The sequence below is a fragment of the Mesorhizobium sp. M0184 genome, assembly GCF_040322215.1.
GTDB lineage: Bacteria > Pseudomonadota > Alphaproteobacteria > Rhizobiales > Rhizobiaceae > Mesorhizobium.
The window spans coordinates 1-48,635 of record NZ_JAMYSZ010000038.1 but is presented as its reverse complement, the minus strand read 5'-3'; the positions used below and the strand labels follow the sequence as shown (position 1 = coordinate 48,635).

The 48,635-nt window shown below is 62.7% G+C and carries 56 protein-coding genes and 1 pseudogene; 29 read left to right on the top strand and 28 right to left on the bottom strand.

Going from position 1 to position 48,635, the window contains the following annotated elements; all coding sequences use genetic code 11:
• Window positions 1–247: 247 nt before the first annotated feature.
• The gene (locus NKJ23_RS30020) at window positions 248–1,267 is read right to left on the bottom strand and encodes a GH25 family lysozyme (RefSeq protein ID WP_352684240.1); all 1,020 of its coding nucleotides are present in this window, start codon (window positions 1,265–1,267) and stop codon (window positions 248–250) included.
• A gap of 251 nt (window positions 1,268–1,518) precedes the next feature.
• Between NKJ23_RS30020 and NKJ23_RS30015 the strand changes: the two genes are divergently transcribed.
• Window positions 1,519–2,433: a hypothetical protein gene (locus NKJ23_RS30015; protein WP_352684238.1), complete on the top strand. Its 915-nt coding sequence runs from the start codon at window positions 1,519–1,521 to the stop codon at window positions 2,431–2,433.
• 13 nt (window positions 2,434–2,446) lie between these two features.
• Here NKJ23_RS30015 and NKJ23_RS30010 read toward each other — a convergent pair whose 3' ends face one another.
• From NKJ23_RS30010 to NKJ23_RS29990, 5 genes and pseudogenes are all read right to left on the bottom strand, one after another.
• A complete protein-coding gene (locus NKJ23_RS30010) occupies window positions 2,447–2,659 on the bottom strand; it encodes a hypothetical protein (RefSeq protein WP_023674755.1) in 213 nt (70 codons plus the stop codon).
• A gap of 119 nt (window positions 2,660–2,778) precedes the next feature.
• Entirely contained in the window at window positions 2,779–3,177 is a 399-nt protein-coding gene (locus tag NKJ23_RS30005; RefSeq protein ID WP_352457758.1) for a GFA family protein, read from the bottom strand.
• Window positions 3,178–3,373: 196 nt separating this feature from the next.
• On the bottom strand, window positions 3,374–4,330 hold the full coding sequence (locus NKJ23_RS30000; protein ID WP_352684236.1) for an alpha/beta fold hydrolase: 957 nt from the start codon (window positions 4,328–4,330) through the stop codon (window positions 3,374–3,376).
• Window positions 4,331–4,354: 24 nt separating this feature from the next.
• Window positions 4,355–4,841 (bottom strand): annotated as a pseudogene (locus NKJ23_RS29995) (SRPBCC family protein).
• Window positions 4,842–4,962: 121 nt separating this feature from the next.
• Window positions 4,963–5,211, bottom strand: coding sequence for a ParB N-terminal domain-containing protein (locus NKJ23_RS29990; RefSeq protein ID WP_023674751.1), 249 nt, complete (start codon window positions 5,209–5,211; stop codon window positions 4,963–4,965).
• Window positions 5,212–5,367: 156 nt separating this feature from the next.
• Here NKJ23_RS29990 and NKJ23_RS29985 point away from each other — a divergent pair, with 156 nt between their 5' ends.
• The 5 genes from NKJ23_RS29985 (at window position 5,368) to NKJ23_RS29965 (ending at window position 11,090) form a co-directional block, all read left to right on the top strand.
• The gene (locus NKJ23_RS29985; RefSeq protein ID WP_352684234.1) at window positions 5,368–7,008 is read left to right on the top strand and encodes a N,N-dimethylformamidase beta subunit family domain-containing protein; all 1,641 of its coding nucleotides are present in this window, start codon (window positions 5,368–5,370) and stop codon (window positions 7,006–7,008) included.
• Between the two features lies 1 nt (window position 7,009).
• The gene (locus NKJ23_RS29980; protein ID WP_352684232.1) at window positions 7,010–8,377 is read left to right on the top strand and encodes an aminotransferase family protein; all 1,368 of its coding nucleotides are present in this window, start codon (window positions 7,010–7,012) and stop codon (window positions 8,375–8,377) included.
• A gap of 7 nt (window positions 8,378–8,384) precedes the next feature.
• Complete coding sequence (gene kce / locus NKJ23_RS29975) at window positions 8,385–9,314, top strand: 3,5-dioxohexanoate:acetyl-CoA acetone transferase (protein ID WP_352684230.1); 930 nt, start codon at window positions 8,385–8,387, stop codon at window positions 9,312–9,314.
• Window positions 9,315–9,552: 238 nt separating this feature from the next.
• On the top strand, window positions 9,553–10,062 hold the full coding sequence (locus tag NKJ23_RS29970) for a GNAT family N-acetyltransferase (protein WP_352684228.1): 510 nt from the start codon (window positions 9,553–9,555) through the stop codon (window positions 10,060–10,062).
• A complete protein-coding gene (locus tag NKJ23_RS29965) occupies window positions 10,059–11,090 on the top strand; it encodes a histone deacetylase family protein (RefSeq protein ID WP_352684227.1) in 1,032 nt (343 codons plus the stop codon). Before NKJ23_RS29970 ends, NKJ23_RS29965 begins: the two co-directional genes overlap by 4 nt.
• Window positions 11,091–11,108: 18 nt before the next feature.
• Here the strand turns inward: NKJ23_RS29965 and NKJ23_RS29960 are convergent, their stop codons facing one another.
• Both NKJ23_RS29960 and NKJ23_RS29955 read right to left on the bottom strand, forming a co-directional pair.
• Window positions 11,109–12,374, bottom strand: a complete 1,266-nt coding sequence (locus tag NKJ23_RS29960; RefSeq protein ID WP_352684225.1) for a cysteine desulfurase-like protein — start codon at window positions 12,372–12,374, stop codon at window positions 11,109–11,111.
• Window positions 12,375–12,422: 48 nt separating this feature from the next.
• Window positions 12,423–13,490: an aldo/keto reductase gene (locus NKJ23_RS29955; protein WP_352684223.1), complete on the bottom strand. Its 1,068-nt coding sequence runs from the start codon at window positions 13,488–13,490 to the stop codon at window positions 12,423–12,425.
• Between the two features lie 383 nt (window positions 13,491–13,873).
• Between NKJ23_RS29955 and NKJ23_RS29950 the strand changes: the two genes are divergently transcribed.
• Window positions 13,874–14,038 carry a hypothetical protein gene (locus tag NKJ23_RS29950; protein ID WP_023674744.1) on the top strand — a complete coding sequence of 55 codons (165 nt, stop codon included), beginning with the start codon at window positions 13,874–13,876 and terminating at the stop codon, window positions 14,036–14,038.
• A gap of 50 nt (window positions 14,039–14,088) precedes the next feature.
• Here the strand turns inward: NKJ23_RS29950 and NKJ23_RS29945 are convergent, their stop codons facing one another.
• The gene (locus NKJ23_RS29945) at window positions 14,089–14,595 is read right to left on the bottom strand and encodes a DUF1993 domain-containing protein (RefSeq protein ID WP_352684221.1); all 507 of its coding nucleotides are present in this window, start codon (window positions 14,593–14,595) and stop codon (window positions 14,089–14,091) included.
• 123 nt (window positions 14,596–14,718) lie between these two features.
• On the opposite strand from NKJ23_RS29945, the gene NKJ23_RS29940 reads away from it, so the two are divergent.
• On the top strand, window positions 14,719–15,768 hold the full coding sequence (locus NKJ23_RS29940) for a DUF1176 domain-containing protein (RefSeq protein WP_352684218.1): 1,050 nt from the start codon (window positions 14,719–14,721) through the stop codon (window positions 15,766–15,768).
• Here the strand turns inward: NKJ23_RS29940 and NKJ23_RS29935 are convergent.
• The 5 genes from NKJ23_RS29935 to NKJ23_RS29915 all read right to left on the bottom strand — a co-directional run bounded on the left by NKJ23_RS29935 (window position 15,765) and on the right by NKJ23_RS29915 (window position 20,092).
• A complete protein-coding gene (locus NKJ23_RS29935) occupies window positions 15,765–16,622 on the bottom strand; it encodes an alpha/beta hydrolase (RefSeq protein ID WP_352684216.1) in 858 nt (285 codons plus the stop codon). The two genes, NKJ23_RS29940 and NKJ23_RS29935, sit on opposite strands and share 4 nt — an antisense overlap.
• A gap of 92 nt (window positions 16,623–16,714) precedes the next feature.
• Complete coding sequence (locus tag NKJ23_RS29930) at window positions 16,715–18,325, bottom strand: NTP transferase domain-containing protein (RefSeq protein WP_352684214.1); 1,611 nt, start codon at window positions 18,323–18,325, stop codon at window positions 16,715–16,717.
• Window positions 18,322–19,026 carry an XdhC family protein gene (locus NKJ23_RS29925; RefSeq protein WP_352684212.1) on the bottom strand — a complete coding sequence of 235 codons (705 nt, stop codon included), beginning with the start codon at window positions 19,024–19,026 and terminating at the stop codon, window positions 18,322–18,324. Before NKJ23_RS29925 ends, NKJ23_RS29930 begins: the two co-directional genes overlap by 4 nt.
• Before the next feature lie 6 nt (window positions 19,027–19,032).
• Window positions 19,033–19,371 carry an XdhC family protein gene (locus tag NKJ23_RS29920; protein WP_352684210.1) on the bottom strand — a complete coding sequence of 113 codons (339 nt, stop codon included), beginning with the start codon at window positions 19,369–19,371 and terminating at the stop codon, window positions 19,033–19,035.
• A gap of 226 nt (window positions 19,372–19,597) precedes the next feature.
• Complete coding sequence (locus NKJ23_RS29915) at window positions 19,598–20,092, bottom strand: flavin reductase (RefSeq protein ID WP_352457772.1); 495 nt, start codon at window positions 20,090–20,092, stop codon at window positions 19,598–19,600.
• A 179-nt stretch (window positions 20,093–20,271) separates the two neighbouring features.
• Between NKJ23_RS29915 and NKJ23_RS29910 the strand changes: the two genes are divergently transcribed.
• Both NKJ23_RS29910 and NKJ23_RS29905 read left to right on the top strand, forming a co-directional pair.
• A complete protein-coding gene (locus tag NKJ23_RS29910; RefSeq protein WP_352590714.1) occupies window positions 20,272–21,345 on the top strand; it encodes a branched-chain amino acid ABC transporter substrate-binding protein in 1,074 nt (357 codons plus the stop codon).
• A gap of 14 nt (window positions 21,346–21,359) precedes the next feature.
• Entirely contained in the window at window positions 21,360–22,379 is a 1,020-nt protein-coding gene (locus NKJ23_RS29905) for a P1 family peptidase (RefSeq protein ID WP_352684244.1), read from the top strand.
• A 46-nt stretch (window positions 22,380–22,425) separates the two neighbouring features.
• On the opposite strand, the gene NKJ23_RS29900 is transcribed toward NKJ23_RS29905, so the two are convergent.
• On the bottom strand, window positions 22,426–22,680 hold the full coding sequence (locus NKJ23_RS29900) for a DUF2171 domain-containing protein (RefSeq protein WP_023674734.1): 255 nt from the start codon (window positions 22,678–22,680) through the stop codon (window positions 22,426–22,428).
• Between the two features lie 247 nt (window positions 22,681–22,927).
• Between NKJ23_RS29900 and NKJ23_RS29895 the strand changes: the two genes are divergently transcribed.
• The 4 genes from NKJ23_RS29895 to NKJ23_RS29880 are packed head-to-tail and all read left to right on the top strand — an operon-like array spanning window position 22,928 to window position 26,104.
• Entirely contained in the window at window positions 22,928–23,653 is a 726-nt protein-coding gene (locus NKJ23_RS29895) for a DUF2259 domain-containing protein (RefSeq protein WP_352684207.1), read from the top strand.
• A gap of 11 nt (window positions 23,654–23,664) precedes the next feature.
• On the top strand, window positions 23,665–24,165 hold the full coding sequence (locus NKJ23_RS29890) for a hypothetical protein (RefSeq protein ID WP_352637837.1): 501 nt from the start codon (window positions 23,665–23,667) through the stop codon (window positions 24,163–24,165).
• Between the two features lie 59 nt (window positions 24,166–24,224).
• Window positions 24,225–25,532: an adenylosuccinate lyase gene (gene purB, locus NKJ23_RS29885; RefSeq protein WP_352684206.1), complete on the top strand. Its 1,308-nt coding sequence runs from the start codon at window positions 24,225–24,227 to the stop codon at window positions 25,530–25,532.
• Window positions 25,532–26,104 (top strand): RBBP9/YdeN family alpha/beta hydrolase, encoded by a 573-nt coding sequence (locus NKJ23_RS29880; protein ID WP_352684203.1) that lies wholly within the window; start codon window positions 25,532–25,534, stop codon window positions 26,102–26,104. The genes purB and NKJ23_RS29880 overlap by 1 nt, the downstream gene beginning before the upstream one ends.
• 1 nt (window position 26,105) lies before the next feature.
• On the opposite strand, the gene NKJ23_RS29875 is transcribed toward NKJ23_RS29880, so the two are convergent.
• Window positions 26,106–26,918, bottom strand: a complete 813-nt coding sequence (locus tag NKJ23_RS29875) for a VOC family protein (protein WP_352590699.1) — start codon at window positions 26,916–26,918, stop codon at window positions 26,106–26,108.
• 271 nt (window positions 26,919–27,189) lie between these two features.
• Between NKJ23_RS29875 and NKJ23_RS29870 the strand changes: the two genes are divergently transcribed.
• Entirely contained in the window at window positions 27,190–27,738 is a 549-nt protein-coding gene (locus NKJ23_RS29870; RefSeq protein ID WP_023674728.1) for an RBBP9/YdeN family alpha/beta hydrolase, read from the top strand.
• Here the strand turns inward: NKJ23_RS29870 and NKJ23_RS29865 are convergent.
• Both NKJ23_RS29865 and NKJ23_RS29860 read right to left on the bottom strand, forming a co-directional pair.
• Window positions 27,735–28,508, bottom strand: coding sequence for an HpcH/HpaI aldolase family protein (locus tag NKJ23_RS29865; RefSeq protein ID WP_352576016.1), 774 nt, complete (start codon window positions 28,506–28,508; stop codon window positions 27,735–27,737). The genes NKJ23_RS29870 and NKJ23_RS29865 overlap by 4 nt on opposite strands.
• Window positions 28,509–28,626: 118 nt before the next feature.
• Entirely contained in the window at window positions 28,627–28,947 is a 321-nt protein-coding gene (locus NKJ23_RS29860; protein ID WP_254817651.1) for a DUF1476 domain-containing protein, read from the bottom strand.
• A gap of 270 nt (window positions 28,948–29,217) precedes the next feature.
• Here NKJ23_RS29860 and purC point away from each other — a divergent pair, with 270 nt between their 5' ends.
• From purC to NKJ23_RS29830, 6 genes are read left to right on the top strand one after another with little or no spacing between them, the layout of a single operon-like run.
• Entirely contained in the window at window positions 29,218–30,012 is a 795-nt protein-coding gene (gene purC, locus NKJ23_RS29855; protein WP_023674725.1) for a phosphoribosylaminoimidazolesuccinocarboxamide synthase, read from the top strand.
• Between the two features lie 40 nt (window positions 30,013–30,052).
• A complete protein-coding gene (purS, locus tag NKJ23_RS29850) occupies window positions 30,053–30,295 on the top strand; it encodes a phosphoribosylformylglycinamidine synthase subunit PurS (RefSeq protein ID WP_352684242.1) in 243 nt (80 codons plus the stop codon).
• 1 nt (window position 30,296) lies between these two features.
• Complete coding sequence (gene purQ, locus NKJ23_RS29845) at window positions 30,297–30,965, top strand: phosphoribosylformylglycinamidine synthase subunit PurQ (protein ID WP_352614096.1); 669 nt, start codon at window positions 30,297–30,299, stop codon at window positions 30,963–30,965.
• Between the two features lie 31 nt (window positions 30,966–30,996).
• The gene (locus tag NKJ23_RS29840; protein ID WP_352684200.1) at window positions 30,997–31,662 is read left to right on the top strand and encodes a glutathione S-transferase family protein; all 666 of its coding nucleotides are present in this window, start codon (window positions 30,997–30,999) and stop codon (window positions 31,660–31,662) included.
• Window positions 31,663–31,664: 2 nt separating this feature from the next.
• A complete protein-coding gene (locus NKJ23_RS29835) occupies window positions 31,665–32,075 on the top strand; it encodes a hypothetical protein (protein WP_352684198.1) in 411 nt (136 codons plus the stop codon).
• A gap of 4 nt (window positions 32,076–32,079) precedes the next feature.
• The gene (locus tag NKJ23_RS29830; RefSeq protein WP_352684196.1) at window positions 32,080–32,721 is read left to right on the top strand and encodes a Pr6Pr family membrane protein; all 642 of its coding nucleotides are present in this window, start codon (window positions 32,080–32,082) and stop codon (window positions 32,719–32,721) included.
• Between the two features lie 14 nt (window positions 32,722–32,735).
• Here NKJ23_RS29830 and NKJ23_RS29825 read toward each other — a convergent pair whose 3' ends face one another.
• Entirely contained in the window at window positions 32,736–32,981 is a 246-nt protein-coding gene (locus tag NKJ23_RS29825; RefSeq protein WP_352684194.1) for a DUF1127 domain-containing protein, read from the bottom strand.
• A gap of 94 nt (window positions 32,982–33,075) precedes the next feature.
• On the opposite strand from NKJ23_RS29825, the gene NKJ23_RS29820 reads away from it, so the two are divergent.
• From NKJ23_RS29820 to NKJ23_RS29810, 3 genes are all read left to right on the top strand, one after another.
• Window positions 33,076–34,488 carry an aminotransferase-like domain-containing protein gene (locus NKJ23_RS29820; RefSeq protein ID WP_352684192.1) on the top strand — a complete coding sequence of 471 codons (1,413 nt, stop codon included), beginning with the start codon at window positions 33,076–33,078 and terminating at the stop codon, window positions 34,486–34,488.
• Window positions 34,489–34,636: 148 nt separating this feature from the next.
• Window positions 34,637–36,874: a phosphoribosylformylglycinamidine synthase subunit PurL gene (gene purL / locus NKJ23_RS29815; RefSeq protein WP_352684190.1), complete on the top strand. Its 2,238-nt coding sequence runs from the start codon at window positions 34,637–34,639 to the stop codon at window positions 36,872–36,874.
• An 86-nt stretch (window positions 36,875–36,960) separates the two neighbouring features.
• The gene (locus NKJ23_RS29810) at window positions 36,961–37,194 is read left to right on the top strand and encodes a BolA/IbaG family iron-sulfur metabolism protein (RefSeq protein WP_023674714.1); all 234 of its coding nucleotides are present in this window, start codon (window positions 36,961–36,963) and stop codon (window positions 37,192–37,194) included.
• A 12-nt stretch (window positions 37,195–37,206) separates the two neighbouring features.
• Here NKJ23_RS29810 and NKJ23_RS29805 read toward each other — a convergent pair whose 3' ends face one another.
• Window positions 37,207–38,013, bottom strand: coding sequence for a phosphodiester glycosidase family protein (locus NKJ23_RS29805; protein ID WP_352684188.1), 807 nt, complete (start codon window positions 38,011–38,013; stop codon window positions 37,207–37,209).
• Window positions 38,014–38,176: 163 nt separating this feature from the next.
• On the opposite strand from NKJ23_RS29805, the gene grxD reads away from it, so the two are divergent.
• Both grxD and NKJ23_RS29795 read left to right on the top strand, forming a co-directional pair.
• Entirely contained in the window at window positions 38,177–38,512 is a 336-nt protein-coding gene (grxD, locus tag NKJ23_RS29800) for a Grx4 family monothiol glutaredoxin (RefSeq protein ID WP_023674712.1), read from the top strand.
• 207 nt (window positions 38,513–38,719) lie between these two features.
• Window positions 38,720–39,919: a multidrug effflux MFS transporter gene (locus tag NKJ23_RS29795; protein ID WP_502893744.1), complete on the top strand. Its 1,200-nt coding sequence runs from the start codon at window positions 38,720–38,722 to the stop codon at window positions 39,917–39,919.
• On the opposite strand, the gene NKJ23_RS34770 is transcribed toward NKJ23_RS29795, so the two are convergent.
• The 4 genes from NKJ23_RS34770 to rpsD form a co-directional block, all read right to left on the bottom strand.
• Window positions 39,916–40,224 carry a UCP034077 family protein gene (locus tag NKJ23_RS34770; protein WP_502902593.1) on the bottom strand — a complete coding sequence of 103 codons (309 nt, stop codon included), beginning with the start codon at window positions 40,222–40,224 and terminating at the stop codon, window positions 39,916–39,918. The two genes, NKJ23_RS29795 and NKJ23_RS34770, sit on opposite strands and share 4 nt — an antisense overlap.
• A gap of 172 nt (window positions 40,225–40,396) precedes the next feature.
• Complete coding sequence (locus tag NKJ23_RS29790) at window positions 40,397–41,224, bottom strand: inositol monophosphatase family protein (RefSeq protein ID WP_352684186.1); 828 nt, start codon at window positions 41,222–41,224, stop codon at window positions 40,397–40,399.
• The gene (gene ttcA, locus NKJ23_RS29785) at window positions 41,214–42,101 is read right to left on the bottom strand and encodes a tRNA 2-thiocytidine(32) synthetase TtcA (RefSeq protein WP_352474638.1); all 888 of its coding nucleotides are present in this window, start codon (window positions 42,099–42,101) and stop codon (window positions 41,214–41,216) included. Before ttcA ends, NKJ23_RS29790 begins: the two co-directional genes overlap by 11 nt.
• A gap of 153 nt (window positions 42,102–42,254) precedes the next feature.
• A complete protein-coding gene (gene rpsD / locus NKJ23_RS29780) occupies window positions 42,255–42,872 on the bottom strand; it encodes a 30S ribosomal protein S4 (RefSeq protein WP_023717376.1) in 618 nt (205 codons plus the stop codon).
• Window positions 42,873–43,251: 379 nt separating this feature from the next.
• Here rpsD and NKJ23_RS29775 point away from each other — a divergent pair, with 379 nt between their 5' ends.
• On the top strand, window positions 43,252–43,464 hold the full coding sequence (locus NKJ23_RS29775) for a hypothetical protein (RefSeq protein WP_023674706.1): 213 nt from the start codon (window positions 43,252–43,254) through the stop codon (window positions 43,462–43,464).
• Window positions 43,465–43,554: 90 nt separating this feature from the next.
• On the opposite strand, the gene NKJ23_RS29770 is transcribed toward NKJ23_RS29775, so the two are convergent.
• The 4 genes from NKJ23_RS29770 to NKJ23_RS29755 form a co-directional block, all read right to left on the bottom strand.
• Entirely contained in the window at window positions 43,555–43,743 is a 189-nt protein-coding gene (locus NKJ23_RS29770; protein ID WP_023674705.1) for a DUF3008 family protein, read from the bottom strand.
• Window positions 43,744–43,819: 76 nt separating this feature from the next.
• Window positions 43,820–44,632: a glutamate racemase gene (murI, locus tag NKJ23_RS29765; RefSeq protein ID WP_352474637.1), complete on the bottom strand. Its 813-nt coding sequence runs from the start codon at window positions 44,630–44,632 to the stop codon at window positions 43,820–43,822.
• 157 nt (window positions 44,633–44,789) lie between these two features.
• Complete coding sequence (locus NKJ23_RS29760) at window positions 44,790–45,434, bottom strand: DUF805 domain-containing protein (protein ID WP_352684184.1); 645 nt, start codon at window positions 45,432–45,434, stop codon at window positions 44,790–44,792.
• An 80-nt stretch (window positions 45,435–45,514) separates the two neighbouring features.
• Window positions 45,515–46,381 (bottom strand): RNA methyltransferase, encoded by an 867-nt coding sequence (locus NKJ23_RS29755; RefSeq protein ID WP_352684182.1) that lies wholly within the window; start codon window positions 46,379–46,381, stop codon window positions 45,515–45,517.
• 206 nt (window positions 46,382–46,587) lie between these two features.
• Here NKJ23_RS29755 and NKJ23_RS29750 point away from each other — a divergent pair, with 206 nt between their 5' ends.
• Window positions 46,588–47,799, top strand: a complete 1,212-nt coding sequence (locus NKJ23_RS29750; protein ID WP_096445278.1) for an NADP-dependent isocitrate dehydrogenase — start codon at window positions 46,588–46,590, stop codon at window positions 47,797–47,799.
• A gap of 11 nt (window positions 47,800–47,810) precedes the next feature.
• Window positions 47,811–48,437 carry a glutathione S-transferase family protein gene (locus NKJ23_RS29745; RefSeq protein WP_352684180.1) on the top strand — a complete coding sequence of 209 codons (627 nt, stop codon included), beginning with the start codon at window positions 47,811–47,813 and terminating at the stop codon, window positions 48,435–48,437.
• Window positions 48,438–48,635 lie beyond the last annotated feature (198 nt).

Below are 48,635 nucleotides of genomic sequence, written 5' to 3'. Positions count from 1 at the left end.
TTATCCAATCCTGGGGACGACCTCCAAGGAATCCTCAGATAAGGGCCGACGTTCGAGACCAACCAAAGGGGATGGCGCGGCGCCTCCCCTTCTCCCCTTGTGGGAGAAGGTGGCCGAGCGAAGCTCGGTCGGATGAGGGGTGTTCCAGCTTGGCATCACCTGCACTCCGTCCAACACCCCTCAACCGTCTTGGCGCTGCGCGCCAATCCACCTTCTCCCACAGGGGGAGAAGGAAGAAGCTGCCGCGCTACTCCACTTCCGCCACCATCTGCCTTCCACCCACCCAGTCGCGCCAGGCGCGTTCATCGCCATGGAACACGTTGAGGTCGATGCGGCCCCTCACCCCGTGCGACAGGCCGGAGCCGGAATATTGCCAGAACAGCCATTTGCGGTCGGGATAGACCTTTGACGGGTGCGCCGCCACGGCGCGCAGCCAGAACGGATAATCGGGGAAGGCGCCCCTGAGATTGTCACGGTAGAAGTCGGGCGCGGTGTAGATGATCGGCCGCTGGCCGTAGTAGCGCTCGAGCTTGTCCATGAACACCTGCATCTTTTCCAGCACCTTTTGCCGCGATGGGCGGCGCTTGCAGCTGGAGTCGCCGTTCCACTCGACGTCGATCACCGGCGGCAGCGCACCCTCGACCCGCGGCACGTTGCGGATGAACCAATCGGCCTGCTCGCCGGCGGTGCGGCACCAGTAGAAGAAGTGGTAGGCGCCGCGCTTGAGGCCGGCGGCATCGGCACCGCGCCAGTTCCTGGTGAACATCGGGTCGAGATGATCGCCGCCGTCGGTGGCCTTGATGTAGGCGAAATTGGCGCCCTGGGCACGCAGCTTTCCCCAGTTCACATTGCCCTGCCAGCGCGAAACGTCGACGCCGTGGACGGCGAGACGCCTCGGCGAGGAGGACTTGCCGAAATTGATCGGCTTGGCATCGCGAAAACCATAGCGCGTGACCGGTTCGGCAAGCATTGCTGGTGCCGCGCGTGTCAGCCGCTTCGGCGGCGACATCAGCGCGATCACCTCGGCCGGCGGTTCGACGTCCTGATCGGGTACGTCCATCGCGACCGGCTGTTCGTCCTGCTCCTGTTCGGCAAAAGCGGGCGCAGCATCAGTTTTCGCCACGGATGCCACCGGCGCGGGGGGGCGCACAACCGAGCTGGTGGTCTCGCTGGACGGCACTTGCAGCGCATCGACGCCGGAGGTCGACGTGCAGCCGGCAAGGCACAGCGCTGCGATCGAGAAGATGACGACGCCTGATGACCGCATCTGGACCTGTACGCAAAACACAACAGACCGAAGGCAGGACAACGCCGCCGGACAAACCAAGCTGGATTCCTAACAAGAAACTACCAACAAAGTTTGAATCGAATTGTTAGGGCTTTGCAGCGGGACGTTGGCCGGGCGGAGGTGTGCTGTCCCTCCAATGTCCGGCCACGTCGCTGCCTCGGCTTGACAACTCACGGCATGAGATTAGTCTCTACTAATCTTACGGTGTAAGGCACCACGTGGAGGACGTCATGCAGCCCGCCGCCCTGTCAGAATTGCAGCCCGTAGTCCCGCCGGAGCCATGCTCGCCCGCCATCGGGGTCGACGAGATACCTCGCAACCTCAGTCGCGCCATCGAACGCGCCGAGGTCAATGCGTGGCTCGATCTCTATCGCGCCGCCCCGGCAGACTTTGCCGCAAGGCAAGGCCTTGCCATCGCCGAAGATGGCGATCTCGTCTGGACCACCTGCACGACGATCCCGTTCATCCATTTCAACTGCGTCAAGAATTTCGGTGTCGATAGCGCAGCCACCGAGAGCCGGCTCGACGCGCTTCTGGCGCATTATCGCGACGCCGGCATTCTGCGGCCCTGGTTCTACACCAACCCACACACCGAGCCCGCGACGCTCAGCTGCTGGCTCGAGGCGCGCGGCCTGCAACGTCAGGGCGGCTGGGAACGCATCTTTCGCGACGCGACGCCATTGCCCGCTGAGCCGCTTTTCCCGACGGAGGATGCCTCGGTCGAGCGGGTGACGCCGGCAACGGCAAGGGAATGGGCTGGGTTCATCGACAGGCAATATCGGTTGCCGACCTCACCGTGGTTGCTGGCGCTGGCCGGCCGGCGCGGCTGGCATCATTACATGCTGCGGCGGGAAGACGCGGTGGCGGCGGTGCGCTCGATGTTCATCGGCGCCGACGGCATGGCCTGGAGCGGCATCGACGCGCCGGTGCCCGGCATCATGGCGCCGAGCTTCGACCTCGATGCAATGCTCGGCGAAGCGATGGTGCGCGACGGACTTGCGGCCGGTGCAAAACTGTTCGTGGCCGATATCGAGGCGCCGCGAGCCGAACGTGACGGGCCAGCCTACCGCAACTATGCACGCCTCGGCTTCAAGCTTGCCTATTTCCGCAGCCATTACAGCTATTTGCCGGCAAATTCCGGCTGACCGCTTCAAGACCCTAGCTGCACAACCACAGCTTGTGACAGGTCGTGGCCATGAGGTGGGCCGGCGGTACAAAGCGATCGTTGACCGGCGCATCATCGTCTACCCGGCGGACCTTTTCTTCGAGCAACGTGCGAAGTTGTGCCGGTTGCACGCGGTCGCGCTCCATCACCAGCTTGATCATCGGATCGCTCAAGAGTTCATCCAGGGTGTTGATGCTGTCGTTCATCCGTCGCCTCCTCGACTGCCTGCCCGCACGCCAATAGATAGGCAGCAATGATGGCCCGCCAATGACGCTTTGCCGGCTATCTCGTGTCGCTTCGGATTAAATTTTGTCCAGATTCCACCTCAAGCCGGAGGTGGCGCGCCTTCAAACTGCGGCAGGCCGTCGTCGATCTGCACCCAGGGCTGCTTCGAGGCGGTCCAGATATGCATCTCAGGCCTGAACAACGAGGGATCATCGAGCGAGCCGGTGGTGATGCCGATAATGCCGGCGGAATCGCGCCGGGAAAACATCGTCGTGCCGCAGCGCGGGCAAAAGCCGCGCTTGAGATCGGGCGAGGAATTCACCGTCGCCAGCGGTCCGTCGACCGTCACATCATCGATGCGGAACAGCACGCGCGCGTTGAAGGCGGCACCCAGCGCCTTCTGGCACAACCGGCAATGGCAGACGCGCTCATTGATCGGTGCCGCCTCGGCGCGGTAGCGCACCGCACCGCACAAACACCCGCCCTGATATCTTGCCATCACCCGCGTCCCTGCCCTGTGAGGATAGGCGGCATACCTATCGATAGGCGTGGCAGCGTCAATTGAAAAGCTTTGATGGCGCCATCTATAGCTGTGATGCGGCCAATACACGATTGGCCGATGCGCCGGGCCAAGGCCCCATGGGCGACATGCCGGCCATCTCGCGGAAGACGGCCGGCAGACAATTGACTGGGCGTCAGTTCGTTTCGTTGACGACCTCGTCCCAGGTCTTGACCTTGGTCTGGCCATTGAGGAACGGCAGCGCGGCAGCTGTCAGTTCCGGCGCGAAGAACACATCGTAGTGGGTGCGGTTCGGCACGATCGCCAGGCGGTTCTGCGACAGGTTCTCGCGCATCCAGCCGGCGTCCTTCAACCCGCCGCCGAGCATCTGATAGAACTTGATCTCGTGCTCGGGCCGGTACATGTCGCTGTCGCCGAACACCAGCATCACCGGCATTTTCAGCTTTGGCACGTCGGCCGAATAGTCGTAGGCCTTGCGCATATAGGCGCCGAGCTGGTCGAGCAGTTTCGGAAAATCCTCCGGATGCGGCGCAACCGCGACGTAGGATTTGTACATCGGCGTGTCCTTCATCATGTCGGCCATCGCCGCGCCGACCTGTGCCTGCTGGCCACGCATTTCGGCGTAGAAGCCGTCCGCGGCGTAGCCGGTCGAGACCAGCACCAGGCGGCGCACCGTTTCGGGATGCTGCACGGCCATGCGGAAGGCGACGCCGCCACCCAGCGAATAACCCATCACGTCGACCTTGTCGTAGCCGAGTGCCTTGACGATCGCCGCCATGTCGTCGCCCATCGCCTCCAGGCTGAGCGGCCGGTCGCCAAGCGCGGTGCGGCCATGGCCCTGCAGGTCAACGCCGATGACGGTCCGGTCTTCGGCAAGTTTTGGCAGGATCGGCGCGAACATATCGGTCGTGCCGAGGCCGCCATGCAGCAGAAGCAGCGGCTCGCCCTTGCCATAGACGGCGTAATAATAGTTCAGGCCGTTGATCGGCAGCAGGCCGGATTTTTCCGGCTTCGGCAGTGTTGCGGTTGCGGTCGTCATGGCGGGCTTGGCCTCCTCTGCGTCGATGGTGCCCGGCGCGGCAAATAGCGCGGCGGCCGAGGCGAATATGGCGAAAAATACCGATCTGGACACGTCAGTCTCCCTCTCCCGTTTGCATCAAAGTCGCTTGGCGACCTCCTCAAGCTGTTCGGCGCACTGGCCCCAGCCCTCGTGAAAACCCATTTTCTCGTGCTGTTCGCGGTCGGCGACCGACCAATGCGCGACGCGGGCAATGTAGCGGGTCTTGCCCTCGCCCTCGTCCTCAAAGGGTCAGCACGACCGTCATGAACGGCTTTTCGGACGGCTCCCACGCCTTGGTATAGGCATCGGTGAAGACGAGCTTTTTGCCCGGTACGACTTCGAGGAAGATGCCTGGATTCGGGAACTCCTTGCCGTCGGGATCGGCCATGACGACCAGGCTGGAGCCACCGGTCCGCACATCCATTTCGGCGCGCGGCGTCATCCACGGCTTCGGCGAGAACCATTGCGTCAACAGCTTTGGCTCGGTCCAGCAGCGATAGACGTTCTCGTGCGGCGCATCGATGATGCGCGCGAGAACCAGCTCGCGATCGGAGTTGGGGGCGATGTCGAGCTTGGTGGTCATGGTGTTTCCTCACATGTCGGCTTTGGCTTTCGTGTCTAGGACGAACCGACAAGACGCAAGCCGACACGGCCCGCGAAAAAATCCGCGGGACAGGAGATTCGAACGACGGAAATAAGTGGCTTCAGTGGCGCTTGGCTTGCACCAGATAGGCGTCGATCTCGGTCTCGCCGAGCCACTTGGCCGCTTCCAGCCGATGCAACCCTTCGACGAGGATATGGCGCTTGCCGTCATGGCGCACCTGGATCGGCATCTTCATGCCGTTTTCCAGAATGTCCTCGGCCAGATGGCGGACGGTCTCGGGATGCAGCGTCTTCTTGCGCGCCGTCGGCACGTAGATATCGTTGACCCTGACCTTTTGCACTCTCAGCATATCGGCTCCCGTGGCGGACAAGGCCGCCCTTTGTGAGATAGTCTGTTTGTCAGGCAAGGCCAAGGGAGCAGCCCGGCAATGGCTGGCCCGATCGTTTCCAATTGACGCTTGGCCGGCGGATGGCCGAAATGGCGGCCTTCGACCTTAGCGGTGTCCATGAACCATCCGCCGACCGAGTTTCCCGATTTCGGACTGACGCCGGAGCAGCGACGCCAGGCGGTGCGCAGCCATTACTGGGAATGGCCCGGTATGGATGGCGGGCGCGGCGAAATCTGGTGCTACAGCGACCGTTTTTCCTATCGTCCTGGCGACATGGTGGCACTGCATGTCAGTTCGACGGCCGCCGGTTTCGGCATCGCGATCATCCGCGACGGCGGCGCGGAAACGACAATGTTCGAAGGGACCGGAATCGCGGCGCGCTGGCAAGATACGCCGGACCAATGTTCGGTCGAAGGCTGCGGCTGGCAAGCGTCGTTCGAGTTTCGCATCGGCGACGACTGGCCGTCCGGCGCCTATCGCGTGACGCTGACGGCAGATGGCCGGGACGGCAAGCCGATCCGCTGCCACCATCTTTTTATCGTCGCGCCGCAGCCCGGCAAGAAGCCTGGCCGTGTGCTGCAGGTGGCGGCCACCGGCACCTGGCTCGCCTACAATACATGGGGCGGTTCCAACCATTACGAAGGCATCACCGGGCCAGGCCGGGACCAATATGCACGAATGGTGTCGACGCAGCGGCCTTGGTGCCGCGGCTTCGTCGTGCTGCCCAAGGATGCGCCGCGCGTGCCGCTCGAAGTCGCGGTGCCGCCGAAAACCGTGCCGCGCTATCCGCACATGGAATGGGCCTTTGCCACCGGCCATTCGAAGAAATACGCCTCAGCCGGCTGGGCAAGCTACGACAGCCATTTCTTCCGCTTCGCCGAGCGTGCCGGCTACGCCGTCGATCTCGCCAGCCAGCACGATCTGCATTTTTCGCCCGACATTCTCGACGGCTATGACTGCGTCGTCTTGGTCGGCCACGACGAATATTGGACCTGGGAAATGCGCGATGCGGTCGACACCTATGTCGAGCGCGGCGGTCATGCGGCGCGCTTTGCCGGCAATTTCATGTGGCAGACCAGGCTGGAGGACGAAGGCCGCCGGCAGGTCTGCTACAAATACCGCGCCCGCGCCGAGGACCCGGCCTATCGCGGCGGCGATATAAGGCGCGCCACCAATTCCTGGGAGGCGCCGGAAATCGGCCGGCCGGGTGCGGCGACCTTCGGCCTCAACGCGACAAGAGGCGTCTATGCCGGCTGGGGCGGCTGCGCGCCGCGCGGCGTACGCGGCTTTCCGGTCTACCGGCCGGAGCATTGGGCGTTTGCCGGCACCGGCATCTACTATGGCGACCTGCTCGGCGCCGACAGCCATGTCTATGGCTACGAGGTCGACGGGCTCGATTTCGAGATCCGCGGCGGCCTGCCCTACCCCAAGCCCGACAGCGGTGCACCGGACGGGCTGCAAGTGCTGGCCGTCGGCATGGCGAGCCAGGTCGAGGAAAGCGCCGACATTGCGTTCGAGGACCAGTTTCTCGGCGACGAGGACGGACGCTTCACCGCCGAGACGCTGTTCGGCGAGGCAAGCGATGCCAACCTCGACAAGGTCAAACGCGGCAACGGCATGATCGTCAATTTCCCGCGCGGCAAAGGCGAGGTGTTTCACGCCGGAAGCTGCGAATGGGTTGCCGGCCTGCTAAGGCAGGATGCGATGGTCGAGCGCGTCACCAGAAATGTCCTCGACCGCTATCTTGGAAAGCCATGACATGTTGAAGTCTCCTGCCCCGGAAACTCGCGAAGCCTCGCATCTGTTTTATCTATCCAGCCTGCGCCGGCCGCTGATCGACCGCGCCGAAGGCATCTACATGTGGACGCAGGATGGCCGCCGCTTCATCGACGGATCGAGCGGTCCGATGGTTGCCAATATCGGCCACTCCAATCGCAACGTGCTCGACGCGATGAAAAGGCAGATGGACCGCGCCACCTTCGCCTACCGCCTGCATTTCGAGAACGAACCGGCCGAGGAGCTCGCGCGGCAGCTGGCCGCCAAACTCCCTGAAGGCATGGACCGCATCTTCTTTGTCTCCGGCGGCTCGGAAGCGACCGAATCCTGCATCAAGCTGGCGCGGCAATGGGCGGTCGCCACCGGCCAGCCCAGCCGTTGGAAGGTGATCTCGCGCTTTCCCTCCTATCATGGCGGCACGCTCGGCGCGCTCGCCGTTACCGGCGACGATGCGCTGTCCGAAACATTTGTGCCGATGATGCAGATGATGCCGACCGTGCCGGCGCCCATCGCCTGGCGCGACCGCGACAATCTTTCGATGGAACAGCGCGGCATCCGCTACGCCGACATGCTGGAGGAAAAGATCCTCGCCGAGGGACCGCAGAGCGTGCTCGCCTTCATCATGGAGCCAGTCGGCGGCGCTGCCACGGCAGCACTGGTGGCGCCGGACAGCTACTATCCGCGTATCCGCGAGATCTGCGATCGCTACGGCATCTTGCTCATCCATGACGAAGTGATGAGCGGTGCCGGCCGCACCGGAAAATTCCTCGGCGGCGACCACTGGAACTGCAAGCCCGACATCGTCGCGCTGTCGAAGGGGCTGGGCTCTGGCTACGCGCCGCTCGGCGCGCTGGCGGCACCGATGCGGCTGGTGCAGCCTTTGCTCGCATCGGGCGGCTTTCAGCACGGCCATACCTACGCCGGCAACCCGCTCGCCTGCGCCGCCGGGCGCGCCGTACTCGGCGAAATGGATCGCCTCGGCCTGATCGCCAACGCGGCTGTCATGGGCGAGCTATTGATGGACGAGCTGAAGGGATTGGCGAAGCGGTTTCCGTTCATCGCCGACGTCCGCGGCAAGGGCCTGCTCACCGGTGCCGAAATGGTCGCCGACCCAGAAACGCTGAGGCCGATCGAGCCGGCAAAGAAGGCCACCCAGCATCTGCTCGACCTCGCCTACGAGCGCGGCCTGATCATCTACGGACGCAAGGTCAAGGGCGGTGTCGACGGCGACAATTTCATGGTCGCGCCGCCGATGATCGTCACCGCCGCGCAGATCGGCGAGATCGTATCCATCATCGGCGACTCGCTCGAGGTGCTGGCCGGCGAGCTCGACCTGCCGGTCGAAGGTTGAGGCGACCATGGCACCGCGCAAAGTCATTATCACCTGTGCCGTCACCGGGTCGGTACACACCCCGTCGATGTCGCCGCATCTGCCCGTGACGCCGGACCAGATCGCCGCAGACGCGATCGCCGCCGCCGAGGCCGGCGCTTCGATCCTGCATCTTCATGCCCGCGACCCCAAGGATGGGCGGCCGACCGCCGACCCCGAGGTGTTCATGCAGTTCCTGCCGCGCATCAAGCAGGCGACCGATGCGGTGATCAACATCACCACCGGCGGATCGTCGCTGATGACGCTCGACCAGCGGCTGGCCGCGCCGCTCAGGGCCGAGCCGGAAATGTGTTCGCTCAATATGGGTTCGATGAATTTTGCGCTGTTCCCGATGCTCGAGCGGCCGCGAGAATGGCAGCACGAATGGGAGCCGAAGCTGCTCGAGGCTACCCGTGACACGATCTTCAAGAACACCTTTGCCGATATGGAGACGGTGCTGGAAAAGCTTGGGCGCGGCTGTGGCACGCGTTTCGAATTCGAGTGCTACGATGTCGGCCATCTCTATTCGCTTGCGCATTTCCGCGACCGCGGGCTGGTGTCGGGACCATTGTTCATCCAATTCGTGTTCGGCATATTGGGTGGTATCGGCGCCGATCCAGAAAACCTGGTCCACATGAAGCGCATCGCCGACAAACTGTTCGGCGAGAGCTACCGGTTTTCGGTGCTGGCCGCCGGACGCCACCAGATGCCGATGATCTCGATTGCGGCGGCAATGGGCGGCAACGTCCGCGTCGGGCTGGAGGACAGCCTCTACGACGGGCGCCAGCTCGCCAAGTCCAATGCCGACCACGTCCGCCGGATCCGCGGCGTGCTCGAAGGGCTGTCGCTGGACGTCGCAACGCCGGCCGAGGCACGGCAGATGCTGGCGCTCAAGGGCGGCGACCGCGTGGCGTTCTGAGGGGAAGGCAATCTGAAATGTTTGGCTCCCGGCCCACCCCCCTCTGTCCTGCCCTCTTTACGACTACTTGGCATCTCCCCCTCAAGGGGGGAGATTGGCAGCTTCGCCGTCCTGCGCCTTTTTCAGCGTTGGAGATTGGCGAACGCGGAGGTGATCCGATCTCCCCCCTTGAGGGGGAGATGCCAAGTAGTCGTAAAGAGGGCAGGCCAGAGGGGGGTGCCTTGGCATCGTACCTCCAGTGACTGTCGCTTTGCCCGAGATCAACATCCGGCCCGGGACCGTCGAGGACGTCGAAACCATCCACGCCGCACTCCTGCGGCTCGGCGCGCATGTCGGCGCACATCAGGAGATCACCTCGACAGCTCAGGATCTCCGCACCTATGGCTTTGGCGAAAAGCCTGCCTTCTCTACCTTGATCGCCGAAGTCGGTGGCGAATTTGCCGGGCTTTGCCTGTATTTTCCGATCTTCTCGACATGGATGGGACGGCCCGGCGTCTATGTGCAGGACCTCTATGTCGAGGACCGGTTTCGCGGCCGCAGGATCGGCGAGCGTCTGCTGCGCCGGGTCGCGGCGCAGTGCCGGAAGGACGGCGGCGTCTATCTCAGGCTGTCCGTCGACACCAACAACGAGACCGCCAAGGCTTTTTACGAACGGTTGGGCATTGCCTGGTCGAGCTACGAGCAGGTGCAGAAGATCGTCGGCGACGCCTTTTTCGCCTTTGCCGATGCACCGGAGGAGCCAACATGAAAGCCTTCTATGCCGAAGAACAGAAGCGCCACGACCCGAAGGCGTTCCTCTCCAGCGGGGCGCCGCAGCCCAATCCGGAAAAGCCCGAACGGATCGAGCGGTTGCTAGCCGGCGCAAAAGCTGCCGGCTGCACGATTGAACGGCCGCGGGATCATGGGCTCGGCCCGATTGCGGCGGTGCATACGCCCGAATATCTCGATTTCCTCCAGCATATCTTCCCGCGCTGGCAGCGCATCGAGGGCGCCTCGGCCGAGGTCATCCCCAATATCCATCCGATCGCGCGGAACGGCTCCTATCCGGCCTCGGCGGTCGGCCAGGCCGGCTACCACATGGCCGACACCGCCTGCCCGATCTCCGGCGAGACGTGGCAGAGCGCGCTTTGGAGCGCCTGGAGCGCGGTTGAAACCGCCGAGGCGGTGATGTCGGGAGCGCCGGCCGCCTATGCGCTGTGCCGGCCGCCCGGCCATCACGCCTTTGCCGATGTCGCCGGCGGCTTCTGCTTCATCAACAATTCGGCGGTCGCCGCACAGGTTCTGCGCAGGCAGGCGGCGCGGGTGGCGATCCTCGATGTCGACCTGCACCACGGCAATGGCACGCAGGGCATCTTCTATGCCCGGCCGGACGTGCTCACCGTGTCGCTGCATGCCGACCCGGTGCGCTTCTACCCGTTTTTCTGGGGCTATGGCGACGAGCGCGGCGAAGGCGCCGGCCTCGGCTACAATCTCAACCTGCCGCTGCCGCGCAAATCCGGCGATGCAGCGTTCCTCGAAGCGCTGGAGGCATCGTTCCAGCGCATCAACGCCTTCTCGCCCGATGCGCTTGTGGTGGCGCTGGGGCTAGATGCCTTCGAAGGCGATCCGTTCGGCGGGCTGTCGGTGAGCACGCCTGGTTTTTCGCGCATTGGCGAGGTGATCGCCGGGCTCGGCTTGCCAACGGTCATCGTCCAGGAAGGCGGCTATCTCTGCGACGAGCTCGGCGACAATCTCACCGCCTTCCTCACCGGTTTTGGCGGCGCCCACAAGCGATGATCCGCCCGCGAGGGCCGCTCAGGATCGTTCCTGCCTCAGCATGGCGACAACGCGGTGCACGCTCTCCAGCGTCTCGTCGATTTCGACTGAAGTGTTGTAATGAGCGATGCCGATGCGCACCACCCCCTGCTCGGCCGGAATGCCGAGCTGGTGGACGATCTCCCAGGCGTAGTTGTGGCCGGACCACAGGAAGATGTTTTCGGCATTCATCTGCCGCACGATCGTCTCCGGCACGATGCCTTCGACAGTGAACGACACCGTCGGCACACGCTCATTGATCCGCTTCGGATCGGTGATGCCGTGGATGGTCAGGCCGGCAATATCCGACAGACCGTCGATCAGCTGTTGCGCCAGCGGGTTCTCGTAAGCGATTGAAACTTCGAAGGCCTTGGCGATTTTCAGCCGACGCGATCCTTGCGCGCCGGCTGCCGCGCCCAACTCGGCAAAATAATCGACAGCCGCCGACAGGCCGGCCATCAATTCAATTTGCGGCGTGCCGAGCTCGAAGCGCTCCGGCAAGGCATTGGACGAGCAACGGCATTTATACGGCTTAAGCGCATCGATAACGTCCAGCCTGCCCCACAAAATTCCCATATGCGGGCCGAAGAACTTGTAAGCCGAGCAGATCAGGAAATCGCAGCCGAGGTTTTGGACGTCGATCAGGCCATGCGGCGCGAACTGGACGGCATCGACGTAGACCAACGCACCAGCCCGCCTGGCGATGCCGGTCAACGCCTTCACCCGGTTGATCGACCCGGTGAGATTGCTGGCGTAGTTGAGCGCGACGAGCCGCGTCCTCTCGGAAAGCAGCGCGGCGAGCGCCGCCTCCTCGATCTGCCAGCTCTGCTGGTCGAAAGGCAGCCAGCGCACGACAAGGCCAAGGTCTTCAGCCAGTTGCAGCCAGGGTGAGACGTTGCCCTCATGGTCCATGCGGGTGAGGATGATCTCGTCCCCGGGCTTCATCGTGCGGCCGAGCGTTCGCGACATGTGGTAGGTCAATGTCGTCATGTTGGCACCGATGATGATTTCCTGCGGGCTCGCAGCGCCGAGAAAATCCGCCATCGCCAGATGGGCCTCGTCCACGATATCTTGTGCGGCAACGGTGGTCTCGAAGAAGCCGCCGAGGTTGGCATTGGTGGTCAGCAAGCAACGCGATACTGCATCCGCCACCGCCTGCGGGACCTGCGTGCCGGCAGGATTGTCGAGATAGATGCGCCGGCGGCTCTTGTCGGTCAGCGACAAAGCCGGAAATTTCGCGCGCACCGCGTCGATCCGGAAGTCCACGGCTGTTCCCCTCTCCTTATGACGATCGGACAACCACGTCCCGACGCATCAAGGGCACGGATTGCCGACGCGCTGGTGGATCGCATCAACGGCTTTCTGCATGTCCTCGGTCCAGACCACGTCGGCGGAAGAGAGCGCCATTTCGAGTTGCGAAATGGTGGTGGCGCCGATGATGTTCGAGGTGACCAAGGGCCGGTTCGAGATATAGGCATTGGCAAACAGCGCCGGCTCCATGCCGAAGGTGCGCGCCAACCGGTTGTATTCGAGCTGCACCTCGGCAGCATTCGGAGTCTCGTAGCGCTGGCCGCGGTTGAACAACTGCGAGCGCGAGCCCTGCGGCCGCGCGCCATGATCGTATTTGCCGGTCAAATAGCCTTGCGCCAGCGGCGAATAGGCAAGCAGCGACACCTGCTCGCGCTCGCAGACTTCGGCAAGGTTCACCTCGAAGGTGCGATTGACGAAATTATAGGCGTTCTGCAGCGAGGCGACGCGCGGGCCGAGGCCCTTGTCGGCTTCGGCGATGAAACGCATGACGCCCCAGGAATTCTCGTTCGACAGGCCGAAATGGCGGATCTTGCCGGCCTTCACCAGTTCATCGAATACGGCAAGCGTCTCGGCGATCGACGTCTCGCCCTCCGGCACGCCGGCGGCATCGGAGCGTCGCGGCACAGCGCCGATGCGGTTCGGATTGGCGCCCCACGGCACGTCGCGTTCCGGCCAGTGGATCTGGTAGAGATCGATGTAATCGGTATTGAGCCTGGCGAGTGACTTATCGATAGCGTCGAAGATATCGGCGCGCACCAGCTTAGACGGGCGGTCGCCGCGAAACCAACTGTTGGCGGTGCGACCAACTACCTTCGAGGCGATGATCACCTGGTCGCGATTGCGCTTCTCCTTCATCCAATTGCCGATGATTGTCTCGGTACGGCCTTGTGTCTCCGCCTTGGGCGGGATCGGATAGAGTTCGGCGGTGTCGATGAAATTGACGCCGCGAGCAAACGCCAGATCCATCTGGGCGTGACCGTCCGCCTCGGTGTTCTGCTGGCCCCAGGTCATCGATCCGAGGCAGATTTGCGACACGAAAAGATCGGTCTGGCCGAGACGGCGTTTGTGCATGGAGTTTCTCCGGCGGGAATTTTGCGCGGCTGCGCGAGGAGGAAGCAATAGCATACAGGAAAGCGCCGCCCGCTTCCAAGCCCACCGACGGCAGGCCAGGCGACTTTCCCAGGATGCCGGCGAACGGAGTTTTTCCCTGCGGCTAACAAAAAAGCCGGACTGCATGTGAATGCAGTCCGGAATTTCGCCAGGAATGGCGAGCAAAAACCGGCCAAGTGCCGGCACTGACTCCTACGGTCGAAGCGCCGCAGAAGTTTCGCCGGAACAGCCGAATTATGTCAAAAAAGATCGGGGCAGCATGGCTGCCATGCGAATGCTGCACTGCACAATCGTCACGATTCGGCTATATTGGAGACCGTGGAGGATCAACAGGGGCTTGAATCATGGGGTTCTTCACTGAAATGTTCGCCCGTCCGCGTCCGCGGGAACAGCTGCGTTATCGTGCGGCACTGGCGCTGCTCCATTCGATGAGCAATGCCGATCGCGCCGATATCGGCGTCAAGCCGGCCGATTTCCCGCGCATCGCCCGGGAAATGTCCCTACGCTAAACAGCGCGCCGTGAGATATCCCGCCGCAGCGGATATCTCACGAGCGAATCTCAACGCAATCCGAGGAAGATCGACTTGCCCAATGGCACGCCGTTGTGGCGCAGGATGTCGTAGGCGGTGGTCAGGTGGAAGTAGAAATTGGGCATGGCGGCATGCAGCAGATACTGCATTCCCGGCATCGACACCTCGCGTGCCGCAAGCCGCAGTTCGATCATCCTGTCATCTGAACCATCGAATTCGGCCGCCGAAAATGTCGCGAGATGAGCCAATGTCTTGGCAAGGCGGGCCTGCAGATCAGCGAAGCTCGCCTCATTGTCCTCGTATTTTGGCACCTCGCGCCCGGCAAGCCGCGACGGCGCGCCCTTGGCGTGATCGGTGGCAATCTGTACCTGCCTGGTCAGGGCGAACATGTCCGGCGCCAGCCTCGCCGTGAGATACACCTGCGGGTCGATCTTGCGATCAGCGGCATTTTGCTCGGCAATGTTCAGCACATTGGCTAGTGCCTTCAGCCTCGCCGAAAATACCGGCACGGATGCTTCATACATTGATATGGTCACAAGAAATCTCCACGCGGCCCGACTGCCCACGGCGAGAGGTAGCGCTTTCGCAGGCGATTGTTCAAGCGTCACCACGCCGCCGCAATCGATATGATAGGATTTTTCATCGAGTGGAGGTTCCCGATGAGACGCGCCCTTTTTGCAGCGACCGCTTTTTTCTCCCTTGCCGCTACCAGCCAACCGGTGCTCGCCGCCGACGCGCCTTACATAGACGACAGGTCGGATGCCGAAGCGGTCATCCGGTCGCTTTATAGTGCCATCAGCCGGCACGAATTCGCGCGCGCCTGGGACTATTTCGGCGACACCAAGCCGGCCAAGGACTTCGATGCTTTCGTCAAAGGCTATGACGGCACCGACACGGTCGAAGTCAAAATCGGTGGTGTGTCCGAAGACGGTGCTGCCGGCAGCATCTATTACAGCGTCCCCGTCGCCATCCGGGCGACGGCCAACGACGGCAGCGAGAATGTCTTTGCCGGTTGCTACACGCTGCGCCAGATCAACGCTTCGATCCAGGAACCGCCATTTCGCTCGATCTTCATCGACAAGGGTGCGCTGAAACCCTCAAAGGCCGATTTCGAGGATGCCGTGCCGGCAAGCTGCGGCGAAGGACCGACGCCGCCGAAGAAGGACGCAGCGCTTGAGCAGGCCAAGAAGGCCTTCGCAGCGACCTATGGCGACCAATGCGACAAGGACATGCCCGGCGGCGATCCGCGAGGAGAGCCGGACGCCTACTCGCTCCGCTACAAGGATGCGGGGGCGGCCGAAAACGAGCCCGAACGCGAGACACGGCTGTTTCGCTTTTTCTGCTCGATGGCCGCCTACAATGAGAGCGCAGTCTATTACATCTACGACGACGTATCGGGCGTCCGGCAATTGCAATTCGCGTCACCGGAACTCGATATTCGCTATGAGAACAACAATAGCGAAGGCAAGGTCGAGGGCATCAACATCATCGGCTTCCAGACCGACGACCAGTTGGTCAACTCCGAATATGACGAGGCCACCAAAACGATTTCATCCTCGAACAAATGGCGCGGCGTCGGCGACGCCTCGTCGGCCGGCACCTACCTGTTTCGCCACGGCAATTTCTCGCTGGTGCAGTATGAGGTCGATGCCTCTTATGACGGCGAGATCAACCCGCAGACCGTGCTCGACTACAACACCGCGCCCTAAGGGACCTTCGATAACATCCAGTTGAGTGTGTCCCGCCAGTCGGTCATGCGGATCGGCGTGCCATGTGTGCCGGTCTCGAAGCGGACAAAGCGGGTCGGGTAGGCTTTCGATTTGCCCAGAATCGATCGGAAGAAGGCTTCCTGTTTCTCGATTGGAAACACCGGGTCCTTGCTGCCCTGGCCGAAGAAGACCGGCACACGGCGCTTGAATGCGGAGCTTGAGAAGAAACTCTCGTCCCACAGCGAGCCGAGCAGCAGCAGCCCGTCGATGCGCCCGCCGGAGTCCTTGCGGCCTGCCAGCTTCCAGCACAACGCGCCGCCCATAGAGCCGCAGGCGACGAAGATTTTTGCGCGCGGCGACTGTTCGGCATAGTGGCCGATCAATGCGGCGATCTGGGCGGCACCGGTGTCACCGAAATCGGAAAAATCCGGCGACAGATAGAGGCCGCCATTACCGGCCATCAGGTTCTTGATACGGTTGAAATTGCCGCCGAAAGTGAAATCGTCAGCACCCTGCTTACGGCTACCGCCCTGCCCGTGCAGATAGAGCACGATGATGCTGGCGCCCTCGGCGTTGCCGACCGCGATGTGGCGGACATCGCCGGCATCGGTCTTCAGCAACAAATCCTGCTGCACCTTGCGCACACCGATATCGGTGTATTGCGCATGCACCCGGCGCTCAGGCACTTCGTCGCGGGCGTTGATATCGCGCAGCTCACGATAATCGATGACCGTATAGGCGCCGTTGCTTTCGGACGAAAGTGTGGCCGGATATGCGAACAGATCGTCCTTGAAGGGTTTGAGTTCGAGAGCGTTGGCGTAGGCTGCACGAGAGAGCGACAAAAGAATCGCCATCAGCAGGGCCGGGAGGCCGGAGGGAGGCAAGCGGAACCGGAAGCAGGAACGAAAGGCCATCCCTCAGCCATGCGTTTTTCGGCTTCGGTTTGTCAATCCTGCAGCACGCCGCCAGCGCTTTCCAGCGCCTCGCGCGTGTCGACATCGACGGCTGCCCCTTCGCCGATCTCGACGTCGATGACGTCGAACCCTTCGGCCTCGACCAGATGGCGGGCCCCGGTATCGCCTTCGAGGTGAGCGATCGCGGCAAACAGCGAACGCGGCAGCAGCACGGGATTGCCGCGCCGCCCATCGTGCGAGGCCCGCACCACCGATCGGCCTTCGGACCTGCAGAACGCCTCGATCAGCCTGTCGAGGTCGGCCGAGGCGACGCCGGGCATATCGCCGAGGACAATCATGGCGCCGGCGGCGTCGCCGGAAATCTTGGCGATGCCGGCCTTCAGCGACGAAGACAGACCCTCGCCGAAATCCGGATTGTCGGCGAAGGTCATATCGAGGCCAGACAGTGCATCTCGCACGCGCTCGCGCTGGTGGCCAGTGACGACGATGGTGGCCGCGGCTTTCGAACCGACCGCGCGTTCGGCAGTGCGACGGACCAGCGGCTTGCCGTCGAACAGCGCCAAGAGCTTGTTCGGCCCGCCCATGCGGCTGGAGCGGCCGGCGGCCAGAAGCACGATCTCGACCTTTGGTTCGGCTTTGGCCGGCAATGGCTCGCGCGGTTGCGGCCGCGTCGGAATTTCCATCAACAGCCCGCCGACACCCATGCCGGCAATATCCCTGGCGGTCACGTCGAGACCGGCGATCAGCCGGTCGAGCACCCAGTCGAAGCCGTTCTCCTTGGGACTGCGGGCGCAGCCCGGCGCACCGATGATGCGCTTGCCGCCTAGAGTGCCTAGCACCAGCAGATTGCCGGGATCGACCGGCATGCCGGCGCGGATGACAGTGCCGCCCGCCCTTTCGATCGCAGCAGGAACGATGTCGCCGAAATCGGCCATCGCCGAAGCGCCGAAGATCACCACCATATCGTTGTCGCGGATCAGCGAGGCCGCAGCCTCGGCGACGGGGATAATTTCATGCGGCGTTCGACGCTCCGCCGTCAGCCTGCCGCCCGAACGCGCCAGGCGTGCTTCGGTGACGCGCAGCGTCTTGTCGAGCACGCTGGGTTTGATGCCGGGCAGCACCGTCTGGATGACGCCGACGCGCACCGGTTGATAGGCGTTGACCGCAAATATCTCGCCGCCGGCGCAGATCCTTGCCACGGCATCGACCAAAGCGGAGGCGACCGCAAATGGGATGATCTTCACCGTTGCTACCATCTGACCTTTTTCGACCGGCGCATGCTGCGCGAGCGTGGCGATGGTGATCGTCGGATCGACGCCGTTGATGGCGTTGATCATCGCCGCGTCGACGGTGAACATGCCGGCAGCCTGCGCGTGGAGGTTGACCCTGCCGGTCGCGGCGGGCTTCGCCTCGATGTTGCGATGGATCATGGATGCGGCGATCTTTTCGGCAGCGACGTCCTCGCTGAGATCATCGGGCGCCAACACCGCCGCTACGACCTCGGAAATGCCAGCGGCCTTCAACAGGGACACATCCCCGGCGCTTAGCCTGTGCGCCTTGCGGAAGCGGCGCTCTCCGACCTTGGTGGCGTGCGCAAGCACTGCCCCTTCGGCCGTATCGATCGCAACGGGACCAAATTTCACGCGACCGCGCCTTTGGATTCGAGGCCGCGGGAGCGAAAGGCGTGGATCGCTTGCGCCAACACCGCGACGGCGATCTCGGCCGGGCTGGCAGCCCCAATGTCGAGGCCGATCGGGGCATGAATGCGGGCGATCTGGTCGGCGGTCGCTCCCGAAGCCAGCAGGCGTTCCACACGTTTGGCGTGGGTCTTGCGGCTGCCGAGCGCGCCGACATAAAAGCAGCCGGCGTCGAGCGCCGCCTTCAGCGCGAAATCGTCGATCTTCGGATCGTGGGTGAGAGCAGCCAGCGCCGTATAGCTATCGAGCGGCTGACGCGTCAGCACATCCTCTGGCCATTCGGCATGCAGCGCGATATCGGGAAAACGATCGGGCGTGGCAAAGGCCGTGCGCGGATCGATGATCTCGACAGGATAGCCGGCGATCCTGGCCATCGGTGCCAGCGCCTGGCTGATGTGGACGGCGCCGATCACCACCAGGCGCGGCTGCGGCAGATGTGCGTTGAGGAAGAAGGTCCGTCCCTCAGCTTCGACCGAACCGGAATTGCCCGTGCGAAATGCCTTGGCGATGGCCGCCCCGAGTTCGCCGGCTACCCGGTCGCCCTCGCGCACGACACGGTCGCGGCCGTCGCCGAGATCGGTGACCAGGATTGCCGCGCGGCGGGCGCGGCGTTCGGCGTTGAGTGTCTTCAGCGCATAGGGATCCATTCGAGATCAACTCAATCTTTCTACATAGACCTTGATGCGGCCGCCGCATGACAGGCCGACTTGCCAGGCGGTCTCGTCTGCGACGCCGAATTCGAGCATTTTGGCCTTGCCGCTATCGATAACATCGACCGCCTCGGTGACCACGGCGCCTTCGACGCAGCCGCCCGAGACGGAGCCGTGGAAATTGCCTTCGGCGTCGATGACCAGGTGGCTGCCGACCGGGCGCGGCGCCGAGCCCCAGGTCTCGACCACGGTGGCAATGGCGACATCCTTGCCGTCCTTCATCCAGCCCTCCGCGATGATCAGCGGATCGCGGGCCTCATCGAGATAGATACTGTGTTCCATGATTTTCTCCCTGGCAGACATGTGGTTATGCGACGCGCTTCGCGCCAGCCTGGATCCACGGGCGCGCGTCGACCGAACGCATAAAAACAGCACGGTCGCCAGCGACCGGTCCGCCACATAATCCGCACGGGTCAACAGATCGAGCGTCTCGTCGATCATCCGCGGCGCCGGACGCGGTTTTCAACTCGGTCATTCTGTCTTCGCGGGCGCGGCCATCTGAAAGCCTCTACAAAGCGTGGTAGCCGCGGTTGTGATAGATCAGCGGCCGCAAATTATCGCCGATGCGCAAACCTGTAACCTTGCCAAAAAGCACACGGTGGGTGGCCAGATCCTTGGAGTCGATCAGTTCGCAGTCGAAGACGGCGAGCGCGCCCTTCAGCGTCGGCGCACCGGTCGAGATCACATCCCATTCGGCCAACGCGAAACGCTCCTCGACCGGCAGGCCGGTAATGCCGGAAAAGCCGATCGACAGCGGCTCCTGATCCGAAGCCAGCGTGTTCAGGGCAAATTTGCCGTTTTCCACGAACGGCTCGTTCTTGGGATTTTCACGATTGAGGCAAACCAGGATGGTTGGCGGCGTGTCCGACACCGAGCAGGCCGCGATCACCGTCGCGCCGCGCCTGCCGGCAGGGCCATCGGTGGTGACTACATGCACATGGCCAGCAAAATGGGCCATCGCGTCGCGGTAGGCCTGCGGCCCGATGTCATTCTTCTTCAGCACCGATGATTTTCCACTAGTCAGAACCAACCGTTATATATGGGGGGATATTGCAGGCCACAAGCGAAGTGCTTGACCTATATCCCGAATTCGCGTGTTGCGCCAAAGCTGGCCAGCCTTTAGGTCTTGACGGCATTGGCGCCGGCAACCACGCGACCGGCGTGGAGGAATTCTTCGCTCGCATGCGACCTTGGACAACCACGATAGCGGTGCTGGCCTGGCTCTCGGTCGCCTGCAGTGCAAATGCCGAGACGCTGCTGGTCGGCGTCGCGGCACCTTTGTCGGGGCCGTCGGCGATCCTCGGCAAACAGATCGAGGCCGGCGCGACAATGGCGGCTGAAGCGAACGATGCCGAAATCAAGTCGATCGATGACGCCTGCACGGCCGACGGTGGCGCCGCCGCCGCGCGGGAGTTCACCGCGGCCAAGGTCAACGTCGTCATCGGGTTTTTGTGCACCGACGCAATCGAGGCGGCTCTGCCGATCCTCAAGGATGCCGGCATACCGGTGATCACCGTCGGCGTGCGCACGGAAAGCCTGACCGACCGGCGCGCCAAGACCGGATGGCCGATCTATCGTCTCGGGCCGCGCGGCGACGACGAGCGCAATGCCGTCGCTGCCATCCTCACCCGCCTATGGCAAACCGAGCTGTTCGCCATAGTCGACGACGGCACGATCTATGGCCGCGAAATGGCCGAGACGTTTCGGGCAGCCGCCGAGCAAGCGGCTCTGAAGCCGGTGTTCGTCGACACGTTCCGGCCGCAGCTCGACAACCAGATCGGCCTGATCGGCCGGCTGAAGAAAGCCGGCGCAACGCATGTCTTTGCCGGCGGCGACGGCGATGATGTCGCCATTATGGGCCGGGATGCCGGCCAGCTAAATACCGGCATGGTGTTTGCCGGCGGCGAAGCGTTGCGCGCGCCGCTCGGCGACGTGCCTTATGCCGTCGGCACGCTGATGATCGCGCCGCCCGAATGGGCCGACGTCGCCGACCCCAAGGTACTGCAAAGCTTTGCAGCACAAAACATCGTGCCGGAAGGTTACACGCTTCCCGCCTATGCCGCGGTCGAGATCGCCAAGGCGGCTTCAGCATTGCCGCAAAGCTCCGGCGAGAGGCTGGCCAACGTGCTGACCGCGCATGACTTCACCACGGCGATCGGACCGATCCGCTTTGACGAAAAAGGTGACCTGACGCAAAATCCTTATCGAGCCTACCGTTTCGACGGCGGCCGTTTCGCGCCGGCGGAGAGCCAATGATGTCCAGCACAGGGATGTTCCATACGGGTCCGCGCAATCTCATCACGGACGTCGCCGGCCTGCGTGTCGGCAATGCGGCGAATGCCAAGCTGAAATCCGGTGTGACCACCGTCATCTGCGACGAACCGGCCGTGGCCGGCGTGCAAATCCTGGGCGGTGCGCCGGGCACCCGCGAAACCGACCTGCTCGAGCCGCACAATTCGATCCACGCCATCCATGCCGTGGTGCTTTCGGGCGGGTCGGCTTTTGGCCTCGACGCCGCGTCGGGGGTGCAGGCGGCATTGCGTGAAAGGGGCATCGGCGTCGAGGTCGGCGGCTTTCGCGTGCCGATCGTGCCGGCGGCGATCCTGTTCGATCTGCGCAATGGCGGCGACAAGGATTGGGGCCGGTATCCGCCTTACCGTGACCTTGGCTACGAAGCCGCGCAAGCCGCCGCGATGGACTTTGCGCTCGGCACTGCCGGCGCAGGTAGCGGGGCTTTGAGCTCCGGCCTGAAGGGCGGGCTCGGCTCGGCCTCGACGGTGCTGGACAGCGGCGTCACCATCGGCGCGCTCGCCGCCGTCAACCCGACCGGCTCGGTGACGGTCGCAGGGACCCGCCATTTCTGGGCGGCGCCGTTCGAGATCGGCGACGAGTTCGGCGGGTTAGGCTATCCCCACCCGATGCCTGACGATGCCAGAATGGTCCTGCTGAAGTTCCGTGACAGGCATGCGGCAGAGCAGGCGGAAACCGGCGCCAACACGACCATCGCCGTGATCGCCACCGATGCGGTACTCACGAAGGCCGCCGCCAAACGCCTGGCGATATCGGCGCATGACGGCTTTGTCCGTGCCATTTGGCCGACGCACACGCCCGCAGACGGCGATCTGGTCTTCGCGCTGGCAACGGGCAAGAGCGGCATCGAGCTCGCACCCAACGATGCCGTCGATCTCTACGCCGCGGCCGGCGCCACGATGGCGCGCGCCATCAGCCGCGGCGTCTTTGCCGCGACGCCGGCCGAGGGCGATCTGTTCCCGGTCTGGTCGTCGCGCTGAACGCGCAACGCTCATTCGGGTGAGCCGTAATCAAACTGGATTATGATCAGGTGGGTTCGGATTTTTCTTCCTCGAAGGTGACCGCAACATCCGAATTTGCCGACAGCCGCACCTTCTGGCCCTCGACCTCGGCGACAAGGCTGAGAGGAATGAAGTGGTGATGGCCCCTGTGAGCACCCTCGCCGCTGTCGCGCTTGGTCAGCTTTATGCGATCTCCGTCAACCTTGTCGACGGTACCGACATGGACGCCGTCGGCGCCGATCACTTCCATACGTTCGCGAATCTTGGCTGCATCTGTCATGGGGGTCTCCCTTAGAGCGCCGCGCGTCCTTTTGAACGCGCAAACGACGCTCTAAACATTTTGAATCAATGCATCGTGCCTTCCGAAAATCGATTCTGATTTTCGGAAGGCACAATGCGGTGAAGCTGCCGACAATAACAAACGGCGGCCGGATTGGATGCATCGACTTTGTGTTTCAGTCAGCACGATCTTTTGACGGCATCGTGATAGGAATTTAACGGCGTCGACCGCCGGAATGGAAAGCCCCATGCGAAATCTTGCCCTGTTTGCAGTCTGCCTGCTTGCCCCGCTTGCAACTTTGGCCGCCGCCTACGCAGGCGATGTCGCCGAGCTTGAGATCCTCGGCTTCAGCAGTGATGGCGGGGTCTTTGCCTTCGAGGAATACGGCGTCCAGGACGGATCGGGATTTCCCTATGCGACCCGCTATTATATCGACACGGCCGACGACAGTTTCCTGAAGGGCTCGCCGATACGTGTCCGGCTCGACGACGAGAATGCCACGGTGGCCGCAGCGCGGCTGCAGGCCCGGCAAAGGGGCGAAGCGATCGTCCGTCAGGCGGAACTCACGGCAAATCGCGGCATCACCGCCGGCTTCAACCCGGTGACCGAGCTTTCTGCCGATCCCTTCCGCATGGTGGTCAATCCTCGCCCGATCTTCTCGCCGGTCGACGATCCGCTCGAGTTCCGGCTCGACCAGATCGGCATGAACGACACCGAACGCTGCCAGAGCCAGGGCGAGATCAATGGCTTTCGCCTGCTGCGCATCGAGGCGAAGGATGGCGGCCAGACGAGGATCATTCACGAGGACAAATCGATCCCGCAAAGCAGAGGCTGTCCGAATGGCTACCAGATCGGCGCGGTTCAGACATTTTCGCTGGATAGCCTCAGCGCCTATGCCGTGCTGATCGCGGTGCGCCAATACGGCTTCGAAGGGCCGGACTATCGCTGGATCGCGGTAACCGGTCGCCTGTGAAGTTCCCCGCCATGCGCTATCGCGCTCTGCGCCGTCTCCGCCGTGCTCTGCCGTCGCTGCGCACCGCATTTGCCGGTGCCTTGCTGTGGGCCATGGCGATGGGCGCCAGCGCGCTGCTCAATCTGCTGTTGTACGATTGGGAGACCCCGGCGAAGGTCCGCTTCGTCTCGCTGCTTTATGCTGCCGGCGGCGCGCTGGCCTTCCCGGTTGGGCTGTTTCTGGCGCGGCTCGTCTCGCTCGGACGCCACTGGGAAATCGCCCTCGCCGCCGCCTTCGTCTGCCTTCTCGCAGCGACGATCGCCGTCACCGGCGGCCTCTTTGGGCTGCAATACCGCTCCTACTATGTCCAATGGCATGCGCCCGCGTTCACCATCACCTGGGTTTTCCAGTTTGTGTTCACGATGTTGACGGCACTCTACCAGTTCGTCGTCCTTGGCATCCGGCTGTATTTTCCGCTCGGTTTCATTGCGCTCGCTGTCGTCAGTGTCTGGTTTGCGCGCCAGCAACGTTGAGCATTTTGCCTGCCTCTGTTAGGACGCGGGCAAATGCTCTCGCAAGTCAGGACCGACTGATGATCCCTCGCTACTCCCGGCCGGAAATGGTGGCCATCTGGTCCCCCGAAACCCGGTTCCGCATCTGGTTCGAGATCGAGGCCTACGCCTGCGACGCATTGGCCGAGCTCGGCGTCATCCCGAAGGAGGCCGCCAAGACCATCTGGGAGAAAGGCGGGGCGGCAAAATTCGATGTCGAAGCCATCGACGAGATCGAGCGGGTCACCAAGCATGACGTCATCGCCTTTCTCACCCATCTTGCCGAATTCGTCGGGCCGGATGCCCGCTTCATCCACCAGGGCATGACATCCTCCGACGTCCTCGACACCTGTTTTGCCGTGCAGCTCACCCGCGCCAGCGACATCCTGCTGGCCGACATTGACGGGCTGCTTGCGGCGCTCAAGCGCCGCGCCTTCGAGCACAAGGACACCATCACCATCGGCCGCAGCCACGGCATCCATGCCGAGCCGACCACCTTCGGCGTCAAGCTGGCGCAGGCCTATGCCGAATTCTCGCGTTGCCGCGAGAGGCTGGTGCATGCACGCGAGGACATCGCTACCTGCGCCATCTCCGGTGCGGTCGGCACCTTCGCCAATATCGACCCCTATGTCGAAGAATACGTGGCCAAGAAACTCGGACTGAAGCCGGAGCCGGTGTCGACGCAGGTGATCCCGCGCGACCGCCACGCGATGTTCTTCGCCACGCTCGGCGTCATCGCCTCGTCGATCGAGCGGCTGGCGATCGAGGTGCGCCATCTGCAGCGCACCGAGGTACTTGAAGCAGAAGAGTACTTTTCACCCGGACAGAAGGGCTCGTCGGCGATGCCGCACAAGCGCAACCCGGTGCTGACCGAGAACCTCACCGGCCTTGCCCGCATGGTGCGCTCCTTCGCATTGCCGGCAATGGAGAATGTGGCGCTGTGGCACGAGCGCGACATCTCGCATTCCTCGGTCGAGCGCATGATTGGGCCCGACGCGACGGTGACGCTCGATTTCGCGCTCTCACGGCTGACCAGCGTCGTCGACAAACTGCTCGTCTACCCCGACAAGATGCTGAAGAACATGAACAAATTCCGTGGCCTTGTGCATTCGCAGCGCGTGCTGCTGGCGCTGACGCAAGCCGGTGTTTCGCGCGAGGACGCCTACCGGCTGGTGCAGCGCAACGCCATGAAGGTGTGGGAGCAAGGCGCTGATTTTCTTGAGGAACTTTTGGCCGACAAGGACGTTGTCGCAGCCTTGCCCGAGGCCGAGATCCGCGAGAAATTCGACTTGGGCTATCATACCAAGCACGTTGATACGATCTTTAGCCGAGTGTTTGGAGAAGCCTGATGATTTCGTCGGCCGGAGATTTCGATTTCCTTGCCCTGCCCGGGCGCGGCAATTCCGGGCCGGATCATTGGATGTCGCATTGGTGCCGGGTGTTCCCCAATTCGAGCCGCGTGCTGCAGGCCGAGTGGGACCGGCCAAAGCCTGAAGACTGGATCGGCCAGGTGGATGCCGCGGTGGCCGCCGCACCGCGCCGCGTCGTGCTGCTTGCGCATTCGCTGGCGGTGGCGACGGCGGTGAAGTGGGCTGCCGGCGCCAGTCAAAGCCAACTCGACAAGGTCGCGGCGGCATTCCTGGTTGCCGCGACCAATGTCGAGGATGCCGATCCCTCATTCGACGCGGTGCGCCCGTTCGCGCCGATGCCGCTGAAGCGCCTGCCCTTCCCGGCATTGGTGGTGGCGAGCCGCAGCGACCCGCGCGTCACCTTCGACAAGGCGACCGCTTTTGCCGCAGCCTGGGGCGCGGATATCGCCGATGCCGGCGATCTCGGCCATATGGGGAACGAGGCCGGCCTCGGCGTATGGCCAGCGGGCCTGCTCATGCTTGGCCGCTTGTTCGAAAAAGCAAACCTCTAACCTACGCCTTACCGGGAACCGTCCTTATCACCGTGCCCCACGGATCCTCGCGGGTGGTCTCGCTTGCGGCATTGTCCGAGCGCATCTCGACCCAAGCCAAGCCGGAGCGGGCGGGATCGCGGCGACCGGCGCCCGCGCTCTGCCACGCATTTGCGCCAATGTGGTGATGATAGCCGCCGGACGACAGGAACACCGCCGCGCCACCGTACTTTGCCACTGTGTCGAAACCGAACTCCTGATGCCACCATGCTTCGGCTTCTTCCGGCCTGCCGACCCGCAAATGGACGTGGCCGATAATGCTGTTTTCCGGCGCGCCCTGCCAGCCGGTGTCGCCGGCCGGCACCTCGGCAACGACCGACGGAATGTTCAGCCGCTCCGTCGCCATCGCTATCTTGTCACCGTTCCATTTCCAGTCCTGCGGACGGCGGTCGGCATAGATCTCGATGCCGTTGCCTTCCGGATCGGTTAGGTAAAGAGCCTCGCTGACCAGATGATCGGATGCGCCCTCGATGCCGATCTTGCCGGCGATGGCGTGATTGATCCAGCGGCCGAGATCGGCCCGGCTGGGTAGCAGGAAGGCGGTGTGGAAAAGACCGGCGCTGCGCGGGTCATCGGGTTTCGCGGCCGGATCCGCTTCGATGTCGAGCAAAGGGCGATTGACTGCGCCGAGCGTAATCGTGCCGCCGGCGCGGCTCAGTTCCTGCAAACCGACCACTTTGCGATAGTAGGCAGCGAGATTGTCTGCATCGCGCGCCCGCAAGCCGACGCGGGCAACGCTGACCGGGGTCGTCGCGGCAAAAGGCAGTTCGCTCATCAAAGTGCTCCGTTCAGGCGGCGCTCGACAAGCTTCCAACAGAGCAATCCGGCGCCATCAATCATTCTACGCCATGTCCGTGCCAAAATCTCGGAACAGCCATTCTTTCCCAGCGACAGATCGTTGATCGCGATCGTTCACACAAGAGCGCAAGAAGCGAACAGGGTGTTCACAATAGCGAGCAGAACCGGGCTCGTAAGCGGCCGTTTGCGTGTCGCTGTTGAGTTCATACCCGGTTGCACCCGACAGCGCCTCTCGCTACATGCGCGCCATGAAAGTCAGGGAAGCAGATATTCTCATCGTGCCGGGCTACACCAATTCCGGCCCCGATCATTGGCAGAGCCGCTGGCAGTCGAAACTATCGACAGCGCGCCGCGTCGAACAGGCGGAATGGTCGAAGCCGGTGCGCGAGGATTGGACGGCCGGTGTCGCCAAGGCGGTTAACGAGGCCGAGCGGCCGGTCGTCATCGTCGCCCATTCGCTTGGCGTCGCGGCGGTCATTCAAGCATTGCCTCGGTTCGAGAGGCCGGTCGCCGGCGCTTTCTTCGTGGCGCCACCCGATGTCGCCAATCCAGAGATAAAGCCGAGGCACCTGATGACCTTCGGCCCCTATCCGCGCGACCCGCTGCCGTTTCCGTCGGTGGTGATCGCCAGCCGCAACGACCCGTTCTGCGCCTTCGGCGTCGCCGAGGACATTGCCGGGGCGTGGGGCTCGCTGTTCATCGACGCCGGGGATGCCGGTCATCTCAACGCGGATTCCGGCTTCGGCCCCTGGCCTGAAGGCTCGATGACGTTCGCGAAATTCCTGACGGATCTCTAGGAAGCGATCGAATCCCTGACGCTGTTCAGCAGGGTCTTTGCCCCAAGCGAAATCAGCGAATGCTCGGAACCCATCGCCAGCAGCCGGTAACCCATCGACACCACGCGACCGGCGATGGCCGGTTCCATCACATAGATCGCCGCATGCTTGCCGGCTTTGCGGGTGCGCTCGGCGATCGAGGCGACGGTCCCCATCATGCTCTCCAGCGTCGAACTGACGGTGGTGCCCTTCGACCAGGCGATCGAGAAATCCGACGGGCCAAGGAAGATACCGTCGATGCCCGGCGTGTCGAGGATGCCGTCGAGTGCATCAAGCGCGGCCCGCGTTTCGACCATGGCGAACGCCATGGTGCGCTGGTTGCTGTCGCGCAGCCAGTCGGCATAGTCGCCCTTGCCATGGCGCGGAAAAGCATAGGTCGGGCCCCAGGAGCGCTCGCCGAGTGGCGGGTATTTCATTGCGGCAGCAAACAGCTTTGCGTCCGCCACCGAATTCACCATCGGGGCGATCACCGCCTCGGCGCCGAAGTCAAGCGCACGGCTGGCCATGTCGAAGCGGCCGACCGGGATGCGTACCAAAGCCGGCTTGTTGGCGGCCAGCACCGGCACAAGCCCGCGCAGCACGCTATCCTCGTGATGGCCACCATGCTGCATATCGAGCGTAACCGCGTCGAATCCTTGCCTGGCCAGTATCTCGACCGTCAAGGCATCCGGCACGCCGGACCATGCGGTGAACAGCGTCTCGTCGGCCGCAAGGCGTGACTTCAGGGACATTGGCGATTTCCTCTTTGCTTGCAGCAATTCAGCCGGAAATGACCGCAAAGGCAAAGAAAAACCGCCCGGTGAGGCCGGGCGGTCGATTGGTCCAGCATTCGAAGAATATCGATGGGGATCAGGTGTTCTTGATCTGCTCGATCGCCTGCGCCATCAATTCATCCATAGTGCGGCGGATCTGATGGTCCGACTGGTCGATGCCGGCCGCATCGAAATCCTTGCGTATCTTGCGGAAAACGTCGTGATCGCCGGCTTCCTCGATGTCGCTGACGACCACTTCCCTGGCATAAGCGTCGGCATCGGTGCCGGACTTGCCGAGCTTTTCGGCAGCCCACAGGCCGAGCGCTCTGTTGCGGCGTGCCGCAGCCTTGAACCGAAGTTCCTCGTCGAATGCGAATTTGCGCTCAAAGCCCTCTTCGCGGTCTTTCATGCTGCTCATGGCATCCCTCCGTGAAATCCGATTCGTTGTGCCAATATGTGTTGCCGGAGCACAAACCAAAAGGGCGCCGGCCGGTCAATATGCTACATTGCTTGCTGCGCTGCGGCATTTCGGTGCCCGAAAGCGGTTGATTGAAAGGATTTGCCGATTGAGCAAACAGTGCGATTGGGATAGACACCGGCATTGAACCCCACCGTCGCCATCTTATTTTAGGCAGACGGACAGGAACTGGTCGCTTGCCGCCTGCCCGCAAATCCAGAGAAAAATCAGATGAAAAATCGCCGCCGCATTTATGAAGGCAAGGCCAAGATCCTTTATGAGGGACCGGAGCCTGGCACGCTGATCCAGTTCTTCAAGGACGACGCTACCGCTTTCAACAAGAAGAAGCATGAAATCGTCGATGGCAAAGGCGTGCTCAACAACCGCATTTCCGAGCACATCTTCAATCATCTCAACCGGATGGGCATTCCGACCCACTTCATCCGCCGGCTCAACATGCGCGAGCAGTTGATCAAGGAAGTCGAGATCATCCCGCTCGAAGTGGTGGTGCGCAACGTCGCCGCCGGCTCGCTGGCCAAGCGCCTGGGCATCGAGGAAGGCACCGTGCTGCCGCGCTCGATCATCGAATTCTATTACAAGGCCGATGCGCTCGACGATCCGATGGTATCGGAAGAGCACATCACCGCCTTCGGCTGGGCGAGCCCTCAGGAGATCGACGATGTCATGGCGCTGGCCATTCGCGTCAACGACTTCCTTTCCGGCCTGTTCATGGGCGTCGGCATCCAGCTGGTCGATTTCAAAATCGAATGCGGCCGCCTGTTCGAAGGCGATATGATGCGCATCGTCGTTGCCGATGAGATCTCGCCGGATTCCTGCCGGCTGTGGGACGTGGCGACGCAGGACAAGCTCGACAAGGACCGCTTCCGCCGCGACATGGGCGGGCTGGTCGAGGCTTATCAGGAAGTTGCCCGCCGTCTCGGCATCATGAACGAGAACGAGCCACCGCGTCCGGCCGGGCCGGTGCTCGTCGCATCGACCGACGGTGTCAAAGGTAAGCCGCACTGACGGCTTGCCCGCTCAACAGGTGAACAGGAGCATGTCCAGCGTGATCAAGGCCCGCATTACCGTAACCCTCAAGAACGGCGTGCTAGACCCACAAGGCAAGGCAATCGAGCACGCGCTGTCCGCAATGGGTTTCGGCGGCGTCGGCCAGGTGCGGCAAGGCAAGGTTTTCGACGTCGAATTGGCCGAGAGCGACAGCGCCAAGGCCGAGGCCGATCTGAAAGCCATGTGCGACAAGCTTCTGGCGAATACAGTGATTGAGAATTACGCGGTGGAGATCGCCTGAGGTGAAATCAGCCGTCGTCCTGCTCCCAGGCCTCAATCGCGACCGCGACATGATCGCGGCGCTGACCAAGATTTCCGGCACGCCGCCGGTCACCGTCTGGCAGACCGACACCGACATTCCCGATGTCGACCTGATTGCCATTCCCGGCGGCTTTTCGTTTGGCGATTATCTGCGCTGCGGCGCCATTGCCGCGCGCATGCCGGTGATGCGGGCTGTCGCCGAAAAGGCGGCCAAGGGCGTCATGGTCATCGGCGTCTGCAACGGCTTCCAGATCCTGGTCGAGGCAGGCCTGCTGCCGGGCGCATTGATGCGAAACACCTCGCTGAAATTCGTCTGCCGGCAAGTCAAGCTGCAGATTGCTAATGCCAACACGATGTTTACCCGCCGCTATCAGCCGGGCCAGGTCATCCGCGCGCCGGTGGCCCATCATGACGGCAATTATTTCGCCGATGCCGAAACGCTGGCCCGCCTCGAAGGGGAAGGCCAGGTGGTATTCCGCTATGCCGAAGGCACAAATCCCAATGGCTCGATCAACGACATTGCCGGCATCGTCAACGGCCGCGGCAATGTGCTCGGCCTGATGCCGCATCCCGAGAACCTGATCGAAGCGGCGCATGGCGGCAGCGACGGCCGGGCGCTGTTCGAAAGCGCACTGGGCATCGCCGCTTGATACCTTCAATTTTCCTCCTGGAGCCACGGTCATGAAACTCTATTCGCGGCCGTTGTCGCCCTATTCGTCGATCGTGCGGGCGTTGGCCTACATCAAGAACGTGCCGCTCAAGCTCATTGCACCGCCGCCGGGGTTTCCCATCCCCGAGGCATTTCGTGCCATCTCGCCGTTGAACCGGATTCCGGTGCTGATCACCGGCTCCGGCGAAACGATCGTCGAATCGGTGGTCATCGCCGAATATCTGGAGGAGCGCTTTCCCGAGCCGGCGCTGCTGCCGAGGGACTCGAAGGACCGGGCGCTGGTGCGCATGTTCGCCCGCATCACCGACCTCGACGTGCTCGCCCCGACCATGAAGCTGTTCGAGCTCCATTTCGTGCCGCAGCGCAACGAGGCGGAGATCAAGGCACAGTTAGCCCGATTGCATCACGGGCTCGCGGCAATCGAGGCGCGCATGGCGCATGGCCCGTTCGCGCTCGGCGACGACATCTCCTTCGCCGATGCCTGGCTGACGCCGACCCGCTTCGTCTTCAACAATTTCAGGGCGACGATCGGCCGCCCCGATTTGCTTGACGCCTATCCGAAATTCGATGCCTACGAGCAGATTGCCTTGCAGCATCCGGCGCTGTCGCGCGTCTGGGGTGAGATGACAGACGGTCTGAAGGTGTTTCTGTCCGAACTCGAGATGGGCGCCGCTTGAACATGAGACCGACGACCACGCGCCTCGCCGTCGCTACTGCCGCCGGGCTTGTACTCGCCTCATGCCAGTCAGGCCCGAAGAGCACGCCGGCGCCGGCGGGCAAGAGCGCGTCACTGCTTGCCATGGAACAGGTGGCAATCGCTGCCCACAAATGCTGGATCGCCAGCAAGGACCCTGCCTTCAAATCTTACCAGATGGCCAACGAACTGAATTCGTTTAGCGGCACGCCGCGCTTCCTGCTGGTGCCGGCCAAACATTATGGTGGAAAGCCGTTGCTGGTCGTGCAAGCGCAAGGCAATTCGAGCCGCGTCGACGTGTTCGGCCCATTGATGGCGGAACCGCTCGGCGCACGCATTGGCTCGGACATTGCCCGCTGGCAGGCGGGCAATCCGGCCTGCGGCGCGGCAGCGTAGCGCCATGGGTCGCTTCCTGCAGATATCAGGTCTGGTCATAGGTCTGGCCGCGCTCGTCCTGCAAACCTGCATCACCATTCCGGCATCGATGGAAGCCGGTCGCAGCCTGCTCGGCTCGCTCGTCCGCTATTTCAGCTTCTTCACCATCCTGACCAATATCGGCGCGGTGCTCGTCCATGCGTCGCTGCTGTCGTCCAGCGGTCATGCCTGGTTCCCGGCCTTTGCCGGGCCGCGAGTGCGAGCGGGCATCGCCGTCGCCATAACCCTGGTCTTCATCGTCTATGCCACGGTTCTGGCGCAGCTTTGGCACCCGCAAGGCTTGTTCCTGCTCTGCGACGTGCTCCTGCACTATGTGACGCCGGTGCTGTTCGTGCTGTGGTGGCTTGTTGCCGGCGCCGACGGCACCACACGGTGGCGCGACATCTCCTGGTGGATGATCTATCCGCTCGCCTATCTGGCCTACGCATTGCTGCGGGCGCCGACTGCCGGCGAAGTGCCTTACCCGTTCCTCGATGTTGCCAAAAATGGAGCGGTCAGCGTCGCCGTCTCGGCCGTGGCCATCACAGGGCTTTTTCTCGTGCTATCTATTGTGGCGGTGCTTGTGGACCGCGGCGTCGCGCGGATCAGGGCGGCGACCGTCCGCTAAAGCGCTCGAACGCATCAGTCCCAGAACGGCCTCAGACCCTCACGATGGGCATCGCAGCGCGAGATACCGATGTCCTTGAGCTGATCGTCGGTCATCTCGAGCAGGAGCAGCCGACTGCGCCGGCGCTCCAGGAGACCGCCGATCCATCGGGCGAATGACGTGACCGCTTGCACGAGCCGGCGAACGTAGGATCTCCGGCCTGAAGGACCGAGTCCGGGCAATTCAGCTGCCGTGCTATGGATTGTGCCTATTGTACCCATTTTCTTTCTTACCAAAACTGCAATTGTGCCCTTTTGTATCGCCCGTTTCATATGTATTGACTCTTATTTCGGTGCAATGTAGAAAATTGTCACCATGACAACTTGGCTTCCAGACCTTACCGCCGGCACCGGCCCGCTCTATCAGCGGCTTGCCGATTCCATCGAGACGGACATCGACCGCGGCTTGATCGGCGCAGGGGCAAAGCTGCCGCCGCAGCGCGATCTGGCATACGACATCGGCACGACCGTCGGCACCGTCGGCAGGGCGTATCAATTGCTGCGCGAGCGGGGATTGGTCAGCGGCGAGGTCGGCCGCGGAACCTATGTTCTCGCTCAACAGTCGGAGAGCGCAAAGCCGGATTTCCTGGGGCCGGTCGAACAAGGCACGCGCTATATGGATGCGCCCGGCGACAAGCTGCGCTTCGATAGCACCGCCGCACCGGATGTCGGCCAGGGTGCCATCGTCGCGGATTTGTTGACACGCACGGCGCAAGACCATCCGCATGAGATTTCAAGCTATACTCGTGATTTCCCGGACCGCTGGTTCGAAGCCGGCAGGCGCTGGCTGTCGCGCAATTCCTATCGCCCGGCGACGGATGCAATCGTTCCCACGCTCGGCACCCACGCCGCCGTGATGGCAACTATTGCGGGGCTCACCGCCCCCGGCGACTATGTCGTCTTCGAGCACCTCACCTATTCGCAGATTTCCCGCAGCGCCGGCTTGATCGGTCGCCGGACCGCACTGGTGGCGGCTGACGACGAGGGCATCGATCCCCAGGATTTCGAGCGCGTCTGTGCACAAAAGCATCCGAAAATGATGTTTTTGATGCCGACGGCCAAGAACCCGACGCTGACTACGCTGTCGGCATCGCGCCGCGAGGCAATCGCGCATGTCGCCCGTCAATATAACGTCGTCCTGATCGAGGACGATCTCTATGGCGGACTGACCGATGACCCAACGCCTTTAATGGCCGAATATGCTCCCGAACGGACCATCGTTGCCGGCGGCCTGTCGAAATCGGTTGCGGCGGGTGTTCGCGGCGGCTGGCTCGCTTGCCCGCCGGCCTATCGTCACCGCATCCGGGTTGCCCACAAGATGATGACGGGCGGCCTGCCCTTTCTGCTGGCGGAGGTGGGCAGCCGGCTGGTGCTGTCCGGTCAGGCCGCTGAGGTGCGCAAGCGCAGCATTGCCGAGATCGGTGCGCGCATCGCGATCGTGCGCGAGACACTCGACGGCTTCGATTTCAAGGCGCTGGATAACGTGCCGTTCGTCTGGCTCACTTTGCCGGACCCATGGCTTTCCGGCACTTTCAAGCAGGCCTGCCTCGAACATGGCGTGCTCATCGACGACGAGGACGAGTTCAAGGCAGGGCGTTCCGAACAGGCCTTTCACGGCGTACGGTTTGGCATCTCGCAACCGCGGCAGCGGGACGATATCGCGCACGGCGTCGCGGTAATCCGGCGGCTTCTGGACGAGGGCCGCGCCGGCTACGACAGCTTTTCCTGAACCGGCTTGAAACCGGCGGGTCGAGTGGCGATCTTTCGCAACTTGCGGTCAGCTGTTGCTTTCCATCGTTTTAGTCATCCAACGGGGTGTATCGGCTGCAACGCTTGCGATAAGACGGGACTCGATCCCAAGGACACAATTGCCGATCATGACCATTTCCAATTCCGTGCCGATCACTCCTGAACTCATTACCGCGCACGGGCTGAAGCCCGACGAGTACCAGCGCATCCTCGACCTGGTCGGGCGCGAACCGAGCTTTACCGAACTTGGAATTTTTTCGGCGATGTGGAACGAGCATTGTTCCTACAAATCCTCGAAGAAGTGGCTGCGCACGCTGCCGACCACCGGGCCGCAAGTCATCCAGGGTCCGGGCGAGAATGCCGGCGTGGTCGACATCGGCGACGGCGACTGCGTCGTCTTCAAGATGGAGAGCCATAACCACCCCTCCTATATCGAGCCTTATCAGGGAGCTGCGACCGGCGTCGGCGGCATCCTGCGCGATGTCTTCACCATGGGCGCGCGGCCGATCGCGGCGATGAACGCGCTGCGCTTCGGCGCGCCGGACCATCCCAAAACCAGGCACCTCGTTGCCGGTGTCGTTTCCGGCGTCGGCGGCTATGGCAATTCCTTCGGCGTGCCGACAGTCGGCGGCGAGGTCAATTTCGACGCCCGCTACAATGGCAACATCTTGGTCAATGCCTTTGCGGCGGGGCTTGCCAAGACTGATGCGATCTTCCTGTCGGAAGCCAAGGGTGTTGGCCTGCCGGTGGTCTATCTCGGCGCCAAGACCGGGCGCGACGGTGTCGGCGGCGCCACCATGGCCTCGGCCGAGTTCGACGACAAGATCGACGAGAAGCGGCCCACCGTGCAGGTTGGCGATCCGTTCACCGAAAAATGCCTGCTCGAAGCATGCCTCGAACTGATGGCGTCCGGCGCCGTTATCGCCATCCAGGACATGGGTGCCGCCGGCCTCACCTGCTCGGCGGTCGAGATGGGCGCCAAGGGCGACCTCGGCATCGAGCTCGATCTCGACAAGGTGCCGGTGCGTGAAGAGCGCATGAGCGCCTATGAGATGATGCTTTCGGAGAGCCAGGAGCGCATGCTGATGGTGCTGCGCCCCGAAAAGGAAAAACAGGCCGAGGCGATTTTCCACAAATGGGGCCTCGACTTTGCCATCGTCGGCAAGACCACCGACGATCTGCGCTTCCGCGTGCTGCACCAGGGCGACGAGGTCGCCAACCTGCCGATCAAGGATCTCGGCGACCAGGCGCCGGAATATGACCGTCCCTGGGTCGATCCGAAGAAGCCGGCGCCGCTGGCCGGCGATGCACCTCAAGCCGACGTGGCCGAGGCACTGCTCAAGCTGCTGGGCGGACCAGACCTGTCCTCGCGCCGCTGGGTGTGGGAGCAGTACGACACGCTGATCCAAGGTAATTCGCTGCAGCTTCCCGGCGGCGACGCCGGTGTCGTGCGCGTCGACGGCCACCCGACCAAGGCGCTCGCCTTCTCCTCCGACGTGACGCCGCGCTATTGCGAAGCCGACCCTTACGAGGGCGGCAAGCAGGCGGTTGCCGAATGCTGGCGCAATCTTACCGCCACCGGTGCTCTGCCGCTCGCGGCCACCGACAACCTCAATTTCGGCAATCCGGAACGGCCGGAGATCATGGGTCAGTTGGTCGGCGCGGTGAAAGGTATTGGCGATGCCTGCAGGGCGCTTGGCTTCCCGATCGTCTCCGGCAACGTCTCGCTCTACAATGAGACCAACGGCCAAGGCATCCTGCCGACACCGACCATTGGCGGCGTCGGGCTGATTGCCGACTGGTCGAAAATGGTGCGCATCGGCTTTGCCGCCGAAGGCCAGATGATCGTGCTGGTCGGCGCGCCGACGATATGGGGCACGCATCTTGGCCAGTCGGTCTATATGCGCGACATTCATGGCCGCGCCGACGGCCCGCCGCCGCCGGTCGATCTCGGCCACGAGAAGCGGGTCGGCGACCATGTGCGGGCACTGATCGGCTCCGGTGTCGTTACCGCGGCGCATGACGTTTCCGATGGCGGCATCGCGGTGGCGCTGGCCGAGATGGCGATGGCCTCCGGCATCGGCGCGACCATCCCCGGCCTGATCGGCACAGATCCAATCCCGGTCTGGTTCGGCGAGGACCAGGGCCGCTATCTCTTGACGCTGTCGATCGACCCGCAGAGCGAGCAATGGGACGCCATTCGCGAACAGCAAAACAAGCTCGGCGTTTTTGCGCCGTGGATCGGCTCGACCGGCGGCAGCGAACTGAAGCTGGGCGAGGCGCGTGCGATACCGGTCAGCGAATTGACCGACGCCCACGAATCCTGGTTCCCTCGCTTCATGGCAAATGAGGTCGTGGACCCGTGAAGTGATCGAGTGGGCCCCTTTCCCTGTGGTTCATCCGCCATTTCGACCATATCTATGAGCTCACGACCTGAACAAGGAATCCTCATATGGCAATGGACGCCCACGACATCGAACGGCTGATCAAGGAAGGCATTCCCGACGCCAAGGTGACGATTCGCGACCTGGCCGGCGACGGCGACCATTATGCGGCTGAGGTTGTGGCCGAAAGCTTTCGCGGGAAAAGCCGGGTCCAGCAGCACCAGATGGTCTATGACGCGCTGAAGGGCAATATGGGCGGCGTGTTGCACGCGCTTGCCCTGCAGACCAGCGTGCCGGACTGAGCTCTCTTGCAGTTACCGGCTCGCAAGCTTCTTACCGGTCACGGCGATGATCGGCCCGACCGGATAGCTTCCACCCACAATCATCCGCTCGCCGTTCGACAGCGCCGAAACGACCCCGTCGAAGAAAAGCGCGTTGGGACAATTGAGCGCATCTCGAAACAGTCGCGCGAAGCTGCCGAGGCTGACCTCAGAGCGCGAGATCGCCAGCACGACAGTGTTTTCGTCACGCACGCCGATGCCATTGCGGATATAGCGCGATGTGCCGTTTTGCTCGAAGCGGGGATGAAGCCGGCCGTCGATCACCAGCATCGGGCCGGATTGCGTGGCAAACATCACGTCCAGTCTGGTCGCAGCATAGGCGCTTGTCTCCATGACCGCCGCCTTGCCGTCCTTCCGGACCAGGAAGACGCCATTCGGTTTCAGGAAGAAATTCCCTTCGCTGTCGGCGACGTTGATCGGCGCCTTCTCCCGGCCGTCTTCGACGAGAAGGCCGACCGGAGTCAGGTCTTGGTGATACATGCCGGCGTTCATGGCGAGCAGCACCGGCCGGCCATGATCCGCCATCGCCTTGTCGAATTTGTCCAGTGAACCGAAAGCCTTGCCGTCAAGGCCTGCATGGAACACACCGATGTCATAGTGGCGCAGATCGATTTCGCAGACGACATAGGCGACCGCCTCGAAGCTCGCGTCGCGGCACGGCGCCGGTAATTCACCGCCGACGACGAGAGATGGCTGTCTCGGCGACCTGGCCCACCAGATCAAGGACAGTGCGGCGAACAGAACGGCGAGGAGGAACCCGGCGAGATATCGTCTTTTCATCGCGCCTCGGGAAAGATGGTGGCCAACGCTCTTGGCCCAAGATCAGACGTTCCTTTGCGCCATTTGCATGGCAAGGCGGCAAACATCTTGTTTCGCGCAACCCATGGGTTTATTTGAAGGGTAATGTTCGAGCCTGACTCCCACAGGCATGAAAGGGTATTCCATGAGCGGCATCAACGACTACATCGACAATGAAGTGAAGGGCAACGACGTCGTTCTCTTCATGAAGGGCACGCCCGGCTTCCCCCAATGCGGATTTTCCGGCCAGGTCGTGCAGATCCTCGACTATATCGGCGCCGACTATAAGGGCGTCGACGTGCTGACGTCGGCCGAACTGCGGCAAGGCATCAAGGACTATTCCAACTGGCCGACCATCCCGCAGCTCTACGTCAAGGGCGAGTTCGTCGGCGGCTGCGACATCATCCGCGAGATGTTCCAGGCGGGCGAATTGCAGACCTTCCTCGTCGAAAAGGGCGTCAGCGTCAAAGGCGCCGCCTGACTTCTGTTTCTGCGTATGACCTTCCGCCTGCGATTTTCGGGGGTCATGCGCTAAGCGCCGGGGCAGCCCCCACCTTGGCAAAAAGTTCTGCCCGCTATCGGGCAATCAACGAATGGATGCGTCGGCCAGCCGGCGCATTTTCGTTTGAGGATCGGACTGGCCTTGGATCAGCAAGCACAAGCGCAGCAAAAGGCAAGCACCTTGCCCATTCCGCGCTGGGAATTCATTGCGCTGTGCGCGGCGCTGATGGCGCTCAATTCGCTGGCAATCGACATTATTTTGCCGGCGCTGCAGCAGATCGGCGCTTCGCTTGGCATCGAAAATGAAAACCACCGGCAATATGTTGTCACCGCCTATATCCTTGGCTTTGGCGGCGGACAGCTGTTCTTCGGGCCGATCTCGGACCGCTTCGGGCGCCGCGCGCCGCTTGTCGCAGGGCTGGTGATCTACGTCCTGGCGGCCGGCGCTGCGGCAATCGCCCCGTCATTCGCCACGCTTCTGCTATGCCGGGCGGTGCAAGGCATCGGCGCGGCGGCGACGCGCGTCATTGCCGTCTCGATCGTGCGCGATACGTTCGACGGAAGGCGCATGGCCGAAGTCATGTCCTTGATCTTCATGGTGTTCATGGCCATTCCGGTGGTGGCGCCCGGTATCGGCCAGTTCATCATGCTGTTTGCGACCTGGCATGTGATCTTCGTCACCATGGCAGCCGGCGCGCTGATCGTGTCCGCCTGGTCGCTGCTGCGCCTGCCCGAGACACTACACCCCGAATATCGCCGGCCGCTGACGCTGTCCTCCATCATCGGCGGCTTCCGCATCGTTCTCACCAACCGCATCGCGCTCTGCTACGCCTTTGCCAGCACCTTCATCTTCGGCGCCATGTTCGGCTTCATCGCCTCGGCCCAGCAAATCTATGTCAGCGTGTTCAATGTCGGCGAGATGTTCCCCGTCATCTTCGCGGGGGTTGCCGGCGTACTTGCTTTTTCGAACTACCTCAACTCGCGCCTCGTCGGCCGCATCGGCATGCGCCGTCTGTCGCAAAGCGCGCTGCTGCTGTTTCTGGCCATCAGCCTTGCCTGGCTGGTCGTTTCCATCGAAATAAAGATGCCGCTCTGGCTCTTCATTACCTTCTTTGCCTGCGCCATGGTCCCGTTCGGCGCGCTCGGCGCGAACTTCAACGCGCTCGCCATGGAGCCGCTGGGGCACCTGGCCGGCACTGCGTCGTCGATCCTTGGGTTCATGCAGACATTTCTTGGCGGCATTCTCGGTACGCTGATCGGCCAAGCCTTCAACGGCACGGTGACGCCGCTGGCCGCCGGGTTCTGCAGCGTGTCGGTGGCGGCGCTGCTGATGATCCTGCTGGCCGAGCGCGGCAGACTGTTCCAGCCGCATAACCCGCCGGTTTAATGCACATTGCGCGTGCGCCTAGGATGCACCCTCACTGACCGCGGTGAAGCGGGGGAACAGCGTACGTCCTGCGATTGCTCCACCCATACTGTCCGAAAAAGGGGCAGTGGAAGAGCCTTGTCGAGCGCCTCGAGGACGGAAGCCACGAAGGCCCGATTGAGCGGACCATCGTCCCCTAGATGGGAGTAAGTGGCGCGCGGCTTGCCGATAAGCGTGCCGTTTCGGCGAATTGAGAACTGCAGCGTCAGGGTCATGCCCGCGGTTCCGGGCGGCGGCTTCCAACAGGCGAAGATCGCGGAGAACATCTCGTCTATGGTGTCGACGGAGTCGGGACTGCGACATGCGCGTTCCCCAGCGCTTGCTTCATTGACACCGGCAACCAAGGCAAGGGCAAAGGCCGTTGCAACAATTGCGGACCGAGGTTTCATTCGAGGTCTCCGGTTTCGCACAGGATTGGACAACTTTGGCAGCGAAGAGTTATTCCGCCCAGAGCTCGCGGCGCAGCTCCCGCCAGCTCTCCCGGTCCGGCGCGACCAGCAGGCCACCTCCGACATGCGACGGCAGATAGGCGCTGCCGTCCAAGCGCGCGGCATGGCCGCCCGCCTCCGCATGGATCAGCACGCCAGGCAGGTGATCCCAAGGCATCAGCTTGTTGTAGACGACGAAATGGCCGTGGCCGCTGGCCAGCAGGCGGTATTCGTGGGCGGCGCAGCGATAATTGAACTGCGATAGCGACTTGGTCTGGTTGCGCGCCAAACGTGAGCGGTCCGGCTCGGGCACGTAGTGCCATGAGACCGCACCGGTCATTTCCGACATCGGCGCCGGTTTGGCGACATGGACCTTTTCCAGATTGCCATGGGCATGGCGGATATGGCTGCCGGCGCCACTAACGCCGATCAGCCAATCCTTGCCGACGGGATCGTGGATGATGCCGGCGACCGTCTCGCCCTTGATCACGACGCCAAGCATGACGCCGAAAAGCGGCACGCCGGAGGCGAAGTTGAAGGTGCCGTCGACCGGGTCGATGACGAAGGCGAGTTCGGCATCGCCGAGACCGTCGAGCAGCGTCGGGTCGTCGGAGCAGGCCTCCTCGCCGACGATCATTGCGTGGGGATAACGCTGGCGCAGCCTGGCGGTGATGAGCCGTTCGGCATTGACGTCGGCCTCGGTGACGAGATCGGCGGCCGAGGTCTTGCGACGGACGTCGCCCTCGCTCAACCGGCGAAAGCGCGGCATGATCTCGGCGACGGCGGCTTCCGACAGAAGGTCGGCAAGCCAGTCGATCGCGCTATCGTCAAATGTCATCGGGACGCCTGGTGGTGAGGGTTTCGTTGAGGGCGGCGAAATCGAACAGCTTCCTGTCGAGCAGATGCGAACGCCGCACATTGGTCATGGCGCGGATCATCGTGTCCTTGCGGCCAGGCATGCGCTTCTCGATGTCGTCGAGCATCGCCTTCATGGCGTTGCGCTGCAGGCCTTCCTGGCTACCGCACAGATCGCACGGAATGATCGGGAATTTCATGGCGCCGGCGAATTTCTCGAGATCGGCTTCCGCACAATAGGCGAGCGGCCGCAGCACCATGACATCGCCTTCGTCGTTGAGCAGCTTCGGCGGCATGGCGGCAAGGCGTCCGCCATGGAACAGGTTCATGAAGAAGGTTTCCAGTATGTCCTCGCGGTGATGACCGAGCACCAGCGCCGAGCAGCCCTCCTCGCGGGCAATGCGATAGAGATGGCCGCGCCGCAGCCGCGAGCACAGCGAGCAATAGGTGCTGCCCTCGGCCAGCTTGTCGGTGACCACCGAATAGGTGTCCTGATATTCGATGCGATGCGGAATGGCATATCTATCGAGATAATCGGGCAATATGTGCTTGGGAAAGTTCGGCTGGCCCTGGTCGAGATTGCAGGCCAACAGCTCGACCGGCAGCAGCCCGCGCCATTTGAGATCGAGCAGCACGGCAAGCAGGCCGTAGGAATCCTTGCCGCCCGACAGAGCGATCAGCCAACGGTCGCCGGGCCTCACCATGGCGAAATCGTCGATCGCCTGGCGGGCAAGCCGCAACAGCCGCTTGCGCAGCTTGTTGAACTCGACGGAGGACGGCACATCGGCAAACAGCGGATGAAAGCCGCCTTCGGTGTCGGCGACCGGTTCGAGTGTTTCGGCGTCTGGCAGCATATTCATGGCGCGTCCGCCCCAAGATCCTGTTGCCGCCCGCAGTAGCGCATCGGACCGAAAACCGAAATCGATTTCGGAATCACGCCGCGGAAAAAGGAACGAAAAAAGAAAGGCCGCCTCGACGGGCGGCCTTCGATTGTATCGCGACGAACGCGCCGATCAGCGCGAATAGAACTCGACGACCAGGTTCGGTTCCATCTGCACGGCAAACGGAACGTCCGCCAGGCCGGGGATGCGCGTGAAGGCCGCGGTCATCTTGTTGTGATCGGCCTCGATATAATCGGGCACGTCGCGCTCGGCCAGGCCCACCGATTCCAGCACGATGACCAGCTGCTTCGACTTCTCGCGCACTTCGATGACATCGCCCGGCTTGCAGCGGTACGAGCCGATGTTGACGCGCTTGCCGTTGACGTTGACGTGGCCGTGATTGACGAACTGGCGCGCCGCAAAGATGGTCGGCACGAACTTGGCGCGGTAGACGACCGCGTCGAGGCGCGATTCGAGCAGGCCGATCAGGTTCTCCGAGGTGTCGCCCTTGCGGCGGTCCGCCTCTTCATAGACCTTGCGGAACTGCTTTTCCGACACGTCGCCATAGTGGCCCTTCAGCTTCTGCTTGGCGCGCAGCTGCAGGCCGAAATCGGAAAGCTTGCCCTTGCGGCGCTGGCCATGCTGGCCGGGGCCGTATTCACGCTTGTTGACCGGGGACTTCGGGCGGCCCCAGATGTTTTCGCCAAGACGGCGGTCGATCTTGTACTTCGCGGATTCGCGCTTGCTCATCGCATTCCCTTTCAAAACAACACACCCGGAACCTCATGGTCCGGGCGAAGGAAACGCGCCCTCCTCTGGCCTCCGTTTTCGAGACCTGACAGGGTTTTCCACGCAACGCGACGGAAAACCCACGGGACACGTCATTTCAAACAAGACATAGGGAAAGTAAACCGGCTTCCCAAACGTCTTGCACACATAAAGAAAACCACCGGGCATTGCGGCCCGGTGTTGGTGGGCTGGTTAAACGGAGATTTAACCGCTGTCAAGCTTCCGGCTGGCGCGAATCGCCGAACCGGATAGTGTTACGGTTGTAGAACGTGCCGGATGTGGCGGGAGGTTGCGCCAGCGGCATCAGGAAGGGACTGAAATCAGAGGAGCTGGAATTCGCATGAAGAAGTTCTTCCTTACGTTGGTAGGCGCCGCGGTGATGGCCGGCACGATGGCGGTCGCGCCCGAGCCGGCGCAGGCCCGGCATTGGCATGGGCACAGGCATCACCAGGTCTGCCGCATCGTGGTGAAGAAGAAGGTGGTGTGGCGCCACGGTCATCGCAAGGTGATCCGCTACAAAGTGCGGCGCTGCGGGTGGGGCTGGAACTGGTAATTTTCGTCCTCGCCCGTTGAGACTTCATGGCCCGCGGCTCAGCCGCGGGCCTTTTATTGACCGGCATCCGCCGTCAGAATGGCCAGTCGATCAGTGTTTCGACTTCTTTTCCGGCAGGCCCTTGCGCTTGGTCTCGGCGAATTCCTCGAGCTGTTTTTCGCTCATGGATTTATACATTCCCTTCGACGCGCCTTTGAGCGCGCCCTTCTTGGTCTCGCCGCGCTTGGCTGACAATGCCGCGCCGGCCGCTTTCTGCTGGGCTTTTGAGGTGGCTGGCATGATGGTTTCTCCCGTTTCCAATGAGAGGAAAACGCATTGTCCGGTGTGATGTTCCCAAAGCGAAAATTGCCTGCGATCAGGATATCGCCAGGCCAAATCCCTGCATCAGCCGACGCGTCGGAAAATCGGCGCTGTTCGAGGTGAAGAATGCAAGGTCGGCGCCTTCCGGCAGTGCCTCTCTGCGATAGCGGGCCTCGGTATCGGCAAGCAGCGACAGCGCCCGGCGTGCGATCGCCTCGGCCGGGTCGAGCCAGTCGACCGGCCACGGTGCTGTCTTGCGCATGCGGTTGGCCAAAAACGGATAATGGGTGCAGGCAAGCACGACGATGTCGGTGCGCAGCCCGTCATGCTCGACGAAGCACGGCGCGATCTCGGCGCGCACGGCGTCCTCGTCGACAAAACCATCGCGCATATAGGCTTCGGCCAATGCAGCCAGCCTGTCGCTGCCGACCAGGCGGACGTGGCATTTCTGCGCCCATTTGCTGATCAGGTCGCGCGTGTACTGGCGCTTGACGGTGCCGGGCGTCGCCAGCACCGAAACCAGGCCCGAGCGCGTGCGTTCCGCCGCCGGCTTAATGGCCGGCACGGTGCCGACGAAAGGGTGGCCGGGAAACCGCTCGCGCAAGGCATCGATGACCAGTGTCGAGGCGGTGTTGCAGGCGATGACCGAAATGGCCGGCGAAAACCGGTCGAGCAGCCTGGCGAACAACTCCAGGATATGTGTTCTCAGCGCCGGTTCCTCCCAGCCGCCGAAGGGGAACGCCGCGTCGTCGGCGACATAGATGAAGCGGCGGTCAGGCATCAGCACGCGCGCCTCACGCAGCACGGTGAGGCCGCCAATGCCGGAATCGAACATCAGGATCGGACGGGCGCTCGATGGATCGGTCATTGTCATTGAGTCACTAAGGGCTGGGAATCACTAAGGGCTGGGAATCACAAACGAGATCACGAGGGAAGGCCCGGCCCATGCTTTCTGCTTCGGCCAATGATGCTTTATCCCGGCCGCTTCTATGTGGAACCATCATGGCCTTGATGCGGCGAGCCGGTCACACAAGGCCGCGCTTGCCGAAGCCGCCGGGCCGCGGCCGGCCGTTCGCCGGAGATGCAGGTTGAGATGCAGGGTGGTTCGACGGCACCGGCGCGGCCCGCGTGGCGTAGGCTGGAGCCAGGGCCGTCGCGCCGGCGGCTGACGCTGAATGGAGCGCGGCGGCGGCGCGCAGCGGCCCGGGCGGGTCGAAATCGTCGAAACTCAGGGATGACGCCATATCCGCAGAGCCACCGCCCGCCGGCTTGCCCGCCAAGATGACGGCCCACAGCCCGACAAGAGCCAATCCCAGCAGGTTAAGGCCGGAATGCGAATCTTCGCCGTCGAATTTTACGACAAGAACAGTGCCGGCCTGCAGGATCGCGAACAGCGTCGAGAACACGATATACGACCAAAGGATCCAACCCGACCCTTGCGCGTCGCGGCTTCGACGCCAGGCGAAATTCGCGCGGAACAGAACGATCACCAGCGAGGTAACGAGAACAGCCGCGGCCAGCCCTTCCCTGGAAGGACCGGGTTTCGAATTGGCCAAACCCTCGAAGCCGACGGTCCCCACGACGCACAGCACGAATGTCACGATTTCCGCAACCAGCAAGGCCGCGGAATAGAAGAAAAAGCGAAGACGCCCGATATTTGAATTGAACATCGAAAGGATCCATCGTTTTCCAGACAATGGATCACACCAAATAACATTCGGTTACTGGTGAGGTATGGGTCGTTCCGAGGCTAGTCTTTGTCTGTCGCCCTGCCAGCGCGCCGGGCCGCCGCCGGGAGCCGCCTTGGATCGTCGCCGGGCGATCCGTCGCCGCGCGGCATGGCCGGCGAGAACCTGTCCAGCGATGATAGTATGCCGCGCAGCACCTTGAGCTCCGGCTCAGCAAAGCCGGGGCGGGTCAGCACTGCACGCAAATTGTCGACCATCTTCGGCTTCTTCGCTGCCGGGCGGAAATAGCCGCGCGCCTCCAGTGCACCTTCCAGATACGCCAACAGGCCGTGCAATTCTTCCTTGGCAGCCGGCGGCATTTCGGGGCCGGAGAAGTTGGTCCTGGTCTCGTCTTCCAGGCCGGACTTCATCCATTCATAGGACATCAGCAGGGCAGCCTGGGCGATGTTGAGCGAGGAGAAGGCTGGATCGACGGGGAAAGTGACGATCTCGTCGGCAAGGCCGACCTCGTCATTATAGAGGCCGAAGCGCTCGCGGCCGAACAGGATGCCGGTGCGCTGGCCGGCCCGCTGCCGCGCGCGCAGCGCCCTGCCCGCCTCGACCGGACCGCGCACCGGCTTGAAATTGTCGCGCGCGCGCGCCGTGGTGGCGAAGACGAAGTTCAAATCGGCAATCGCCGAGGCGAGGTCATCGAACACCGTGACTGCATCGATGACGTGGTCGGCGCGGCTTGCGGCGGCACGCGCCTTCTCGCTCGGCCAGCCGTCGCGCGGATTGACGAGCCGCAGCTCGGAAAGGCCGAAATTGGCCATGGCGCGTGCAACCATGCCGATATTCTCGCCGAGCTGCGGCTCGACCAGGATGATCGCCGGTCCGGACGCTGGAGTTCCGGAGGCAAGAGGGGTGTCGGGATCCTGGGTAGCGGCCATGGTTGTCAGTGAACTGCTGTTTGCGGCATTTCGCAGTCCCCTGCCACATTTGGCGGCGAAAATGAAGCTTTCGCAAGGAATGCCGACACTACGGCGCGGTTCGCCGTTTGCGCGGCCAAAAAGCCTTTGATATACGGGCCGCATCCCAGGGCCGGCAGCCGTGCGGGCAAGGCCGTTCCGTTCCCCAAAAGCGAGGCATTCTTTCCATGGCGAAGATCAAGGTGGCGAACCCGGTCGTCGAACTCGACGGCGACGAGATGACCCGCATCATCTGGCAGTTCATCAAGGACAAGCTGATCCACCCTTATCTCGACCTCAAGCTCGAATATTACGACCTCGGCATCGAGCACCGCGACGCCACCAACGACCAGGTGACCATCGATTCGGCCAATGCCATCAAGAAATACGGCGTCGGCGTGAAATGCGCGACGATCACGCCCGACGAGCAGCGCGTCGAGGAATTCAAGCTGAAGAAGATGTGGAAGTCGCCGAACGGCACCATCCGCAACATCCTCGGCGGCACCATCTTTCGCGAGCCGATCATCATGAAGAACGTGCCGCGGCTGGTGCCCGGCTGGACCAAGCCGATCATCGTCGGCCGCCACGCCTTCGGCGACCAGTACCGCGCCACCGACTTCCGCTTCCCCGGCAAGGGCAAGCTGACGATCAAATTCGTCGGCGAGGACGGCCAGGTGATCGAGCACGACGTCTTCGACGCACCCGGCGCCGGCGTCGCCATGGCCATGTACAATCTCGACGAATCGATCCGCGAATTCGCCCGCGCCTCCCTGAACTACGGCCTGCTGCGCAATTATCCCGTCTACCTCTCGACCAAGAACACCATCCTCAAAGCCTATGACGGACGCTTCAAGGACATCTTCCAGGAGGTCTACGAGGCGGAGTTCGAAGCAGAATTCAAAGCGAAGAAACTCTGGTACGAGCACCGGCTGATCGACGACATGGTGGCCTCCAGCCTGAAATGGTCGGGCGGCTATGTCTGGGCCTGCAAGAATTATGACGGCGACGTGCAGTCCGACACGGTGGCGCAAGGCTTCGGCTCGCTCGGCCTGATGACCTCGGTGCTGATGACGCCGGACGGCAAGACCGTCGAGGCGGAAGCCGCGCACGGCACCGTTACCCGCCACTATCGCCAGCACCAGAAAGGCGAGGAGACCTCGACCAATTCGATCGCCTCGATCTTTGCCTGGACGCGCGGCCTCGCGCATCGCGCCAAGCTCGACGACAATGCCGAACTGAAGCGCTTTGCCGAGACCCTGGAAAAGGTCTGCATCCAGACGGTCGAGTCCGGCTTCATGACCAAGGACCTGTCGCTGCTGATCGGCCCCGACCAGCCATGGCTTTCGACCACCGGCTTCCTCGACAAGATCGACGAGAATTTGCAGAAAGCGATGGCCTGAGCCCAACCGGCATGGGCAAGCCGGTCGTCTACGGCGCGGATTACAGCGTCTACGTGCGCATCGTGCGGCTGGTGCTGGAGGAAAAGGGCGTCGGCTACGAGCTCGTGCCCGTCGACATCTTTGGCGCGGACGGCATTCCCGGCTGGTATTTCGAGCACCAGCCGTTCGGCCGCATCCCGGCCTTCGAGCATGACGGCTTTCGCCTCTACGAGACCGGCGCGATTGCCCGTTATGTCGACGAAGCCTTTGGCGGCCCGGCGCTGCAGCCGGTCGAAGCCCGGCCTCGAGCACGCCTGAACCAGATCACCGGCCTGCTCGACGCCTACGCCTACAGGACTATGGTCTGGGATGTCGCTGTCGAGCGGCTGGAAAAAACGCCGCCCGACGAAGCCGTGATCGCCAACGGGTTGCGGCAGGCGAGAACGGCATTGCAGGCGCTCTCTTCGCTGAAAGCCGAAGGGCCTTGGCTGTTGGGGACGGACCTGACGCTGGCCGACCTGCACGCCGCACCGATCATCGGCTATTTCGTCAAGGTCGCCGAGGGACAAGCCCTGCTGGCCGAGTTTGCCGAGATTCGGGATTGGTATGCGCGCATCACTCAACGCGCGAGTTTTGCGAAAACCGAAAAGGCAAGGTGACAAAGATACGAGAGGCCGAGGGACAGCACCCCCTCTGTCCTGCCGGACATCTCCCCCTCAAGGGGGGAGATTGGCAGGTTCATTGCCCCGCTTTTCTTCAATCATTGACAAGTGAGTTGTGTGCGTCAAGTTCTGCAAAATGGCGTGGCATTGCGGTGACGTCGGCGTGTCCGCCGCGCAGCCCCCGTGTTTAGCGGA

What these genes read in the sequence shown, in the direction of transcription:
- NKJ23_RS29770 (WP_023674705.1), bottom strand. Translation starts at nt 43,743, where the DNA reads ATGCCAGCCACCTCAAAAGCCCAGCAGAAAGCGGCCGGCGCGGCATTG.
- NKJ23_RS29865 (WP_352576016.1), bottom strand. Translation starts at nt 28,508, where the DNA reads ATGTCCCTGAAGTCACGCCTTGCGGCCGACGAGACGCTGTTCACCGCA.
- NKJ23_RS29875 (WP_352590699.1), bottom strand. Translation starts at nt 26,918, where the DNA reads ATGAGCGAACTGCCTTTTGCCGCGACGACCCCGGTCAGCGTTGCCCGC.
- NKJ23_RS29840 (WP_352684200.1), top strand. Translation starts at nt 30,997, where the DNA reads ATGAAACTCTATTCGCGGCCGTTGTCGCCCTATTCGTCGATCGTGCGG.
- NKJ23_RS29860 (WP_254817651.1), bottom strand. Translation starts at nt 28,947, where the DNA reads ATGAGCAGCATGAAAGACCGCGAAGAGGGCTTTGAGCGCAAATTCGCA.
- murI (WP_352474637.1), bottom strand. Translation starts at nt 44,632, where the DNA reads ATGACCGATCCATCGAGCGCCCGTCCGATCCTGATGTTCGATTCCGGC.
- NKJ23_RS29910 (WP_352590714.1), top strand. Translation starts at nt 20,272, where the DNA reads ATGCGACCTTGGACAACCACGATAGCGGTGCTGGCCTGGCTCTCGGTC.
- NKJ23_RS34770 (WP_502902593.1), bottom strand. Translation starts at nt 40,224, where the DNA reads ATGTTCTCCGCGATCTTCGCCTGTTGGAAGCCGCCGCCCGGAACCGCG.
- NKJ23_RS30005 (WP_352457758.1), bottom strand. Translation starts at nt 3,177, where the DNA reads ATGGCAAGATATCAGGGCGGGTGTTTGTGCGGTGCGGTGCGCTACCGC.
- NKJ23_RS29925 (WP_352684212.1), bottom strand. Translation starts at nt 19,026, where the DNA reads ATGGATCCCTATGCGCTGAAGACACTCAACGCCGAACGCCGCGCCCGC.
- NKJ23_RS29905 (WP_352684244.1), top strand. Translation starts at nt 21,360, where the DNA reads ATGTTCCATACGGGTCCGCGCAATCTCATCACGGACGTCGCCGGCCTG.
- NKJ23_RS29835 (WP_352684198.1), top strand. Translation starts at nt 31,665, where the DNA reads ATGAGACCGACGACCACGCGCCTCGCCGTCGCTACTGCCGCCGGGCTT.
- purL (WP_352684190.1), top strand. Translation starts at nt 34,637, where the DNA reads ATGACCATTTCCAATTCCGTGCCGATCACTCCTGAACTCATTACCGCG.
- NKJ23_RS29985 (WP_352684234.1), top strand. Translation starts at nt 5,368, where the DNA reads ATGAACCATCCGCCGACCGAGTTTCCCGATTTCGGACTGACGCCGGAG.
- NKJ23_RS29755 (WP_352684182.1), bottom strand. Translation starts at nt 46,381, where the DNA reads ATGGCCGCTACCCAGGATCCCGACACCCCTCTTGCCTCCGGAACTCCA.
- grxD (WP_023674712.1), top strand. Translation starts at nt 38,177, where the DNA reads ATGAGCGGCATCAACGACTACATCGACAATGAAGTGAAGGGCAACGAC.
- NKJ23_RS29810 (WP_023674714.1), top strand. Translation starts at nt 36,961, where the DNA reads ATGGCAATGGACGCCCACGACATCGAACGGCTGATCAAGGAAGGCATT.
- NKJ23_RS29990 (WP_023674751.1), bottom strand. Translation starts at nt 5,211, where the DNA reads ATGCTGAGAGTGCAAAAGGTCAGGGTCAACGATATCTACGTGCCGACG.
- NKJ23_RS30020 (WP_352684240.1), bottom strand. Translation starts at nt 1,267, where the DNA reads ATGCGGTCATCAGGCGTCGTCATCTTCTCGATCGCAGCGCTGTGCCTT.
- ttcA (WP_352474638.1), bottom strand. Translation starts at nt 42,101, where the DNA reads ATGAATATGCTGCCAGACGCCGAAACACTCGAACCGGTCGCCGACACC.
- NKJ23_RS29880 (WP_352684203.1), top strand. Translation starts at nt 25,532, where the DNA reads ATGATTTCGTCGGCCGGAGATTTCGATTTCCTTGCCCTGCCCGGGCGC.
- NKJ23_RS29820 (WP_352684192.1), top strand. Translation starts at nt 33,076, where the DNA reads ATGACAACTTGGCTTCCAGACCTTACCGCCGGCACCGGCCCGCTCTAT.
- NKJ23_RS29895 (WP_352684207.1), top strand. Translation starts at nt 22,928, where the DNA reads ATGCGAAATCTTGCCCTGTTTGCAGTCTGCCTGCTTGCCCCGCTTGCA.
- NKJ23_RS29805 (WP_352684188.1), bottom strand. Translation starts at nt 38,013, where the DNA reads ATGAAAAGACGATATCTCGCCGGGTTCCTCCTCGCCGTTCTGTTCGCC.
- NKJ23_RS29890 (WP_352637837.1), top strand. Translation starts at nt 23,665, where the DNA reads ATGCGCTATCGCGCTCTGCGCCGTCTCCGCCGTGCTCTGCCGTCGCTG.
- NKJ23_RS29955 (WP_352684223.1), bottom strand. Translation starts at nt 13,490, where the DNA reads ATGCACAAACGCCGTCTCGGCCAGACCGATCTTTTCGTGTCGCAAATC.
- NKJ23_RS29900 (WP_023674734.1), bottom strand. Translation starts at nt 22,680, where the DNA reads ATGACAGATGCAGCCAAGATTCGCGAACGTATGGAAGTGATCGGCGCC.
- NKJ23_RS29920 (WP_352684210.1), bottom strand. Translation starts at nt 19,371, where the DNA reads ATGGAACACAGTATCTATCTCGATGAGGCCCGCGATCCGCTGATCATC.
- NKJ23_RS29775 (WP_023674706.1), top strand. Translation starts at nt 43,252, where the DNA reads ATGAAGAAGTTCTTCCTTACGTTGGTAGGCGCCGCGGTGATGGCCGGC.
- NKJ23_RS29980 (WP_352684232.1), top strand. Translation starts at nt 7,010, where the DNA reads ATGTTGAAGTCTCCTGCCCCGGAAACTCGCGAAGCCTCGCATCTGTTT.
- NKJ23_RS30015 (WP_352684238.1), top strand. Translation starts at nt 1,519, where the DNA reads ATGCAGCCCGCCGCCCTGTCAGAATTGCAGCCCGTAGTCCCGCCGGAG.
- NKJ23_RS29935 (WP_352684216.1), bottom strand. Translation starts at nt 16,622, where the DNA reads ATGGCGATTCTTTTGTCGCTCTCTCGTGCAGCCTACGCCAACGCTCTC.
- NKJ23_RS29940 (WP_352684218.1), top strand. Translation starts at nt 14,719, where the DNA reads ATGAGACGCGCCCTTTTTGCAGCGACCGCTTTTTTCTCCCTTGCCGCT.
- NKJ23_RS29950 (WP_023674744.1), top strand. Translation starts at nt 13,874, where the DNA reads ATGGGGTTCTTCACTGAAATGTTCGCCCGTCCGCGTCCGCGGGAACAG.
- NKJ23_RS29830 (WP_352684196.1), top strand. Translation starts at nt 32,080, where the DNA reads ATGGGTCGCTTCCTGCAGATATCAGGTCTGGTCATAGGTCTGGCCGCG.
- purC (WP_023674725.1), top strand. Translation starts at nt 29,218, where the DNA reads ATGAAAAATCGCCGCCGCATTTATGAAGGCAAGGCCAAGATCCTTTAT.
- NKJ23_RS29750 (WP_096445278.1), top strand. Translation starts at nt 46,588, where the DNA reads ATGGCGAAGATCAAGGTGGCGAACCCGGTCGTCGAACTCGACGGCGAC.
- purB (WP_352684206.1), top strand. Translation starts at nt 24,225, where the DNA reads ATGATCCCTCGCTACTCCCGGCCGGAAATGGTGGCCATCTGGTCCCCC.
- NKJ23_RS29825 (WP_352684194.1), bottom strand. Translation starts at nt 32,981, where the DNA reads ATGGGTACAATAGGCACAATCCATAGCACGGCAGCTGAATTGCCCGGA.
- NKJ23_RS29745 (WP_352684180.1), top strand. Translation starts at nt 47,811, where the DNA reads ATGGGCAAGCCGGTCGTCTACGGCGCGGATTACAGCGTCTACGTGCGC.
- NKJ23_RS29760 (WP_352684184.1), bottom strand. Translation starts at nt 45,434, where the DNA reads ATGTTCAATTCAAATATCGGGCGTCTTCGCTTTTTCTTCTATTCCGCG.
- rpsD (WP_023717376.1), bottom strand. Translation starts at nt 42,872, where the DNA reads ATGAGCAAGCGCGAATCCGCGAAGTACAAGATCGACCGCCGTCTTGGC.
- NKJ23_RS29870 (WP_023674728.1), top strand. Translation starts at nt 27,190, where the DNA reads ATGAAAGTCAGGGAAGCAGATATTCTCATCGTGCCGGGCTACACCAAT.
- kce (WP_352684230.1), top strand. Translation starts at nt 8,385, where the DNA reads ATGGCACCGCGCAAAGTCATTATCACCTGTGCCGTCACCGGGTCGGTA.
- NKJ23_RS29790 (WP_352684186.1), bottom strand. Translation starts at nt 41,224, where the DNA reads ATGACATTTGACGATAGCGCGATCGACTGGCTTGCCGACCTTCTGTCG.
- NKJ23_RS30010 (WP_023674755.1), bottom strand. Translation starts at nt 2,659, where the DNA reads ATGAACGACAGCATCAACACCCTGGATGAACTCTTGAGCGATCCGATG.
- NKJ23_RS29965 (WP_352684227.1), top strand. Translation starts at nt 10,059, where the DNA reads ATGAAAGCCTTCTATGCCGAAGAACAGAAGCGCCACGACCCGAAGGCG.